The sequence below is a fragment of the Streptomyces sp. PsTaAH-137 genome, from assembly GCF_003259365.1.
GTDB lineage: Bacteria > Actinomycetota > Actinomycetes > Streptomycetales > Streptomycetaceae > Streptomyces.
Map to the genome: position 1 here is coordinate 402,699 of NZ_QLLY01000003.1, position 57,671 is coordinate 460,369.

The 57,671-nt window shown below is 70.3% G+C and carries 49 protein-coding genes and 1 riboswitch (2 of these 50 cut by a window edge); of the genes, 20 read left to right on the top strand and 29 right to left on the bottom strand.

The window, feature by feature from the left end; all coding sequences use genetic code 11:
• The 5 genes from K377_RS08190 to K377_RS08210 all read left to right on the top strand — a co-directional run.
• Positions 1-431, top strand: the 3' portion of a protein-coding gene (locus K377_RS08190; protein WP_111662514.1) for an ABC transporter ATP-binding protein. 655 nt of this gene lie to the left of the window's left edge; only the last 431 of its 1,086 coding nucleotides appear in the window; its start codon lies off the left edge, out of view; its stop codon occupies positions 429-431.
• 163 nt (positions 432-594) lie between these two features.
• Entirely contained in the window at positions 595-1,014 is a 420-nt protein-coding gene (locus K377_RS08195) for a molybdopterin-binding protein (RefSeq protein ID WP_111662515.1), read from the top strand.
• Positions 1,015-1,189: 175 nt separating this feature from the next.
• Positions 1,190-2,071, top strand: a complete 882-nt coding sequence (locus tag K377_RS08200) for an SMP-30/gluconolactonase/LRE family protein (RefSeq protein WP_111662516.1) — start codon at positions 1,190-1,192, stop codon at positions 2,069-2,071.
• A gap of 46 nt (positions 2,072-2,117) precedes the next feature.
• Positions 2,118-2,627 carry a 2'-5' RNA ligase family protein gene (locus K377_RS08205; RefSeq protein WP_111662517.1) on the top strand — a complete coding sequence of 170 codons (510 nt, stop codon included), beginning with the start codon at positions 2,118-2,120 and terminating at the stop codon, positions 2,625-2,627.
• A 132-nt stretch (positions 2,628-2,759) separates the two neighbouring features.
• Complete coding sequence (locus K377_RS08210; RefSeq protein WP_111662518.1) at positions 2,760-3,404, top strand: DUF4232 domain-containing protein; 645 nt, start codon at positions 2,760-2,762, stop codon at positions 3,402-3,404.
• 42 nt (positions 3,405-3,446) lie between these two features.
• On the opposite strand, the gene K377_RS08215 is transcribed toward K377_RS08210, so the two are convergent.
• On the bottom strand, positions 3,447-4,163 hold the full coding sequence (locus K377_RS08215; protein WP_111662675.1) for an MIP family channel protein: 717 nt from the start codon (positions 4,161-4,163) through the stop codon (positions 3,447-3,449).
• Between the two features lie 201 nt (positions 4,164-4,364).
• On the opposite strand from K377_RS08215, the gene K377_RS42195 reads away from it, so the two are divergent.
• On the top strand, positions 4,365-4,493 hold the full coding sequence (locus K377_RS42195; RefSeq protein ID WP_258394996.1) for an LPFR motif small protein: 129 nt from the start codon (positions 4,365-4,367) through the stop codon (positions 4,491-4,493).
• 22 nt (positions 4,494-4,515) lie between these two features.
• Here the strand turns inward: K377_RS42195 and K377_RS08220 are convergent, their stop codons facing one another.
• The gene (locus tag K377_RS08220; protein ID WP_111662519.1) at positions 4,516-4,782 is read right to left on the bottom strand and encodes a hypothetical protein; all 267 of its coding nucleotides are present in this window, start codon (positions 4,780-4,782) and stop codon (positions 4,516-4,518) included.
• A 278-nt stretch (positions 4,783-5,060) separates the two neighbouring features.
• On the opposite strand from K377_RS08220, the gene K377_RS08225 reads away from it, so the two are divergent.
• The 4 genes from K377_RS08225 (at position 5,061) to K377_RS08240 (ending at position 15,394) form a co-directional block, all read left to right on the top strand.
• A complete protein-coding gene (locus K377_RS08225) occupies positions 5,061-5,855 on the top strand; it encodes a SigB/SigF/SigG family RNA polymerase sigma factor (RefSeq protein WP_111662520.1) in 795 nt (264 codons plus the stop codon).
• Positions 5,856-6,375: 520 nt separating this feature from the next.
• Positions 6,376-7,218: an alpha/beta hydrolase gene (locus K377_RS08230; RefSeq protein WP_111662521.1), complete on the top strand. Its 843-nt coding sequence runs from the start codon at positions 6,376-6,378 to the stop codon at positions 7,216-7,218.
• Positions 7,199-10,288, top strand: coding sequence for a caspase family protein (locus K377_RS08235; protein WP_111662522.1), 3,090 nt, complete (start codon positions 7,199-7,201; stop codon positions 10,286-10,288). The genes K377_RS08230 and K377_RS08235 overlap by 20 nt, the downstream gene beginning before the upstream one ends.
• A 42-nt stretch (positions 10,289-10,330) precedes the next feature.
• The gene (locus K377_RS08240) at positions 10,331-15,394 is read left to right on the top strand and encodes a hypothetical protein (protein WP_111662523.1); all 5,064 of its coding nucleotides are present in this window, start codon (positions 10,331-10,333) and stop codon (positions 15,392-15,394) included.
• Positions 15,395-16,388: 994 nt separating this feature from the next.
• Here K377_RS08240 and K377_RS08245 read toward each other — a convergent pair.
• Both K377_RS08245 and K377_RS08250 read right to left on the bottom strand, forming a co-directional pair.
• The gene (locus tag K377_RS08245) at positions 16,389-17,717 is read right to left on the bottom strand and encodes a class I SAM-dependent RNA methyltransferase (RefSeq protein ID WP_111662524.1); all 1,329 of its coding nucleotides are present in this window, start codon (positions 17,715-17,717) and stop codon (positions 16,389-16,391) included.
• A 112-nt stretch (positions 17,718-17,829) separates the two neighbouring features.
• Positions 17,830-19,878: an APC family permease gene (locus tag K377_RS08250; protein ID WP_111662525.1), complete on the bottom strand. Its 2,049-nt coding sequence runs from the start codon at positions 19,876-19,878 to the stop codon at positions 17,830-17,832.
• Positions 19,879-20,149: 271 nt separating this feature from the next.
• Here K377_RS08250 and K377_RS08255 point away from each other — a divergent pair, with 271 nt between their 5' ends.
• Positions 20,150-20,821 (top strand): TrkA family potassium uptake protein, encoded by a 672-nt coding sequence (locus tag K377_RS08255; RefSeq protein ID WP_111662526.1) that lies wholly within the window; start codon positions 20,150-20,152, stop codon positions 20,819-20,821.
• Complete coding sequence (locus K377_RS08260) at positions 20,821-21,492, top strand: TrkA family potassium uptake protein (RefSeq protein ID WP_111662527.1); 672 nt, start codon at positions 20,821-20,823, stop codon at positions 21,490-21,492. Before K377_RS08255 ends, K377_RS08260 begins: the two co-directional genes overlap by 1 nt.
• Positions 21,493-21,631: 139 nt before the next feature.
• On the opposite strand, the gene K377_RS08265 is transcribed toward K377_RS08260, so the two are convergent.
• The 8 genes from K377_RS08265 to K377_RS08300 form a co-directional block, all read right to left on the bottom strand.
• On the bottom strand, positions 21,632-22,420 hold the full coding sequence (locus K377_RS08265; protein WP_111662528.1) for a DUF3159 domain-containing protein: 789 nt from the start codon (positions 22,418-22,420) through the stop codon (positions 21,632-21,634).
• Positions 22,421-22,423: 3 nt separating this feature from the next.
• Complete coding sequence (locus tag K377_RS08270) at positions 22,424-22,804, bottom strand: OB-fold nucleic acid binding domain-containing protein (RefSeq protein WP_111662529.1); 381 nt, start codon at positions 22,802-22,804, stop codon at positions 22,424-22,426.
• Positions 22,805-22,844: 40 nt separating this feature from the next.
• On the bottom strand, positions 22,845-23,528 hold the full coding sequence (locus tag K377_RS08275; RefSeq protein WP_111662530.1) for a response regulator: 684 nt from the start codon (positions 23,526-23,528) through the stop codon (positions 22,845-22,847).
• Positions 23,525-26,101, bottom strand: coding sequence for a sensor histidine kinase KdpD (locus tag K377_RS08280; protein ID WP_111662531.1), 2,577 nt, complete (start codon positions 26,099-26,101; stop codon positions 23,525-23,527). The genes K377_RS08275 and K377_RS08280 overlap by 4 nt, the downstream gene beginning before the upstream one ends.
• Positions 26,102-26,238: 137 nt before the next feature.
• On the bottom strand, positions 26,239-27,447 hold the full coding sequence (locus K377_RS08285) for an alginate lyase family protein (RefSeq protein WP_111662676.1): 1,209 nt from the start codon (positions 27,445-27,447) through the stop codon (positions 26,239-26,241).
• A gap of 199 nt (positions 27,448-27,646) precedes the next feature.
• On the bottom strand, positions 27,647-28,423 hold the full coding sequence (locus K377_RS08290; RefSeq protein WP_111662532.1) for a DUF3710 domain-containing protein: 777 nt from the start codon (positions 28,421-28,423) through the stop codon (positions 27,647-27,649).
• A gap of 1 nt (position 28,424) precedes the next feature.
• Positions 28,425-28,970 carry a dUTP diphosphatase gene (dut, locus tag K377_RS08295; protein WP_111662533.1) on the bottom strand — a complete coding sequence of 182 codons (546 nt, stop codon included), beginning with the start codon at positions 28,968-28,970 and terminating at the stop codon, positions 28,425-28,427.
• On the bottom strand, positions 28,967-29,551 hold the full coding sequence (locus tag K377_RS08300; protein WP_111662534.1) for a PaaI family thioesterase: 585 nt from the start codon (positions 29,549-29,551) through the stop codon (positions 28,967-28,969). The genes dut and K377_RS08300 overlap by 4 nt, the downstream gene beginning before the upstream one ends.
• A gap of 58 nt (positions 29,552-29,609) precedes the next feature.
• Here K377_RS08300 and K377_RS08305 point away from each other — a divergent pair, with 58 nt between their 5' ends.
• Positions 29,610-30,068 (top strand): DUF3093 domain-containing protein, encoded by a 459-nt coding sequence (locus tag K377_RS08305; protein ID WP_111662535.1) that lies wholly within the window; start codon positions 29,610-29,612, stop codon positions 30,066-30,068.
• Here the strand turns inward: K377_RS08305 and K377_RS08310 are convergent.
• The 4 genes from K377_RS08310 to K377_RS08325 form a co-directional block, all read right to left on the bottom strand.
• The gene (locus K377_RS08310) at positions 30,057-31,073 is read right to left on the bottom strand and encodes a hypothetical protein (RefSeq protein WP_111662536.1); all 1,017 of its coding nucleotides are present in this window, start codon (positions 31,071-31,073) and stop codon (positions 30,057-30,059) included. The two genes, K377_RS08305 and K377_RS08310, sit on opposite strands and share 12 nt — an antisense overlap.
• Positions 31,074-31,086: 13 nt before the next feature.
• Positions 31,087-31,383, bottom strand: coding sequence for a DUF4193 domain-containing protein (locus tag K377_RS08315; RefSeq protein WP_018535993.1), 297 nt, complete (start codon positions 31,381-31,383; stop codon positions 31,087-31,089).
• Between the two features lie 459 nt (positions 31,384-31,842).
• A complete protein-coding gene (locus K377_RS08320; RefSeq protein WP_111662537.1) occupies positions 31,843-33,096 on the bottom strand; it encodes a HAMP domain-containing sensor histidine kinase in 1,254 nt (417 codons plus the stop codon).
• A 7-nt stretch (positions 33,097-33,103) separates the two neighbouring features.
• Complete coding sequence (locus K377_RS08325) at positions 33,104-33,757, bottom strand: response regulator transcription factor (protein ID WP_111662538.1); 654 nt, start codon at positions 33,755-33,757, stop codon at positions 33,104-33,106.
• A 349-nt stretch (positions 33,758-34,106) separates the two neighbouring features.
• On the opposite strand from K377_RS08325, the gene K377_RS41595 reads away from it, so the two are divergent.
• Positions 34,107-34,280, top strand: coding sequence for a hypothetical protein (locus tag K377_RS41595; protein ID WP_181512503.1), 174 nt, complete (start codon positions 34,107-34,109; stop codon positions 34,278-34,280).
• Between the two features lie 127 nt (positions 34,281-34,407).
• Here K377_RS41595 and K377_RS08330 read toward each other — a convergent pair whose 3' ends face one another.
• Both K377_RS08330 and K377_RS08335 read right to left on the bottom strand, forming a co-directional pair.
• Positions 34,408-35,205: an inositol monophosphatase family protein gene (locus K377_RS08330; RefSeq protein WP_111662539.1), complete on the bottom strand. Its 798-nt coding sequence runs from the start codon at positions 35,203-35,205 to the stop codon at positions 34,408-34,410.
• A gap of 10 nt (positions 35,206-35,215) precedes the next feature.
• On the bottom strand, positions 35,216-36,355 hold the full coding sequence (locus K377_RS08335) for a ferrochelatase (RefSeq protein WP_111662540.1): 1,140 nt from the start codon (positions 36,353-36,355) through the stop codon (positions 35,216-35,218).
• Positions 36,356-36,520: 165 nt separating this feature from the next.
• Between K377_RS08335 and K377_RS08340 the strand changes: the two genes are divergently transcribed.
• Complete coding sequence (locus K377_RS08340) at positions 36,521-37,777, top strand: MFS transporter (RefSeq protein WP_111662541.1); 1,257 nt, start codon at positions 36,521-36,523, stop codon at positions 37,775-37,777.
• Positions 37,725-39,056, top strand: a complete 1,332-nt coding sequence (locus tag K377_RS08345; RefSeq protein WP_111662542.1) for a D-arabinono-1,4-lactone oxidase — start codon at positions 37,725-37,727, stop codon at positions 39,054-39,056. The genes K377_RS08340 and K377_RS08345 overlap by 53 nt, the downstream gene beginning before the upstream one ends.
• A gap of 6 nt (positions 39,057-39,062) precedes the next feature.
• On the opposite strand, the gene K377_RS08350 is transcribed toward K377_RS08345, so the two are convergent.
• Positions 39,063-40,349: a hypothetical protein gene (locus tag K377_RS08350; protein WP_146614705.1), complete on the bottom strand. Its 1,287-nt coding sequence runs from the start codon at positions 40,347-40,349 to the stop codon at positions 39,063-39,065.
• A gap of 489 nt (positions 40,350-40,838) precedes the next feature.
• On the opposite strand from K377_RS08350, the gene sepH reads away from it, so the two are divergent.
• On the top strand, positions 40,839-41,909 hold the full coding sequence (gene sepH / locus K377_RS08355) for a septation protein SepH (protein WP_111662544.1): 1,071 nt from the start codon (positions 40,839-40,841) through the stop codon (positions 41,907-41,909).
• Positions 41,910-41,990: 81 nt separating this feature from the next.
• Here the strand turns inward: sepH and K377_RS08360 are convergent, their stop codons facing one another.
• Positions 41,991-42,848, bottom strand: a complete 858-nt coding sequence (locus tag K377_RS08360) for a sulfurtransferase (RefSeq protein WP_111662677.1) — start codon at positions 42,846-42,848, stop codon at positions 41,991-41,993.
• A gap of 280 nt (positions 42,849-43,128) precedes the next feature.
• On the opposite strand from K377_RS08360, the gene K377_RS08365 reads away from it, so the two are divergent.
• The gene (locus tag K377_RS08365) at positions 43,129-43,905 is read left to right on the top strand and encodes a VOC family protein (RefSeq protein WP_111662678.1); all 777 of its coding nucleotides are present in this window, start codon (positions 43,129-43,131) and stop codon (positions 43,903-43,905) included.
• 33 nt (positions 43,906-43,938) lie between these two features.
• Here the strand turns inward: K377_RS08365 and K377_RS08370 are convergent, their stop codons facing one another.
• From K377_RS08370 to K377_RS08385, 4 genes are all read right to left on the bottom strand, one after another.
• Positions 43,939-44,589 carry a thymidine kinase gene (locus K377_RS08370; protein ID WP_111662545.1) on the bottom strand — a complete coding sequence of 217 codons (651 nt, stop codon included), beginning with the start codon at positions 44,587-44,589 and terminating at the stop codon, positions 43,939-43,941.
• Positions 44,590-44,639: 50 nt separating this feature from the next.
• Positions 44,640-45,827 carry an alkaline phosphatase family protein gene (locus K377_RS08375; RefSeq protein ID WP_111662546.1) on the bottom strand — a complete coding sequence of 396 codons (1,188 nt, stop codon included), beginning with the start codon at positions 45,825-45,827 and terminating at the stop codon, positions 44,640-44,642.
• Positions 45,827-46,423, bottom strand: a complete 597-nt coding sequence (locus K377_RS08380; protein ID WP_111662547.1) for a DUF5998 family protein — start codon at positions 46,421-46,423, stop codon at positions 45,827-45,829. The genes K377_RS08375 and K377_RS08380 overlap by 1 nt, the downstream gene beginning before the upstream one ends.
• Before the next feature lie 87 nt (positions 46,424-46,510).
• Complete coding sequence (locus K377_RS08385; RefSeq protein ID WP_111662548.1) at positions 46,511-49,318, bottom strand: bifunctional GNAT family N-acetyltransferase/acetate--CoA ligase family protein; 2,808 nt, start codon at positions 49,316-49,318, stop codon at positions 46,511-46,513.
• A 198-nt stretch (positions 49,319-49,516) separates the two neighbouring features.
• Between K377_RS08385 and K377_RS08390 the strand changes: the two genes are divergently transcribed.
• On the top strand, positions 49,517-49,798 hold the full coding sequence (locus tag K377_RS08390; protein WP_073755402.1) for an HPr family phosphocarrier protein: 282 nt from the start codon (positions 49,517-49,519) through the stop codon (positions 49,796-49,798).
• 226 nt (positions 49,799-50,024) lie between these two features.
• Here K377_RS08390 and K377_RS08395 read toward each other — a convergent pair whose 3' ends face one another.
• The 4 genes from K377_RS08395 to K377_RS08410 form a co-directional block, all read right to left on the bottom strand.
• Entirely contained in the window at positions 50,025-50,711 is a 687-nt protein-coding gene (locus tag K377_RS08395; protein ID WP_111662549.1) for a GntR family transcriptional regulator, read from the bottom strand.
• Between the two features lie 237 nt (positions 50,712-50,948).
• Complete coding sequence (locus K377_RS08400) at positions 50,949-51,737, bottom strand: M23 family metallopeptidase (protein WP_111662550.1); 789 nt, start codon at positions 51,735-51,737, stop codon at positions 50,949-50,951.
• 12 nt (positions 51,738-51,749) lie between these two features.
• Positions 51,750-51,910: riboswitch (cyclic di-AMP (ydaO/yuaA leader) on the bottom strand.
• Positions 51,911-52,163: 253 nt separating this feature from the next.
• On the bottom strand, positions 52,164-53,531 hold the full coding sequence (locus K377_RS08405; RefSeq protein WP_111662679.1) for a pitrilysin family protein: 1,368 nt from the start codon (positions 53,529-53,531) through the stop codon (positions 52,164-52,166).
• Between the two features lie 17 nt (positions 53,532-53,548).
• On the bottom strand, positions 53,549-54,904 hold the full coding sequence (locus tag K377_RS08410) for a pitrilysin family protein (RefSeq protein ID WP_111662551.1): 1,356 nt from the start codon (positions 54,902-54,904) through the stop codon (positions 53,549-53,551).
• 247 nt (positions 54,905-55,151) lie between these two features.
• Here K377_RS08410 and K377_RS08415 point away from each other — a divergent pair, with 247 nt between their 5' ends.
• A complete protein-coding gene (locus tag K377_RS08415; protein ID WP_111662552.1) occupies positions 55,152-57,617 on the top strand; it encodes a DNA topoisomerase (ATP-hydrolyzing) subunit A in 2,466 nt (821 codons plus the stop codon).
• Here K377_RS08415 and K377_RS08420 read toward each other — a convergent pair.
• Positions 57,614-57,671, bottom strand: partial view of a GTP-binding protein gene (locus K377_RS08420; RefSeq protein ID WP_111662553.1) — the end only. 1,028 nt of this gene lie beyond the right edge of the window; 58 of the gene's 1,086 nt are visible here — the last part of the coding sequence; its start codon lies beyond the right edge, outside the window — the gene reads right to left on this strand; the stop codon is at positions 57,614-57,616. The two genes, K377_RS08415 and K377_RS08420, sit on opposite strands and share 4 nt — an antisense overlap.

Below are 57,671 nucleotides of genomic sequence, written 5' to 3' on the forward strand. Positions count from 1 at the left end.
TCGAGGACGGCCAGGTCGTGCAGGAGGGCACTCCGGGGCACATCGCGCGTCATCCGCGTACGGACTACATCGCCCACCTCATCGGCCTGAACCTGTACCAGGGACAGGCGGAAGGGCACACCGTACGGCTGTCGGCCGGGCCCGAGATCACCACGACCGAGGAGCTGACGGGCCCGGTCTTCGTGACGTTCCCGCCGACCGCGGTGACCCTGTACCGCGACCGCCCCGCCGGCACCAGCGCCCGTAACCTCTGGGAGTGCGAGGTCGCGGGCATGGAGACCCACGGCGACCAGATCCGCGCCGACCTCACCGGCGAAATCTCCCTGGCCGCCGGCCTGACGACCGTCGCCGCCGCCGAGCTCGGGCTGCACCCGGGCGCGCGGGTCTGGGCCACGGTGAAGGCCGCGCAGACGCACGCCTATCCCGCCTGACGGGTGAGTCGCGGGGCGCCCCGAGCCGGAGTTGCGACCCGGGGCGCCGCCGGTCCCTGGCACCTGCGAGCGCCTCCGAACAACGGCTCCCCGTCCTCGTTACGGTGGCCGCAGCGTGGCCGATCCCGGCCCGTCACCGCACATCTCTGTGAGGCGTTTCCGCATGTCCCTGAGCATCCGCAACCAGATCCCGGGCACCGTCACGGCGGTCACCACCGGCGAGGCCATGGCCACCGTCAAGGTCCGGCTCGACGGCGGCCGGCACCTCACCTCCGCCATCACCGTCGACGCCGTCAAGGAACTCGGCCTCGCCGAGGGCACCCGGGTGAGCGCCCTGGTGAAGTCGACGGAGGTCTCGCTCGCCACGGGTGCGGTGGAGGGCCTGTCGATCCGCAACCGACTGCCCGGCACGGTCCGGGACATCGTCACCGGAGCCGCGATGGCCACCGTCAAGGTCACCGTCGAGGGCGGCGAGCTGACGGCCGCGATCACCAAGGACGCCGTCACCGACCTCGCCCTGACGGTCGGCTCCTCCGTGACGGCCCTGATCAAGTCCACCGAGGTCTCCCTCACCACCGTCTGACCGGCCCGTACGACTCCTGCGTCGTGCTCCGCCACCTCGGGTGCGGGCGAGCGGCGGCCCGTGCCGTAGGCGCTGCCGACGGCTGTCGCCCGCCCCCGGTCCGGAGGCAGGATGTCCCCTGCGCCCGGCGGGTTCGCAGGGGCGCCGGCCGCGTCAGGACTGGAAGAGGAGCCGCATGTCCCAGCCCACTCCCGTGCTCTCAGGATTCGCCTTCACCGAGTCGCCGCGCTGGCGCGAGGACCGGCTGTGGTTCTCGGACTTTTATCAGGACCGGGTGTTCTCGGCCGCCGAGGACGGCTCGGACATACGTGTGGAGGCCGTCGTGCCCCAGCAGCCCTCGGGGCTGGGCTGGTTGCCCGACGGCCGGTTGCTGATCGTGTCCATGCGCGACGCGAAGATCCTGCGCCGGGAGCCGGACGGTGAGCTGTCGGTGCACGCCGACCTCGGCGGCCGGATGACCGGTCACGCCAACGACATGGTGGTCGACGCCGACGGCCGGGCCTGGGTGGGGAGTTTCGGGTTCGACCTGATGGGCGGCGCGCCGCTCGCCCCCGCCGCCCTCTACCGCGTGGACCCGGACGGCAGCGTCACCGAGGCCGCGAGCGACCTGTGGTTCCCCAACGGCATGGCGATCACCCCGGACCGGGTGCTGCTGGTGGCCGAGACGTTCGGCAACCGGGTCACCGCCTTCGACATCGGCACGGACGGCGAGCTCGGAAACCGGCACGTCTGGGCGGAGTTCGGGGACGTGCCGACCGAGCGCGAGTTCGCCGGGGTGGTGCCGCAGCTCGTCGTCAGCGGCGACGGGGTGTGCCTGGACGCCGAGGGCGGGCTGTGGATCGCGGACGCCACCGGGGCGCGGCTGCTGCGGGTGGCCGAGGGCGGGACGATCACGGAGGAGATCCGGCCCGGCACCAACGTGTACGCGTGCGCGCTGGGCGGCGCGCAGGGCACCACCCTGTTCGCCTGCGCGGCCCCGGACTTCTTCGAGGAGGCCCGGCGGCCCGTCCGCGAGGCGACGATCCTGGCGCTGCCGGTGAAGGCGCCGGGCGTCTGAACCACGTACGTACGATCTGAACCACGTACGTACGAAGGGACGGACGATGCCCCGGTGGGGAACGACGGCCGTGCTGGCGCTGGTGCCGCAGGCCGATCCGCTGCTGACGCTGGCCGCCGAGGTGGACCCGAGTGTGGTGCGGCCCGGCGTGCCGGCGCACGCCGCGCTGCTCTACCCGTGGCTGCCCGCCGACCGGGTCGACGACCGCGCGCTGGAGCGGTTGCGGGCCGCGCTGCCGGCCGGCCCTGTCCGGCTCCGGCTCGCCGAGGTGGAGCGGCACGACGGTTTCGTGGCGGTCGCGGTCCCCGAACTGCGGGAGGCCGCCACGGCCGTGCGGTCGGCGTTTCCGGAACACGCCCCGTACGGCGGCCGGTTCGGCCCGAACCCGCCGGTGCACGTCACGGTGGCCCTGGACGCGGAGGCGCCGGTCGCGGCGACCGTCGCCGACCGCGCCCGCGCGCTGCTGCCGATCACGGCGGAGCTGACCGCGCTGCACGTGGTCGCCCTGACGCCCGCGGGCTGGACGGAATTGACGGCGTTGCCGTTCGGTAGGTGAGGCAGATTTCTCTGTAGCAATTCTCTCCGTTCCCTGTGACATAACGAAGACCTGGCAGCGGACCGCCTGTGACTCGGTGCGGGATACAAATATTCCCGAACGCACACACCGAGCACCTTCTGGGGGAACACCGTGAAGTCCATCCGCATCGCCGCTCTCGCCGCCGTCACCGCCGCCGCCGCGTTCTCGCTCACCGCCTGCGGGGGCGACGACTCCGGGACGAACGCGTCGGCCAAGGACTCCTCGTCGTCGTCCTCGTCCACCGGTTCGTCCTCGTCCTCGAACAGCGACTCGCAGTCCGGCGGCTCCACGTCGAGCTCCGGCAAGGGCATCGGGACCATCACGAAGGATGCGACGCAGACCAGCGGCAAGGTCACGTTCTGCAAGACGGAGGACCTGGCCATCGACGCCGTTGACGCCTCGCCCGACACGACCGAGGGCCGGATCAACATCACCATGGTCAACCGGGGTGCGGCCACCTGCTCCGCCACAGGCTTCGCGGGCGTCGACATCAAGGACGCCGACCACACCTCGAACCCCATCGAGCGGGGCTCCGCCCAGCCGCGCGTCACCACCCTGAAGCCCGGCGACGCCGCCGTCTTCGACCTGGCCTACACGATCGACAACAGCGGCGACAGCCTCTCGAACCCGACCGACATCATCGTGACGCCCCCGAACGAGACCCACTCCGTGACCCTGAAGTGGCCCGCGGGCGCCCCCGGTATCAACGGCGCCTACACGGACGTACAGGTCTACCCCACGCACACCACGAGCTGACGCCCGCGCGCCGAGCCCGCAACGGAGCGGGTCCCGACTCCCTCAGGCGACGTCCGCCGTCACGCGGGGCTCGTTCGCCGGGTGGGTGAGGCGGATGACCAGGGCCGCGATGAGTCCGCCGACCAGCGGCGCCACGATGAACAGCCACAGCTGCGACAGGGCCTGGCCGCCCGCGAAGATCGCCGGGCCGAGCGAGCGCGCCGGGTTCACGGAGGTGCCGGTCAGCGGGATGCCGACGATGTGGATGACGCCGAGCGCGAGACCGATCGGCAGCCCGTCGAACCCGACCACCGCGACCCTGCTGGTCACGGCGAGGACGACGTAGGCGAGGAGGAAGGTCAGGACGGTCTCGGCGAGGAACGCGCCGCCCCCGCTCAGACCGACGTCGGAGCGGCTGCCGTAACCGTTCGAGCCGAAGGCACCACTGGTCTCCAGACCCGGGATCGACTGGACGAGCCAGTAGAGCAGCGCCGCACCGGCGATCGCGCCCGCGAACTGGGCGACCCAGTACAGCACCGCCCGCCGCACATTGATCCGGCCCGCCGCGAGCATCGCGAGCGTCACCGCCGGATTGACGTGGCAGCCCGAGATCGGCCCGATGGCGTAGGCCAGGGCGAGCAGGGTGAACCCGAAGGCGAGGGCGACGCCCAGCGCGCCCATGAACTTCAGGCCGATGACGGCCGAGCCGACAGCGAAGAACACCAGCAAAAGGGTGCCGAGGAATTCGGCGACGACAGCACGTTGCTCGGATCGCTCCATGACCACATCAGCCTCCCAGCGGCTCTATGGGCTGGTTTGACACCTTTCTCAACCCATGGTGCGGCCAGAAGAGCGATCTCTCATGTCGAGCGGCCCGCGGCCCGGGCTTCCCGTGACGCGCGTGCGGCGCTCGGGAGCACACGTTTCCGCTGCCGCCCGCCGGGCACCCGCTGTCACCGACGACAACGAGGAAGGTGACTCATGTTCAAGGCCATCGCAGACGTGCTCCGGTCCATCGGCGGCGCCATCGCCACGGTGGTGACGCTCCCCTTCCGCGCCGTGGCCCGGCTCTTCGGCGGAGCCTCCGACACCGCCCACGGCCACCACTGACGGCAGCCGGCCCCCGCTCCGTTCAGCCCGTCGGTTCGTCCGGCACGGGCTGATCGGGGCGGACGCCGCCGGTGCGAGGGGCGCCGCGGCGGCCCGCACCGGATTCATCGGGCTCGGGCACGGACTCGTCGGGCTCCGCGCCTTCGCTCTCCTTCTGGGCCTGCCCCGGCACGTCCAGGGGGTCCTCGCCGGGTGCTCCCGCCTGCTGGTCGGGCAGGTCACGCGGTATGACGGGCGGGCGCTTGCCGGGAGTCTCGGGACGCACCTCGGGCTCGGAACGGCTGTTCACGAGTGTCCTCTCCTTGGTCGAACGACGGCACGAACGACCCCTCCGACCAGCGACGACGTGCCGCAGGACGGGGGCCGCGCCCCGAGTGCCCTCGGCCCCTCCCCCGCAAACTCGGGTGCCCGCCGGCCGCGACCTGTTTGCCTGTGGGGACGCCGGGCAAGCGGAGCGGAGTGCTTGGGACAACAGGCGCAACCGCGGGAGCGGTGTGCCCTGTTGTCGGTGCATGTGCTTCTCGCGGCCATTCGTCGGCAACAAGCAGCCTTGAGGAGCACTCGCTGATGGCGATTCGCCACTCGCACCACGACGCCCCCGACACCCAGCAGACCTTCGAACGACTCGCCAGGACGGTGTCGGGCCCCGAGCACGACCTGCTGAACGAGGAACTGATCGAGGCCTGGCTGCCCATGGCCCACCGCATCGCGGGCCGCTTCCGCAACAAGGGCGAGAACCAGGACGATCTGCGGCAGGTGGCGGCGATGGGGCTGGTCAAGGCGGTCGACCGTTACGACCCCGAGCGCGGCGCCTTCGAGTCGTACGCCGTGCCGACCATCACCGGCGAACTGCGCCGCCACTTCCGCGACCACACCTGGGACGTCCGCGTGCCCCGGCGCGTGCAGGACCTGAGGAACCAGGTCCGCGGCGCCCGCCGCGAGCTGATGGACCGCCCCGGCCGGGACGGCGAGCCCAGCACCGAGGACCTCGCCGCCGAGACCGGTCTGACCCTCGACGAGGTCCGTACGGGCCTGGAGGCTCTGGAGAGCTACAGCGCCCTGTCCCTGGACGCCGATGTCACCGCGTCCGACGACGACTTCAGCCTCGCCGACACCCTCGGCCGGAACGAACCCGGCTACGACCTGGTGACCGACCGCGAAGCCGCCAAGAAGGGCCTCAAGCACCTCGCGGAACGCGAACGCACCATCCTCTACCTGCGCTTCTTCGAGGACATGACCCAGGCGAACATCGCCGAGGAACTGGGCATCTCCCAGATGCACGTCTCCCGCCTCATCACCCGCAGCTGCACCCGAATCCGCGACGAGGCCAACGCCCCGACGCCGGAGCCCCAGGCGGCCTGAGGAACGCGGGGAGTCGGGCGGTCAGGAGCCCTTGTTCGCAGGCTCCAGGATCGCCACGCACTCCACATGATGCGTCATCGGAAATGTGTTCGATTGTCGCCACATGTGCATAGGCTCAGGTCAGGCCACATCGCACGGACTGTCCAGGCCGCACCAAGAGCTCCCGAGCGTCAAATGAGCGTCACGGCACAACATCCTGGTACACGGGTCAATGTGACGCGACAAGAGCGATCACCGACCACTGCTCAGTGATCTCATCCCGGTAACGACCTACGACAGCAGCGCGCCGCCGATCCGAGAAGAGTCATCTGGCATCGGCGGCTGTGGCCCGAGCTGGCAGTCACTCAAGCGCCCCTAGGGCCTGAAGGGGGCGACCGGTGAAGCATCCGCCGAGAGTGGGTCGGCCGAAGCCTGCATCTGCCCTACTGACTTGGCCGACATCGCGGCTGTAACGCCGCTACCCTGCTGCCGTCGGGTGCGCCTGCAGCGTGCCCGCCTATCGTCGGCGAGAGGGACCGGTATGGCGAAGGTCGTGATGTGCCATGGGATCGGCTACACCTACAAGCACCGCGACGACATGCATTCCGATTGGTACAAGGCACTCCGCACTGGCATGATCGACACCGGCTTCGAGCCGGTGGAGGAGACGGGCGTGGCAGCCGTGTACTACGGGAACTGCTTCCGCTCCGCCGGGTCCAAGGGCGCGGTCGGCCTCGACGAGTTCGCCGCCATTCCGAACTACGGACTGGTCGATCTCAGCGCCGACCTTGAGCTCGAACTGTTACGCGCCTTCGCGGAGAACACGGATTCCGGGCAGGCTGGCACGAAGGGCGCCGTGCAAGGCTTGCTCAGACGGTTGGAGCGCAGCAAGTTGCTGGGCGACGTCCCCGCCAAGGCCATCATCTGGATGATCAAACAGGTGCACCGGTACCTGACGGAGGATGCGCTCCGCGACGCCGTGCTCTCACGTTGGGACGGTGTCGTCACTCCCGACACGCGCGTCGTCGTGGCGCATTCGCTCGGCAGCGTGGTCGCATACGACGCGCTGGCCGCCCACCCAGAGTGGGAGATCGACACCCTGATCACCCTGGGGTCGCCACTCGGGCTCGGCGCCGTCTCCTCGCGACTACGGCCCCCGCTTGTGCCCGGTCAGGAGGCGAAGTGGCCAGGTGTTCGGCGCTGGATCAACATCGCCGCCGTGGAGGACCCGGTGGCCCTTGTCAAGGAACTGGCCCCGCTCTTTGGCAAGGAAGTCGAGGACATACCCGTACGCAACGGCCGATTTGCGATGCACTCGGTCCTGCGCTACCTAACCACCGCCGAGGCAGCGAAGGGAATCGCGGATGGTCTCGGCCCGACCTGAGGCCGGGGACGGGCTCCGCCGAGTTTGCGTCGTCGCCGGCACCCAGGAGTATGGGCAGGGCCTGGGTCCGCTGCCGTATGTGCCGCAGGAAGTCGCGCTCGTCCGCAGCGTCTTCAAGGACATCGGCTTGGAAGTGCTCGACGACGTATCGCTCGACCCCACTCCCGGTGACCTCCAGCGGGCGGTGGGCCGGGCCATGCGCAGCGAGGAAACGGAAGCGCATCCGCAGGCCGTGATTCTGTACTACTCCGCGCACGGATACACCTCCAACGCCGACTACCGGTTGGCCACTTTCAAGGGCACCTGGGGAACCAGCGAGGACTTCGCCACCAGCGTATCGGCGCACGAGCTTGCGAGCCTGGTCAACCAACCCGGACCGGCCCAGGTAGTCGTCATGGTCGACGCCTGCGATTCCGGGTCGGCCGCGGACGCCTTCCTCCATTTACAGGAGAGCATCGCCAAACTGGGGAACATCGGCCCCGACGTCTACCTCATCACTTCCGCGGGCCGAAACGAGGAAGCCCACCAAATGGCCTTCGCGGACGCCTTCTCTGCGTCCCTGAAGAGTCCGGGCGTACCGAACAGCCTGCAGTACATCGAAGCCGCTGACCTGTGTCGGGACATGAACCACCGCTTGGGGAGAGTCGGCCAGTCGGTCCTCTGGCACGCCCCAACCAGCGTGGCGAAGCGTCCGCTGCGGGCGTTCCCCAATCCACGCTTCCGCAAGCGCCGGCCGCAACACCTGCCCGAGGCCACGGAGGGCTCGGGCTGGGCTTTCTGCGGCCGGAAGCGCGCCCTTCACGAACTGGTCCCGTACGTAAGCGGAACCGACCCCGACCGACGGCCCATCGTGGTGACGGGCCCCGCCGGCTCGGGGAAGTCCACCTTGTTCGCCTGGCTGGCCGCGGCTTCGGACGGACAGCCCCTGCCGACTGCTGAGGGCTCCGACGTGATCGGGGTGCCCCCGGGGTGCGTTTCGTTGGTACAGGCGTACGGGCTTGCCTGGGACCTCGTCCTGGACGAGATCGGAAACGAACTAGGAGTGCCCTACCAGGACGATCCCGATGCGTTCTTCCATGCGCTGGAGGCCCTGCCCGCCCCCAGGGGCCTCCTCATCGACTCGGCGAACCGGGTGGGCCCCACAGACGCTGTCGACGTGGGCGACTCCGCAGCCGTCCAGGAGTTCGTCGAGAAGGTGCTCCTGCCCCTGAGTGGCATTGACACGATCCGCCTGGTGGTCGCCGCCGAGGCGCCCCTCAGCAGACTCGGCACGCGGGAGATACCGCTCGCCGGACCGGAGTACTTCGAGCCCGAGGACCTCGAACTGCTCGCGCGTACTGTCCTCGCGGGACGCCAGGGGCCACTGCACAGAGACATGCCTCAGCAGCCTCTCGAGCGCCTCGCCGCAGGGGTTCGCGAACGGTCCCACACCTCCTTCCTCTGGGCGTATCTCTTCTCTGTCGATCTGGCAGGACGAGAGCCGACACAAGACGAGGCCGCAGTGCAGACCTCTGTAGTGGACGTCTTCGAGCAGCAGTTGGCCCGTGTGGAGCCTGACGACCCGGCATGGGCGAAGGATCTTCTGACGCCGTTGACACTGGCTCTGGGCGCTGGGATGCCGAATTTCTCGTTGTGGATCGACGTCGTGCACCGGCTCACCGCCCGGCGCGTCGACCACGACGCGCTCGACCGCCTCCTGCAAGCGGCGGAGGATTTCATTGCCGACGCGCAGAGCAGCGCGAACACCGCCGGATGGCGGCTACGGCGAGAGGAGTTCGCCGCCTATCTGGCTCAGCAGTACGACATCGCGCAGGCCCATGCGGCTTTCACCGCCGCCTTGCTCGACGCGCTGGGCACAGGCCCGGATCTCAAGCCCCTGTGGTCCGCAGCCGATTACTACACGCGGCACAACTTCGCTGAGCATGCCCAGCGTGCTGGAATCCTGGACGACTTCCTCACGGACCCGGACTTTCTACTCACCGTCGACCCGATGCGTCTTCGGCGGGCCCTGACACTGTCCGGCACGCCACGGGCCCGTGCTGTGCGAGAGGTGATGGATCTGCTGCGCGGCAGCAACCGGGAGGACGAGGCCGACGTATCGCGCCTGGAGTTCCTCGCCCAGGCCCACCAACAGACCGAGCTCGCCCGAAACACCGCAAGCAGGCAGCGGCCTTGGAACAGCGTCTGGGTGCACCGGGTGCCGACCGACGCGGTAACAGGGGTGGCGGTCGTTCGTAGCGGCAGGTTCCTCGTCGTGGGCACGCAGGACGGCGGCGCCCTGATCGGCGAGCAGGACCGGCCCAGACTGCGCGAGCTGGAGGCGGCGGGCGACCAGGCCTCTGCGGTGCACGACCCGGTCTCCGCGCTGAGCGCCGGTCTGCTCAATGGCAGGCCCTTTGCCGCCCTCGGCACCTGGAACGGCGGGATGATCCTCCACGATCTGGAGACGGGTCAGCGGTATCCCATGGATGACCCGCGCCCCTTCGCCGGGCGCATCGTCGCCTGTGAGGTGGGCGTCCACGGGCTTCTGGTGGCTACGACACACGCGTGGCGGCGTTACGGGCTGGCGGGTGTCAGCGACCGACCCGTCGACACGGGCGGGCTGGTCTTGGCCTCGGTGGCCACCATGGCCCTCGCGGAGCAGTGCTGGACCGTGGGCTGTTCCTCGGGCGAGGTAGCGGTGTGGGCACCGGACGGTACGCTCCACCGCACCTTCACCACACCGCAGCGCCAGGCGCTCACCCACATTGCATCGCACGAGGGCGACGTCTTCACGGCGAGCAACGACGGTACCGTTTACCGCAGCAGTCCGTCCGGGACTGAGCAGCACTGCGTCACGCTTCACGACCAGCCCGTGACCTCCATGAAGGTGCGCCACACAGCCGGAGGGGCGCTGTTGTTGACCACCAGTCTCGACGGCGTCGTGCGCCTGACTCCACTCGACCGGACCAGCGCGGCTCGCCCTGTGGCCTCGGCGAACGTGGGCATCCAGATCAAGGCTGCTGACCTTGAGGACACGGGCCGGCTCGTCGTGTGCACCAACCGCGGTACAGCCCGAATCACGTTCTGACGACTGCTCGTCGAAGCCGCATCGACTCAAGGGGGAAAGAGTTTGCCGGACCGTAACACACCAGAGCCGACGGCCGAGTGCGACGCGTACGGCACCATCCTCGTGCTGCACGCACTTGCAGCGCTCACACAGCATCCCGGTAGCTCGCCTGTCGAAGCGCTCCAGCTCGTGCGGACCCTCGTCGGGCGTACGACCCTGCTCACCGCGGACATGCCGCTTCCCTTGGACTCGCTCCGTTACGAAGGACCTAGGGAGCAGCTGAGCGGAGTGGGGGCGCTGCTGGCCGAGGATATGGAGCCCCGTTCCACAGGGCTCCAGGCCCAGTTGCTGGCCCTGCAGGAGGCCGGACTTGTCGACAAGTTGTACGACTTCGTCGCACGGGCGGAGAAAATCCACTCCTCCGGCGGCTCGACGCGGCCGGTGCCGCCAGCACCGCACCCCGACGGTCCCGAGGCCGTGCACACGTTGCTGCGGCCGGCGGGGGGTTGGTCCACGATCGCAACCCTGACATTGGAGTTCTCCGCGCACTCCCCCGCGTCGACTGATCTCATGCCGGATGCCAAACAGGCCACGGTTGTGAGCCCACCCTGGTCGCCGATCGGTGACGGATTCAAGGCCGAAGCAGAGCTGGCGCTGGTCCAGGCCTGCCGCCTCGCCAGGACTCGGGGACGAGCCCAGCCGCCGCGTATCGCCGTCTCTTTCACGTCACCCGAGGTCCACTCTCCCTCTGCGGCACAGGACGGCGTCAGCGCCGCGGCCGTCGCCCTCACCTACCTCGCACAGGAAACTGGGCTCCCTTCTCCCGCACGCAAGAACGTGTTCGTCATGGCCGGCATCACACCCGAAGGCCAGTGGACGGCCCCGGACGATCTGCTCCTCTGGGAGACGGTCCGTGCCTCGGGGCTGGCGATCCTCAGCTCCAGTGCCGGAGGGTGGATCCTGGAAGGACGCGGTGCGCCGCGAACGTCCGCGGACCGGTCCCTGAACGGGGCGGCCGAGCTTCTGTGGGGCTCCAAGTGGGACGACGTCCAGGACCGGTGGCATACCGAGAACCTCCAGGCACAGCGCTGGAGCATCGTCTACGCAACACCCGGCTCCCGCGCATTTCAGGGCACGTCGGCATGGCAGGAAGACCCTGATGAGCCACCACTCGTGGAGGCCCCCCAGGTGGCCTCACTACACGGGCAGCTCATTCTCCAGCCGAAGCTGGGGATGGTTCTCGGCGGGCCAATGAACAGCGGCAAGAGCGTGATCGCCCGCCAGTTGGTCACCAGGCTCGAAGGACAACGGTGGCGGATCCTTGCCCTGACACCGGCCGACAAACAACTGCCCCTGCCCGGGGACCTGTCTGCGATTGTCCGCTCCGCGATGCATCTCACCGGTATCGCCCCCGGGGTCAAGACCCTTGTAGTGATCGAGGACCTGCACCCCCTGGAGCGGGGCAACGTCGGTCGCGTGGTCTCCTCGTTGGTGGGAGACGTGGGCATCGGTGTGCTCGCCCTCACACGCTTCTCCGAAGGCTCCGGAGTGGAGTGGGACTCCAGCAACGTGTCACCGATGACAGCGGTGGTCGGCCAGCCCGAGGTGGCGGCGCTCGCAGCACAGATGGTTGAGGACCACCCCCACGTCTACGGCGGGGCGGTGGACGCCCTACCGCTGCTGCTGGAGGCAGCCAGGGGAGACCTGTGGGTGCTCAGCCGCTCCCTGCGGGAGGAGTCGGCCAAGCCAGCGGACGGACCACGTGGGACTCGGGCGGGCACAACCCGGGCAGAACCAAGCGACGCGCTCTCTGCGGTCGACCCGGAGGAAGCGGACGAGCTACGACTGGTCGCCGCCGTCTCTCAGCTGGGCGACGGGGTGCCCGAGGAATACGTGTCGGCGCGAGCCCTTGTCGTGCTCGACCGCTTCGGCGCCCGCCGCACCATGGGCTCGGTCAGGATTCCCAGCCGTCACTACGCTCGGAAAGTACTCAAGGAACTGACGCCGGGGCCGGACAACGGCGAGGGCACTGCTGCGGGTGTCAACCTGCAGAGAATGTCGGGTCCTTTGGAGGCCTACCTGCTGAGGCTGTTCGGTGACGACCGACCCCGCCAGCTGATCAGCCTGCTGCGGGTCTGCCACGCATACGACTCCATGCTCCTGGCGGAGCTTCTGTCCAGGTCCAGCGTGCGTGACGCTGTCGCGGAGTGGACGAACACCGGTGAGGTGGCAGCGGTGTGTGTCGTCCTGACGACCTGTGACCGCTACCTCGAGCCGAACTGGGTGCCGGCCAGGCTCCCGGGCGTCATGGCGCGGGTGCCCAACGCCGGGGGCCTGACCGCCCGCACTATGTCATCCGTCCTGAGGCTTATCTCCCGGTACCAGCGCCATATTCAGAAAACCGACGAGTTCGATGCCTTGATGAATTGGTTGGCGAAGCCGGGGGAAGGTCTCGAAGCCGTGCTGAACAGGCCAGCCTCGGTCGAGGACCGGTACCACCTGGCCCGTAAGGTGTTCCGGCTCTACCACGAGAACTCTCCGGCGCTGCTCATCAGGTCGACCGATGCCCTTGTGAGGGACATCCGTCCCCTGGTGGCGGAGGATCTCATCCACGTGCGGAAACTCGACGTCCTGCTGAACCGCTGCCATCGAAGGTCCCCGAACCGGAATGCGCAGCAGCATCGGCGTCCGCTGGAGGGATGCCAGGAGATCCAGGACGTGCTAGACCACCGGCCGCCGAGCAACGCCAGGTTCGGTGTGGTGGTCGGCTGGCTCTCCTTGCAGCTTCACTTCAACGGTAAGGAAATCGACTGGGATCAGCTCATCGGCTCGCATGAACTCCAGGTACGGGCGGCACTCGGGCGGGCGACCGCTTCCGAGGTGAGTCTGGCCCTGGGTGACCTGGCCCGGAACCATCGGGGCTTCTGCACCAAACTGCTCAACAAGGTCCATGCCACGGAGCAGTTCCGCGCTCTGCTGCGTGAGGCGGCGCCGTCAGAGGCCGCTCAACTCATCTCCGTACTTTCGAACATCCACAGCGTGACCGTCCGGTACCTGCTGTATCGAGAAGCCGACGGCGTCATTGAGGCCGACATCCTCTTGGCGCGGGCGCTCGCGAACCGGGTCCTGAAACTGGAGGACGGCAAGGGTGCGGGCCGGCTCCTGTCCACCACCCACCGGGTCGATGAGCTGTATTGCCATACTGCTGACACTTTCGCCGGCGCACTGGCGGCATATCTGGGCGAGCAGTTCGCACTCGCGCTTTTGCGCCACGAACGGCGGCCATCCGTCCTGTACTACTTCCTCCGCGGTCTCTGGGAGGCGGAGGCCGACTACCGGCGCCACGTCGAGCACAGTTCGTTCCAGCTGATCGTCGAATCGATCGGATCCTCGTACCGGTTGCACCGGCCGTGGGCAGCCCCGCTGGGGCTCCTGCTCGTCGGAGACAACTACTTCGGCGAAGAGCTGCTCATCAAACTCTCTCAAGCGATCGATCCCGTTCCGCTGGCGAAGCGGATGACCGAGCCAGGGCTCAAGGCGGAGACCTTCGCCTCGCTGCACCAACTGGCCCGGGCGGTCCACCCAGACATTCCCCAGCGGTACCGAGCCAGGTTCGACATGGATCGGCTGCTCGCTTCCCTCGTCCCAGCCAGCCCGGATTCGGTGGCACAGCGCCTCCGGGCGACCGCGACGACTCTGCGCATGAGCGGGGAGGAGAACGCGCAGGCCCTGTTGCTATCGCGGTTCAAGGAGTCCGTGCCGTCCTGGGACTGGGCCAGCGAGATCCGCAAGACCCCGACCACGGCGGCCCTCGTTCAGGCGCTCGACAACCTGCGGAAGCTCGATCCCGCACTGGCGACCAGCGTCGTTCACGAGCTCGACCGGACGGCGGAGGACGAGCAGTCCAGCTATCTGCAGGATTCCGTGATGCGGTCCGTGTCGACACCAGACCAGTTGGCCAATCTCCTGCGCGCGGTCGATCTGATCCAGCCGGGGCAGGGACGCCGACTGCTCGACGTCCTGCGCAACGCCCATCACGCGTGGGTGAGTTTTACAGAGGAGTTCCAGTACGAGCAGGACCCCAGCAACCAAGGCAGACTCGGCAGACAGCTAGCGGGACTCGGCGTGCTCCCGGGGCAAGGGAATCTCGCCTGGATGAAGGCGCTGGTGTACGAGAAGTGGCTGAAGATCGTCTCTCATCTTGCCAGCCCCCGTGCGATCCGAGAGCTGCTGAAGCTGACCTACATCTGGGACGAGCAGTGGGGTCACGAGATCGCGGCCAGCGTCGACCATGGCAAGCTCCTGAGCCGGATCGGCCTCGGGAGCGCGGCCGATGTGGGGGAAGTACCCGACCTCCTGCACATCCTTACGCTGACGGGTCAACGGGAACTGGCCCACACCCTTGTCGAAAGGATCACCACCGAGGGTCCCGACGTCCTGGCTCGCAGGCTGGGACTGAGGGGCGCCTCCCAACTCCTGCGTCGGCTGCATGCCCTGAGTCGTGGGGAAGTCGAGCAGTTCGGGGCGGCGACAAGCCGCCTGCTGGAGTCGTTCATGCGGCGACACCTCGTCGTCTCCCCCGACACCCATTGGAAAGCCATCGGTTGGGCTTCGCAGGCCCTTCACGAGGTGGGGCAGGAGCAACTGCTCCCGCAGGTCGCACCGAGCCTCCCTGTCAATGGCGCCTATGGAGCAGAGGTGAGCTGGGCGGCCGCTTGGCTTCCGGAGTCCTCCTGGACGGAGGCTGCCCTGGACGAGGCGCTTCCCGCGTTCCAACGGTCGTCCCGCACCTGGTGTGAGGCCGAGCTCACGACCATGGCACTGATCACGTGTGCCCGCACGGGCCGTCTGGAGGATCCGTCGGGCAACGAGACGTACTGGAGTCTCAGCGCGGAGGCGTCTCTCGGAGCCCTGGCGCTGGCCTACCGCAGTGCACTGGACCACGAGGAGATGGGCCGGCTTTTGCTGGCGCTGAAGCCGGCCGTCGAGCGACGTCTGCAGTCGCGCGTCCACTCGGTGGACCCCTGGCTGCCGACACTGCGGTCCCTCCTGAAGCGGATGCGAGACCCCGCGGAGGAAGGCCGTCCCAGCCTGTTCGGCCCGGGCGGTCTCCTGGATCGCCGCTGACACACCCGCCAAACTGGCTGGGCACTCGGCGACGGGCACGCAGGCCGCAGCCGCAGTCAGTGGGACCACCGCTTCGCATAGGGCCGACGCCAAGGATCTGTGTCTGCGGCTGTTCACCGGGACGGACCTCTGTTGGGTGGTTACGGGGCGAGGTCGAGTCCGTGCCGGAGTAGCAGGGGTCTACCGACCAGGAGGGGGTGCCGTCGAGTTCGGCGCGCATGCCCATGCCGAACACGACGTCGCCTCGGCCAGCGGGTGGCGGGTGTGCAATTCGCCGTATGCGGGGCGAGGCTGAGGACTAGGCGGGGGTGTCGTTCTCGTGGAGCGCGACGACGCTGGTAGCCAGCGGGCGGTCGATGTTGAGGGTGCCGGTCTTGCAGCGACGACGGCGGTGACCTGGCCGGTGCCCTGCGGGTGAGTGTCGCTATTGATCAGGGCGCCGTGGCGGGCGCCGTTGCCGATGGCCGCGCTAATCGCGGTCGGGTGGCGAAGCCAGCCCGCGCGCGGGCAGGCGACCAGCAGCATGGTCATCGCCCGCCGGGCGTCGCAGGTGAGGACGTACGTTCCGGTCGCCCGGGCCAGGACACGGGGACGAAGCGGCGGATAAACCGGATCGCGACAGTCTGGATCGAGGCCCGGTCGGCCTGCCTGGGCCTCCTCGACGCGGCTGATGATGCTCGTAAACCGCCGCCACGCCCCCGGCGCGACATCATCCCTTCGTCGCGCCAGGCGGTACACCGCACCCGCGAGCGGAATGGGCTTGACCACACGCTCACGGGCACCTGACATGCCATCAGGACGAGCGTCATATGAGCGTCGAGACTGCCACACACCGCCCCCGCGGAGATCGTGGCACAACGCTCGCCCCCCACCACTGGCTGAAACCGCAGCTCAGAGCCGTTCGACCGGCATACGGCGCACTCGACGTCGTGCACTCATGGAAACAGGTCGGCCGGACCCGCCCGAAACCCAGAAACCCAGAAGAACCAGCAGGTCAGACGCTCTTCGAGGCGGGCTCAAGAATGGCCACACACTCCACATGATGCGTCATCGGAAACAGATCGAACGCCCGAAGCATCCGCACCCGGTACCCGCCCTCCCGGAAGTACCCCAGGTCCCGCGCCAGCGCCGCCGGGTCGCAGGCCACGTACGCGATGCGGCGGGCGCCCAGGGTCGAGAGGTGGGCGACCGTCTTCTTGCCGGCGCCCGCGCGGGGCGGGTCCAGGACGATGAGGTCCACCTCGGTGATGCCGGTGCGCGGGAGGACGGCCTCGACCTTGCCCTGTTCGATGCGGACCCGGTCGAAGCCGGAGAGGTTGTGGCGGGCGTCCTCCACCGCGCGCTTGCCGGACTCGATGCCGAGCACCGCGCCCTTGTCGCCGATCCGGTCCGCGAGCGCGCCCGCGAAGAGGCCGACGCCGCAGTACAGGTCGAGGGCCATGTCGCCCTTGCGCGGGAGCAGGCCCTGCATGACGGCCTTCATCAGGGTGTCCGCCGCCTTGGGGTGGACCTGCCAGAAGCCGCCGCTGCCGACGCGGTACGTGCGGTCGTCGGCGCGCTCGCGCACGAAGGCGCGGCCGTGCACGCGGTGCACCCCGCCGTCCTTCTCCTCGACGCGCATCACGGAGACCGGCTTGTCCAGCTCGACGAGGGGCAGCCGGGCGCCGGGCTTCGGCTCCAGGATCACCATGCGGTCCTGGGAACCGGTCGCCGCGATCGCCTCGACCGACTCCATACCGGCCCAGTCCCGCTTCTCGATGCCCAGCTCGGAGACGCCCTCTGCGGCGATCATGCAGTGCTCGACCGGCTCGACCTCGTGCGAGCGGTGGCGGCGCAGCCCCGCGTTGCCGTCCGCGTCGATCGCGTACTGGACGCGCGTACGCCACTGCGGGACCTCGCCCGCCGGGAGCTTGTCGCCCTCGGCCGGCATGACGGTGCCGTCCCAGCCGGCCTCCTCGGGCGTGAGCCCGGCCAGGCGCTGCAGCTGCTCGGCGATGACCTCGCCCTTCAGCCGGCGCTGGGCGCCGGGCTTGGCGTGCTGCCAGTCGCAGCCGCCGCAGCGGCCGGGGCCCGCGTAGGGGCAGGGGGCCTCGACGCGGTCCTTGGACGCGTCGAGGATCCGAACGGCGTCCGCGCGCAGGAAGCGGTCGCCCTCCTCGCCGTCGGTCACCTTCGCCACGACCCGCTCGCCGGGCAGCGTGTGCCGGACGAACAGAACCTGGCCCTCGGCCGTGCGCGCGATGCAGTGGCCACCGTGCGCGACGGGGCCGACCTCGACCTCGTACTCCTCCCCCACCAGGGACTTCGTCGGTTCTGCCTGCATGGCGGGAGCTCCAGTACGTCAGGGGGGGCCACAAACGGAGAAGCGGCCGGACAACAGCCCACCAGTCTACGTGGCTGTCACCCGGCCGCTCACCACGAGCCGACCCGCGAGGCTACTGCTTGCCGCTCGGCTCCTTCGGGCGCTTCTCGACCGGGCCGCGGCGCACCGCACCCGGCGCGTTCCACTCGGAGCGCCTGCGGGCCCGCTTCTTGGCGGCCTCGGAGGACTCCAGCTGGTACGGGACGGACGTCACCATGATTCCCGGCGTGAAGAGCAGGCGGCCCTTCAGGCGCAGCGCGCTCTGGTTGTGCAGCAGGTGCTCGTACCAGTGGCCGACCACGTACTCGGGGATGATCACGCTGACCGCGTCGCGCGGGGACTCGCGGCGCAGGCTCTTCACGTACTCGATGATCGGCCGGGTGATCTCGCGGTACGGGGAGTCGAGGACCTTGAGCGGGATCTCGATGCCGCGCCGCTCCCACTCCTCGCGCAGCGCCTTCGTCTCGGCCGGGTCGACGTTGACGCTCAGCGCTTCCAGGGTGTCCGTGCGCATCAGCTTGGCGTAGGCCAGGGCCCGCAGCGTCGGCCGGTGGATCTTCGAGACGAGGACGATCGAGTGGACGCGGGACGGGCGGACGCTGTCGTCGGAGGGCGTCTCCGGCGCGGCGATCTCCTCGGCGACCCGGTCGTAGTGCTTCCGGATCGCGGTCATCGTCGCGTAGAAGATGCACATGCCGAGCAGCGCGACCCAGGCGCCGTGGGTGAACTTCGTGACGAGGACGACCACGAGGACCAGGCCGGTGAAGAAGGCGCCGAAGGCGTTGATCGCGCGGGAGCGGATCATGTGGCGCCGCTTGTCGGCGTCGCGCTCGGTGCGCAGGTGCCGGTTCCAGTGCCGGACCATGCCGGTCTGGCTCAGGGTGAACGACACGAAGACGCCGACGATGTAGAGCTGGATCAGCCGGGTGGAGTCGGCGCCGTAGATGACGACCAGGAGCATCGCCGCGCCCGCGAGCAGCACGATGCCGTTCGAGAAGGCGAGGCGGTCGCCGCGGGTGTGCAGCTGGCGCGGCAGGTAGCGGTCCTGGGCGAGGATCGAGCCGAGCAGCGGGAAGCCGTTGTACGCGGTGTTGGCGGCCAGGAAGAGGACCAGGGCCGTCGCCGCCGCGAGGATGATGAAGAGGAAGCTGCCCTTGCCGAAGACGGCCTCGGCGACCTGGGAGATCACCGGGTTCTGGACGTAGCCGCTGCCGACCGCGACGCCGTTGTGGATCAGGTCGCTCGCCGGGTGCTCGGCCATCCGGACGTTGGTGGCCATGGCCAGGGCGATGATGCCGCAGAACATGGTGACGGCGAGCGCGCCCATGAGCGCGAGCGTGGACGCCGCGTTCTTCGACTTCGGCTTGCGGAAGGCCGGTACGCCGTTGGAGATCGCCTCGACGCCGGTCAGCGCCGCGCAGCCGGAGGAGAAGGCGCGCAGCAGGAGGAACACCAGCGCGAACCCGGCGAGGCCCTGGTGCTCGGCCTTGATGTGGAAGTCCGAGGTGGGGGCCTTCATGGTGTCGCCGAGGACGATCCCGCGGAAGGCGCCCCAGACGATCATGATGAAGACGCCGGCGACGAAGACGTACGTCGGGATGGCGAAGAGCTTTCCGGACTCCTTCACCCCGCGCAGGTTCATCAGCGTCAGCAGGATGATGACGGCGCAGGCGCAGAGCACCTTGTGCTCGACCACGAAGGGGACCGCGGAGCCGAGGTTCTCGATGCCGGAGGCGATGGAGACGGCGACGGTCAGGACGTAGTCGACGAGCAGGGCGCTGGCGACGGTGAGCCCGGCCTTCGGGCCGAGGTTGGTGTTGGCCACCTCGTAGTCGCCGCCACCGCTCGGGTAGGCGTGCACGTTCTGCCGGTACGAGGCGACGACCGTGAACATCAGCACGACGACCGCGACGGCGATCCAGGGGCTGAAGTGGTACGCCGACACGCCCGCGATGGACAGGACCAGCAGCACCTCGCCGGGCGCGTACGCGACGGAGGAGAGCGGGTCGGAGGCGAAAACGGGGAGTGCGATGCGCTTCGGCAGGAGCGTTTCTCCGAGCCGATCACTGCGCAGTGCGCGCCCGATCAAGATCCGTTTGGGCACGTCGGTCAGTTTGGACACGCAGAGGATCGTAAGCGTTCGAACGGGGGGCCGCCCACCCGCCACCCCTATTCGTCCACAGCGCTCCCCCAAGTCCCCGACGATCCGGCGCCCCCACGCGAAGGTCGAGTTCGCGCCCATTGCCGATACGGTGGTCCCGAGCGCGAGCCGCAACACAAGCCCGCACCGTGCCCGAGATCGAGCCACACCGGCTGGACCGAGCCGCGAGAGAGAGACATGAGCAGGACGTTTACGCAGGTCAGTAGGCCTATGAGGAGTGCGGGGTAGGGCCGTGCATATCGTGATCATGGGCTGTGGCCGGGTAGGGTCCCAGCTTGCCCAGACCCTGGAACAGCAGGGCCACACGGTCGCCGTGGTCGACCAGGACCCGACGGCCTTCCGCCGTCTGGGCTCCGGGTTCGGCGGCCGCCGTGTCACCGGTGTCGGTTTCGACCAGGACACCCTGCGCGAGGCGGGCATCGAGGAGGCCGGCGCCTTCGCCGCCGTCTCCAGCGGTGACAACTCGAACATCATCGCCGCCCGCGTGGCCCGCGAGATGTTCGGGATCGAGAACGTGGCGGCGAGGATCTACGACCCCCGCCGCGCCGAGGTCTACCAGCGCCTGGGCATTCCGACGGTCGCCACGGTCCGCTGGACCGCCGACCAGATGCTGCGCCGCCTGCTGCCGTCCGGCGCGGAGCCGCTGTGGCGCGATCCCACCGGCGGAGTCCAGCTCGCCGAGGTGCACGCCTCGGAGTCCTGGGTCGGCCAGCGGATCAGCCGCCTCCAGGAGGAGACGGGCGTGCGCGTCGCGTTCCTGACCCGGCTGGGCGAGGCGATCCTGCCGACGTCGCAGACGGTGCTGCAGGAGGGCGACCTCGTCCACGTGATGATGCGCACGGACGACGTCGAGAAGGTCGAGGCGGCGTTCGCCGAAGGCCCTGAAGGGGAGGGCGGTCACTGATGAGGGTCGCCATTGCCGGAGCCGGAGCCGTCGGCCGCTCGATCGCGGGCGAGCTGCTCGAGAACGGGCACGAGGTCCTGCTCGTCGACAAGGCGCCGACCGCCATCTCGGTCGAGCGCGTCCCGCAGGCGGAGTGGCTGCTCGCCGACGCCTGCGAGATCACGTCCCTGGACGAGGCGGCGCTCCAGCGCTGCAACGTGGTCATCGCGGCCACCGGGGACGACAAGGTCAACCTGGTCGTCTCGCTGCTCGCGAAGACCGAGTACGGGGTCCCGCGCGTCGTCGCCCGGGTCAACAACCCCAAGAACGAATGGCTGTTCAACGAGTCGTGGGGCGTCGACGTCGCCGTCTCCACCCCGCGCCTCATGTCCGCCCTGGTCGAAGAGGCCGTCAGCGTGGGCGACCTGGTGCGTCTGCTGCGCTTCAGCCACGGCGACGCGAACCTGGTGGAGCTGACGCTCCCGCCCGAGTCGGCGCTCGCCGGCACGCGCGTGGGCGACGTCCAGTGGCCGGAGGACACGTCCCTGGTGACGATCATCCGCGGCACCCGCGTCCTGGCCCCCAGCCAGGAGGACTCCCTGGAGGCGGGCGACGAGCTGCTGTTCGTGGCCGCCCAGGCCCGCGAGGAGCAGCTGGAGGACCTCCTGTCGGTCCGCCGCGAAGGCGCGTAAGAGGCAAATAGGCGGCCCCGGCGAGCGATGCTCGCCGGGGCCGCCTATGTGCCTCTAGGGGCGCGGGGCTGTATCCGATATGCGGCTCCGCCGCGTGGGCGCGAGCAACCACAGCGGACCCGCACCCGCGAAACCGGCCTCAGCTCTCGCGGCGATGCCGCGCAGGCCCCCCGGAGGACGACGCGGCCTCACCGGCGGCCTCCCGCTCCTTGGCGGCAGCCTCCTCGGCCTCCATCTCCGCGAACACGTCGATGGGCGGCGGAGCCTTGGCGAGGAAGACCCAGGTCAGCCACACGGCCAGCAGGAACGGCGGGATCTTCAGCGCGATGAGCACCCAGCCGAACTGCGTGTTGTCCGAGTCCGTGTCGGCCCAGAAGTACATCGGGAAGAGGATCGCGCACTTCGCGAGCAGGATGAGTCCCCAGGCCCAACTCGCCTTCGCGTAGGCCTTCTTGCGGCCGGGGTTGCGCGTCCGCCAGGACAGGTTCTCCTTGAACACCGGGCCGAGGATCAGCCCGATGAGGGGAACACCGCAGAGCGTGGTCACGATGTACGCGAGCGCGAGCCCCAACGTGTAGAGCATGCCCGGCAGATAGAAGTCCTTGGCGTTGCCGGTCATCATCGCGAAGACGACACCGAACGCGACGCCGAAGACTCCGCTGAAGGCGTGCTTGACCGTGCCCTTCATGACCAGGCGCACGACGACGAGCACCAGGGACACCGCGAGGGCCGCGATGGCCGACACGTGCAGGTCCTTGTTGATCGTGAAGATGGTCACGAAGAGGAGGCCGGGCACCACGGTCTCCACCATGCCCCGGACTCCGCCGAAGGCATCGAAGAGAGCGGCCTCGGTCACCGCCCTGTCCGTGGTCGCGTCGGCGTCGGCACCGGCTTCGCGATCGGTCGGCTTGTCGTCGAGGGACGTCACCGGCTACTCCCGTCCGAGCGGTCTGAGTTCGTATTTGGGGTTGAAGAGCACCCTACGGCCCCGGCTCATCGAGACACGGCCCGAAGCGATCAGCTTGCGGCCCGGCTCGATGCCCACGATCGAGCGCCGGCCGAGCCAGACCACGTCGAGCGCGGCCGAACCGTCGAACAACTCCGCTTCCAGGGCGGGGACTCCGGCGCGTGGCCGCAGGGTCACCGTGCGCAACGTACCAGTAACCGTCACGATCTGTCGGTCGTGGCAGTCACCGATCCGTGTACAGCCAGTGGTCTCCGAGTCCTCGCGCAGCTCCTCCGACTCCAGGTCCTCCTGCGAGGTGGAGAGTCGGTCGAGCATGCGCCGGAAACGGCCCGCAACAGCACTCATACTTGAAGCGTACCCGGGCCCACCGGCACGGACGCAGGGGCTACTTCTCGAACCTGTACCCCATTCCCGGCTCCGTAATGAAGTGCCGCGGATGGGAGGGATCGGTCTCCAGCTTCCGGCGCAGCTGCGCCATGTACACACGGAGATAGTTCGTCTCCGTACCGTAGGACGGCCCCCACACTTCCTGAAGCAGTTGCTTCTGGCTCACCAGTCGTCCCGTGTTGCGCACCAGCACCTCCAGGAGGTGCCATTCCGTCGGGGTGAGGCGTACGTCTCGGCCGGCCCGGTTGACCTTCTTGGCGGCCATGTCGACGGTGAAGTCGGACGTCTCGACGATGCCCTCGTCCTCACCGCCGCCGGTCGGCTCGGCCCGCCGCACGGCCGCCCGCAGGCGGGCGAGGAGTTCGTCCATGCCGAAGGGCTTGGTGACGTAGTCGTCGGCGCCCGCGTCGAGCGCCTCGACCTTCTCGTCCGACGAGTGCCGGGCGGACAGCACCAGGATCGGCACCCGGGTCCAGCCGCGCAGGCCCCTGATCACCTCGACACCGTCCATGTCGGGCAGGCCGAGGTCGAGCACGATGACGTCCGGGTGGCGTGCGGCGGCGAGCTGCAGCGCCTGCGCGCCGTCCGCGGCGGCGTCCACCTCGTACTTGCGCGCCTTCAGGTTGATGACGAGGGCGCGGACGATCTGCGGTTCGTCGTCGACCACGAGCACCCGGGTCATGCGGACCTGCCTCTCTGAGCTGTCGTACGGATCAAGGGTTGATCAAGTGCGGTGTACGGCGCCCGGTCCGTGTGCGCCGCGCGCAGGGTGAGGACCATGGTGAGGCCGCCGCCCGGGGTGTCCTCGGCGGTGAGCGTGCCGCCCATGGCCTCGGCGAAGCCCCGCGCGACCGCGAGCCCGAGACCCACACCGGCGCCCCGGGGAGCGTCGCCGTAGCGCTGGAACGGGGCGAAGATGCGGTCCTTCGCCTCGTCCGGGACGCCGGGGCCGCGGTCGACGACCCGCAGCTCCACCCGGTCCCCCAGCGCGCTGGCGGCGACGAGGACCGGCTCGTCGGGCGGGCTGTACTTGACGGCGTTCTCGACGATGTTGGCCACCGCCCGCTCCAGGAGGCCCTTGTCGACGCTGACCATGGGCAGGGTCTCGGGGACGTCGAGATCGACGCTCAGGTCGGGGTCCGGTACGCCGACCAGGGCGAGCGGGACCACTTCGTCGAGGTCGGTCTCCCTGATCAGCGGGGTGACCGTGCCGGTCTGGAGGCGGGACATGTCCAGCAGGTTCCCGACCAGGTGATCGAGGCGGTCGGCGCCCTCCTCGATCCCGGCGAGCAGTTCCGCCTGGTCCTCGTCCGACCATTCGACGTCCTCGGAGCGCAGGGACGACACGGATGCCTTGATCCCGGCCAGCGGGGTGCGCAGATCATGCGAGACGGCCGCCAGGAGGGCCGTACGGATGCGGTTGCCCTCGGCGAGCGAGCGGGCCTGGTCGGCCTCGGAGCGCAGCCGCTGGCGGTCGAGGACGACGGCGGCCTGCGCGGCGAAGGCGGCGAGGACGCGCCGGTCCTCGGCGGGCAGCACGCGGCCGGACAGGACGAGCGCCGTGCGGTCGCCCACCGGCATGTCCACGTCGGCGTCCTCGGGGCGCCCGAGCGGCCGTGGCCCGACGCTGCCCGCGCAGGTCCAGGGCTCGGTGTCGCCGGCCCGTTCCAGGAGGGCGACGGAGTCCATCGCGAAGGTCTCCCGTACGCGTTCCAGGAGGGCTTCCAGACTGGTCTCGCCGCGCAGCACGCTGCCCGCGAGGAACGACAGGATCTCGGACTCGGCGCGCAGCCTGGCCGCCTGGTGGGTGCGCCGGGCCGCCAGGTCCACCACGGACGCCACCGACACCGCGACCCCGACGAAGATGGCGATGGCCACGATGTTCTTCGGGTCCGCGACGGTCCACAGGTGCAGCGGCGGGGTGAAGTAGTAGTTCAGCAGGAGCGAGCCGAACGCCGCCGAGGCGAGCGCCGGGAGCAGCCCGCCGACCAGCGCCGCCGCCACGATCAGCGACAGGAACAGCAGCATGTCGTTGGCGAGGCCGAGGTCGGCATCCACGTTGGTGAGGATCAGTGCGAGCAGCGCGGGTCCGCCGACGCCGATGAGCCAGCCCCACACGACGCGGGAGCGGCCGAGCCGGGCGCCGCGCGCGACGGGCAGGCCGCGCCCCTTGGCGACCTCCTCGTGCGTGACGATGTGCACGTCGAGGTCGGGGCCCGACTCGCGGGCGACGGTGGCGCCGACGCCGGGCCCGAACATGTACTGCCAGGTCTTGCGGCGGGAGGAGCCGAGCACGATCTGCGTGGCGTTGATCCCGCGCGCGAACTCCAGGAGGGCGGCGGGGATGTCGTCGCCGATCACATGGTGGAACGTTCCGCCGAGGTCCTCGACCAGGGTGCGCTGGAGCGCCAGCTCCTTGGGGGACGCGGCCGTGAGCCCGTCGCTGCGGGCGATGTACACGGCCAGGACCTCGCCCCCGGCGCCCTTCTCCGCGAGCCGCGCCGCCCGCCTGATCAGCGTACGGCCCTCGGGACCGCCCGTGAGGCCGACGACGATGCGCTCGCGGGCCTGCCAGGTGGAGCGGATGTTGTGCTCGCCCCGGTACTGCTGGAGGTACTCGTCGGCCCGGTCGGCGACCCAGAGCAGGGCCAGCTCGCGCAGGGCCGTGAGGTTGCCGGGGCGGAAGTAGTTGGAGAGGGCCGCGTCGACCTTGTCCGGCTTGTAGATGTTGCCGTGCGCCATCCGGCGGCGCAGCGACTGGGGCGACATGTCGACCAGCTCGATCTGGTCGGCGCGCCGGACCACCTCGTCCGGGACGGTCTCGCGCTGCCGGACCCCGGTGATCGACTCGACGACGTCGCCCAGCGACTCCAGGTGCTGGATGTTGACCGTCGAGACGACGTCGATGCCGGCGGCGAGCAGTTCCTCGACGTCCTGCCACCGCTTGGCGTTGCGGGAGCCCGGGACGTTCGTGTGGGCCAGTTCGTCGACGAGGGCGACGGCGGGCGCCCGGTGCAGGACGGCGTCCACGTCCATCTCGTGGAAGACCGACCCGCGGTACCCGATCTCCGCCCGCGCGACCTGCTCCAGGCCGTGCAGCATCACCTCGGTGCGGGTCCGCCCGTGGTGCTCGACGAACGCGACCACGCAGTCCGTACCGCGCTCGACGCGGCGGTGCGCCTCGGAGAGCATCGCGTACGTCTTGCCGACGCCCGGTGCCGATCCGAGATAGATCCGTAGCTTGCCGCGTCCCATGGCCCCATTGTCTTTCAGTCGCCGCTCCACGCAGCGTCGACCTTACGGCCAGCAAGTCGGACAAAAGGGATGGATGTCTGGTGGGCGGGCGGCTTTGACGCAACCCTGATGCGCCGGAGCCGCCCGCCCGCGTACGGCTAACTCGGGTTCTCGGCGTGCGTCAGGGTCTCCCAGGCGACGAACAGGTTGTTGGACCCGGCGGGCCGCTGCTGCTCGGTGAGCTTCTGGGTGTTGGTCATCGCGGTGCCGAGGCGGGTGTGCAGCGCGTTGTACCCGACCTCCGTGACCGGTCCGAGGCCGCGGTTGACGCTGCCGCCGCACAGCGAGGCGGGCGGCGCCTCGCCGAGCTCGTACCTGGCCTGGAAGCCGAGCGCCTGCCGCAGCCGCTCGCCGACGTCCGTGCCGTACAGGTCCTGGCCCTGGATGCGGCTGGTCTCGGCGATGTGCGAGATGGCCGAGATGCCGTACCCGGTGTGCGTGAAGTCGCGGCAGGTCTCCTGCGTCAGGCCCGTCGTGAACGTCGACTGCCCCTGCCAGTAGCTGACGATCTTCGCCTTGGTGTCGAGGTTCTGACTGGGCACGGTCTTGGGCAGGTCGCCGTCCGAGGCCAGATAGACGTACGCGGCCGTGCGCGTGCGGAACTTCGCCATGGCCTTGTCGTACGAGGTCTTGTCCTCCAGGAAGACGGAGATCCCGACGGCGGCCTCCATCATCGACAGCTCCCAGTTGCCGTTGGAGTTGGAGCCGCCTATGACCTTGGGCAGGTAGACGTCGCGCAGCATCGTCTTGAAGCGGGCCTCGTTGGCCCAGCCGCCGCTGTAGGTGTACTTGATGATCTCGGCGGCCTTGGGCCAGGAGGAGCCGGCCCAGCCGGTCTGGAGGGGCGCGTTGCTGTTGGTGTGCTCCTTGATCGTGCCGGACCAGGCGTCCATGAGCGCGATGGACTTCTTCGCGTAGCGCTCGTCACGGGTGAAGTACCAGGCGAGGGCGTCGGTGTACGCGGCTATCGCGTCCTCGCGCTCGTCGGTGCAGCCGTAGTTGGGGTTGGAGTACGAGCCGCACTCGACGGTGGCGCGGGGCTTGGGGGTGCGGTTCAGGTCCGCGTACTTGCTGGCCATCATCTGGTCGTAGGCGCTCTTCCAGGGCTGCGCCCCGGCGTCGACCTTGGCCTTGGCGAAGTCCAGCTGCCCCTTGGAGACGGTGACGCCGGGGTGGGCGAAGGTGCTCGGCGCCGCGTCGGCACGGTCGGCGCCGGGCCAGGCGAGGACACCGGCGACGAGGGCGGTGACGGTGGTCGTCAGGGTGGCGAGCAGGGCGGTGCGCGAGCGTCTGTGACGAGCCTGCATGGTGGGGGCCATCCGTTCTCGTATATGAACGTGGGGCGCCAATGTGAACTCTGGCGTTGGCCGGTGACCCTAGGTACGGACCAGCCTTCCGTCAAGTACTGAAGAAAGAACGGCAGTTGATAGCCGGGCAGCGAAAAGCCGGGGGCCGCGCACCCTCGCGGATGCGCGGCCCCCGGCCACGTACGACGAACCTGCGGTGTCAGCGCACCTCGGTGATCTCCGGGCCGCGGGCCAGCTGGCCCATGCCGCCGGAGAAGCGCGAGGCCTCCTGAGCGTCCTGAGCGGCGCCCTCGGCGACCATCTGCGCGTCGTCGGGGAGCTTGAGGACGATCGGGTCGCGCGGGGCCATCGGACCCTCGCCGCGCACCACGACCGTGTCCCGGAAGATCTGCTCCAGGAGACCGGCGGCCTGCGGCTGCACCGCGCCCTGGCCCGAGATCACTCCGCGCAGGAACCAGCGCGGACCGTCCACACCGATGAACCGGACGACCTGGAAGCCGCCCGTGCCGTCGGGCAGCTGCACCGGCACCTGGGCGCGCAGCTCCCAGCCGAGCGAGCCCTCGATCTCGTCGATCACACCACCCTGCTGGGTGATGCCCGTGGCGATCTCCTCGCGGACCTCGCCCCAGATGCCCTCCTTCTTGGGGGCGGCGAAGGCCTGCAGCTGGATCGCGCTGTCCCTCAGGACGACGGTCGCGGCGACGATCGCGTCACCCGCGACCTCCACCCGCAGCTCCATGCCCTCGACACCGGGGACGAAGAGCCCGCCGAGGTCGACCCGGCCCTCGCCGGGCTCACGGACCTCGGAGCCGTCCCAGGGACCGTCGGGACGCGGCTCGGGCTCGAGTCGCACCCGCTGCGACCCGGCTGCGGCCTCATCGGCACCGTCGGCGCTGTCGTCGACGACCTGCTCGGCCTCGCCCGCCGCGTCCACTGCGTCCTCAGCGGAGCTGTTCTTCTTGCGACGTCCGAACACGTCACTGTCCTTCCCGGTCGGATACGACCGAAGCGTATCGATTCCCACCCTTTTGACCGTCTGTGTCCTCGACGGTCCCGGCGGAGACACCCACAGAGGCATGCCCGCCGGTGGACCCGAAGCCCCCCTCGGCCCGCGCCGATCCGGGAAGCTCCGCGACCTCGTGGAAGCGGACCTTCTCGACCTGCTGGACGACCAGTTGGGCAATCCGGTCGAAGCGCTCGAACCGCACGCTCTCGCGCGGGTCGAGATTCACCACGATCACCTTGATCTCTCCACGGTACCCGGCATCCACCGTCCCCGGGGCATTCACCAGAGCGACACCGCAGCGCGCGGCAAGCCCGGATCGCGGGTGCACGAAGGCCGCGTACCCCTCGGGCAGGGCGACAGACACCCCGGTGGGCAGCACGGTCCGCTCGCCGGGAGCGAGTTCGTACGCCTCCGTGGTCCGCAGATCGGCGCCGGCGTCGCCCGGCTGCGCGTACGCAGGCAGCGGTACATCGGGGTCGACGCGCCGGATGAGCACGTCAAGGAACTGCTGGGTCAAGGGTTCACCTCGAAGGCACGGGCGCGCCGGACCTGGTCCGGGTCGCTCATGGCCGCCCGGATCTCCTCCTGGCGGCCGTTGTCGATGAAGTGGTCGACCTTCACCTCGATGAAGAGGGCGTCGGCACGGACGGCGACGGGCCCGTCGGGGCCGCCGATCCGGCCGGTCGCGGTCGAGTAGATCTTGCGCCCGGCCACCGCGGTGATCTCGGCGGACAGGTGCAGCACGGTGCCCACCGGCACGGGCCGCACGTAGTCCGTCTCGAGGCGTCCCGTGACGGCGATGGCCTGCGTCAGCCAGTTCAGCGAGCCCAGCGTCTCGTCGAGCGCGGTGGCCAGCAGGCCGCCGTGCGCGAGGCCCGGGGCGCCCTGGTGCTCGGGGCGTACGGTGAACTCGGCGGTGACGGTGACGCCGTCGCCGGCCCGCGCCGCCAGATGCAGCCCGTGCGGCTGCTCGCCGCCGCAGCCGAAACAGTGTCCGTAGTGCGGGCCGAGGAGTTCGCCGGGGGCGGGCGCGTCGGGGTGCCGCACCGGCGCTATCGCGTCGGCCGGGGGCGTCAGAGCTGCTGAAGTACCACTCACAGGCGCAGACCTTACCCGCGAGTCCTGTGCCCGCACGCATCGTGCCAAGCTAGTCCGCATGGAGCTCTCGACGACGCCGTACGAAGAACGACTCACCGCGCCCCGTTCGTGGTGGGTCATCACCTTTCTCGTCGGTGTCGCGGGCGGCATCATCGCGCTGCCCTTCGGCACGCTCCCGCTGCTCGGCGGCTTCGTCGTCTTCCTGCTCGCCGCGGCCGTCATCACCAGCTCGTACGGGTCGATCCGGATCCGTGTCGTGGGCGACTCGCTGATCGCGGGCGACGCGAAGATCCCGCTGTCCGCGCTGGGCGCCGTGGAGGTGCTCGACGCCGAGGAGGCGCGCGCCTGGCGCATGCACAAGGCGGACCCGCGCGCCTTCATGCTCCTGCGCAGCTATGTGCCGACGGCGGTGCGGGCCGAGGTCATCGACCCGCAGGACCCCACCCCGTACCTCTACCTGTCGACCCGGGAACCTGAAGTTTTGGCAAAGGCTCTGGGCGGCGGGTCAGCCGCTTAGCTCCAGGGGGTCCTCGGGGGCTTCCAGGGGCGGCAGATCGCCCAGTTCGTCCCACGGCACCTGGGCGGCCCGCAGGTCCTTGCGGATCCGCTCGGCGAGCTTCTTGGTGTCCCGCCGGTTCATGACCGCGCCGACCGCCGCGCCGACCATGAACGGCGTCAGGCTCGGCAGGTTCCGCACCATCCGCTTCATGATCTGCTGCCGCAGTTCGCGCTTCATCTGACCGCCGAGCGCCGCGTTGACTGTCATCGGCTTCTTGACGTCGATCCCGCGCTCGTCCGACCATGAGTGCAGGTAGGCCGCGCTGCGGTCCTTCAGGCCGCCGGGCGGGCGCAGTCCGTAGACCTCGTGCAGTTCGGCGATGAGCTTGAGCTCGATCGCGGCCACGCCCGTGATCTCCGCGGCCAGCTCGGTGGGCATCGCGGGCGGTACGGGGAGCATCGCCGCGGCGCCGACTCCGGCGCCCACCGTGGATGTCGCGTTCGCCGCGCCGGTGATCAGTTTGTCCGCCAGCCGCTCGGGCTCCAGGCCCGGGAACTGCTTGCGGAGGGTCGCCAGGTCCCGTACGGGCACGCGCGGCGCGTTCTTGATGATCTGGTCGGCGAGATAGCCGATGCCGGCCTTGGCGGCGGCGCCGCCCTTGGCCATCCCCGTTCTCGCGGCGCTGCCGCCTTTCGCCATGCCCGCTCTCGCGAGGTCGCCGCTCCGGCGGACGCCGTCCCTGACGGCGGCCGCCCGGCCTCTGGCCACGCGCGCGGCGTGTGTCTCGGCGGCCGGGTCCGTGTCGTAGAGCTCCACGGCGTCGTCCACGGCTCTCGCCGGGACTGCTGCCGCGGGGTCGCCCGTCGTCTCGTGACCGTCCTGCGATTCGAGCGAGGCGTCTTCACCGGCGGCGCCGGGGAAAGAGCCTCGCTCGTCGTCACGCACGGCCTCTGACGGGCCTTGAGCCGCATCCCTGCGCTTGCTCCAGGTGCGGCGCTTCCAGGGCGGGGTCGAGCCAGTCATGCCCGACCCTGCCTCAGTCGCAGTCGCGGCAGATCGGCTGCCCGTTCTTCTCCCGCGCGAGCTGGCTCCGGTGGTGCACCAGGAAGCAGCTCATGCAGGTGAACTCGTCCTGCTGCTTGGGCAGGACGCGGACGGCCAGCTCCTCGTTCGAGAGGTCGGCGCCCGGGAGTTCCAGGCCCTCGGCCGCCTCGAACTCGTCCACGTCGACATTCGACGCGGACTTGTCGTTCCGCCGGGACTTCAGTTCTTCGATGCTGTCCTCGTTGAGGTCGTCATCGGTCTTACGTGGAGTGTCGTAGTCCGTTGCCATGTCGCCTCTCCCCCTCTGGGTGTCTGCGGTGTCTCAGCGCACGTAACGCATGAGAGGCCGGACTTGTGCCCGACCTGAGGCGGAGATTTTGCCTCACATCAAGGTCTGTTACTCAATCGACACCCAACCGGATCCCCCGAGAGTGATCAGCTTGGGTGGCGAACGGGACCGTACACGGTCCTCCTGCCGCACTGCACAGGCGCCATCCCGTGTACTTCCCGTGATCAAGCTGCCCGAAAACCCGGATTTTCCAGGCTTTCTGCCACCTTGAGCGATCACGGACCGTAGATGGCCGGAAATTCGCCCATGTGATCGATCACACACAGTCTCTCCGGGAACAGGTCCCGAAAATTCCGCTAAAAGCGAACTCCGTCAGCGCGTCGGCGGAAGCATGTCAGATCCGCACGCGCTGTGCATCTCGAACCGATGCAAACCGATGCCGTGGCGTCGGCCGCTGTCCTACAACGGCAGGGTGACGCGCATCACGAGGCCACCCCCCTCACGGGGCTCCGCCGCGATCCTGCCGCCGTGGGCGCGCGCCACGGAGCGGGCGATGGACAGGCCGAGGCCCACGCCCTTGTCGCTGCCGGTCCGCTCGGTGCGCAGCCGCCGGAACGGCTCGAAGAGGTTGTCGATCTCGTACGCGGGGACCACCGGGCCGGTGTTGGCCACGAGGAGCACCGCCTGGCCGTGCTGAGCCTCGGTGTCGACCTCGACCCAGCCGCCCTCCGGGATGTTGTACCGGATCGCGTTCTGCACGAGGTTGAGCGCGATGCGCTCCAGGAGTACGCCGTTGCCCTGGACGACCGCCTCCTTGCGCTCGCCGCGGATCTCCACGCCCTTCTCGTCCGCCTCGGACCTGGCCTGATCGAGCGCCTGGGAGGCAACCTCCGCCAGGTTCACGGGCTTGCGCTCCACGATCTGGTTGTCGCTGCGGGCGAGCAGCAGCAGGCCCTCCACGAGCTGTTCACTGCGCTCGTTGGTGGCCAGGAGGGTCTTGCCGAGCTGCTGGAGCTCGACGGGGGCGCCCGGGTCGGAGAGGTGGACCTCCAGGAGGGTGCGGTTGATCGCGAGCGGGGTGCGCAGCTCGTGCGAGGCGTTGCCGACGAAGCGCTGCTGGGCGGTGAACGCCCGCTCCAGGCGGTCGAGCATCTCGTCGAAGGTGTCGGCCAGCTCCTTGAGCTCGTCGTCCGGGCCGTCCAGCTCGATCCGGCGCGTGAGGTCCGTACCGGCCACCCGGCGCGCGGTGCGCGTGATGCGGCCGAGCGGGGACAGCACGCGGCCGGCCATGGCGTAGCCGAAGGCGAACGCGATGATCGCGAGGCCGAGCAGCGCCATGAGCGAGCGGCTGAGGAGGACGTCGAGCGCGTGCTGGCGCTGCTGGTTGACGCAGGCGTTCAGCGCGTCGTTCAGCTGGGAGTCCGACGGGTTGGACGGGAAGCTGCACACGTTGCTGACGATGTTGACGGTGCTGCCGTTGTTGACGATCTTGAACGGCAGTTCACTGCCCACGTTCAGGGCCTGCGCCGCCAGCAGATAGATGATCGACAGCAGCAGGATGCCCGCGATCAGGAACATGCCCCCGTACAGGAGCGTGAGCCTTATCCGGATCGTGGGGCGCAGCCAGGGGAAGGGCGGTTCGTCCTTGGGTCCCGGCAGCCAGGTCGGCTTGGGCGGCGCCGTGGGCTTGGGTGGGGCGGGTGAGGTGGCCATCGAGCGATCAGATCCGGTATCCCGAGCCCGGCACGGTGACGATCACGGCGGGTTCGCCGAGCTTGCGGCGCAGGGTCATGACGGTGACCCGCACGACGTTGGTGAACGGGTCCGTGTTCTCGTCCCAGGCCTTCTCCAGGAGCTGTTCGGCCGAGACCACGGCTCCCTCGCTGCGCAGCAGCACCTCCAGGACGGCGAACTCCTTGGGCGCCAGCTGGATCTCCTTGCCGTCGCGGAACACCTCGCGGCGGTTGGGATCCAGCTTGATGCCGGCGCGCTCCAGGACGGGCGGCAGCGGCACGCTCGTACGGCGTCCGAGGGCCCGGACACGGGCGGTCAGCTCGCTGAACGCGAAGGGTTTGGGGAGATAGTCGTCCGCGCCGAGCTCCAGGCCCTCCACGCGGTCGCTGACGTCGCCGGAGGCGGTCAGCATCAGGATGCGGGTGGACATGCCCAGCTCGACGATCTTCCGGGCGACGTCGTCGCCGTGCACGAGCGGGAGGTCGCGGTCGAGGACGACCACGTCGTAGTCGTTGACGCCGATGCGCTCCAGGGCGGCCGCGCCGTCGTACACGACGTCGACGGCCATGGCCTCCCGGCGCAGTCCGGTGGCCACCGCATCGGCGAGCAGCTGCTCGTCCTCGACGACGAGTACGCGCACGTCGCTTGTCCTTCCACTAAAGCCTTCGGTCGCCCACGGACAGCGCTCGGGCGCGTGTGGACAGGTCCGGTCACGGGGTTGTGTGTCACCATCCTGCCCCTTTCGGCCATAAACCGGCTGTAAGACGGTCTGGAGTCCGGGGAATGCGGGATTTTCTCGACGGGTTGAGGTTTCTGCGGAAGGACACGCGGGGAGGACGGCACTACATCCGCGATCACGCTTTGTATGTGGCATGCCACGAGCCGCTGTCGAGTCCGCTTCCCGCAGGGCGGCCCGATACGTGATCGCCCCTTCCAGAGGGCACACCCCCGTGCCACCGACCCACGACCCAGGACGAGGGGGCGCAACCATGGACGCATTCACCGCAGGCCTTCTGCAGCGCATAAAGGCGGCCGAGACCGACCTGACGCGGGCGCGCGAGACCGGCGACGACTTCCTCGCGGAGGTCGAGCAGGGCGAGCTGGACGATCTTCACCGCCTCGCCGCCGAGCACGGCGTGGAGATCCACGCCTCGTCCGTCTGACGCACCGCACACGCACGTACACGTACCGCACACGCACGCAGCGCACCCGCACCGCACACAGGGAAGGGCCCCGGCGCCTGGTTCGATCCAGGCAGGCGCCGGGGCCCTTTCCGTGCGCGGTGCGGGCTCAGTCGTGCCAGGCGCCGAGCTCTTCCAACCGGTCCTGGAGGGCCTCGAAGAGGCCGGGCGGGGCGGCGATCGTCAGCTCGCTCGACAGGGCTTCTCCGGGGCGGCCGCCGGTGCGGGCGCCTGCCTCGCGCGCGATGAGGTCGCCGGCCGCGAAGTCCCAGGGGTTCAGGCCGCGCTCGTAGTACGCGTCGAGGCGGCCGAGGGCCACGTCGCACAGGTCGATGGCGGCCGAGCCGCCGCGCCGGATGTCGCGGACGCGCGGCACCAACTCCCGTACGACATCGGCCTGATGGGCCCGCCGCTGGGCCAGGTAGCCGAAACCCGTACCGACCAGGGCCTGCTCGAAGGGCGGTGCCGTGCGCACCCGCACGGGCTCGTCGTTCACGAACGCGCCGCCGCCGAGGACCGCGCGGTAGGTCTCCCCGCGCATCGGGGCCGCGACGACCCCGACGAGCGTCTCGCCGTCCTTGCGGGCGGCGATGGAGACGGACCAGTCGGGGCGCCCGTACAGGTAGTTGACCGTGCCGTCGATGGGGTCGATCACCCACTCGACGCCGCTGGTGCCCTCCGAGGAGGCACCCTCCTCGCCGAGCACGCCGTCGTCGGGCCGGCGCTCCGCCAGGAAGTCCGTGATCAGCTTCTCGGAGGCGATGTCCATCTCGGTGACGACGTCGACGGCGCTGGTCTTGGTGGCGGCGACGCCGAGGTCGGCCGGGCGGCCTTCGCGCAGGAAGACGCCCGCGCGGGCGGCCGCCTCCAGGGCGACGTCGAGCAGCTCTGCCTTCAGATCGGTCACAGCGGTGTCCTTACGCGTACGGGCTGTCGGCGCCCGCGGCCGCGGGCTTGGGGGCGCGGGCCGGGCAGCAGCCCACCGGACAGAGGTCGTGGCTCGGGGCGAGCGCGCCAAGTGCGCAGCGTGTGACGTTCCTGCCGCTCTCGACCGCGGCGCGCTCCAGGATCAACTCCCGGACGGCGGTGGCGAAGCGCGGGTCGGCGCCCACGGTGGCGGAGCGGCGCACCGGCAGGCCGATCTCCTCGGCCTTGTCCGTGGCCTCCGTGTCGAGGTCGTACAGGACCTCCATGTGGTCCGAGACGAAGCCGATGGGGGCCATGACGACCGCGGGCGCCCCGGCTTCCTTCCGCTCCTCCAGGTGGTCGCAGATGTCGGGCTCCAGCCACGGGATGTGCGGGGCGCCGGACCGCGACTGGTAGACGAGCTGCCAGGGGTGGTCGACGCCGGTCTCCTCGCGGACGGCGTCGGCGATCACCCGCGCGACGTCCAAGTGCTGCTTCACGTACGCACCGCCGTCGCCGTGGTCGTCGGCCGGCCCGGAGGTGTCGGCGGCGGCGGTCGGGATGGAGTGCGTCGAGAAGGCGATGTGGGCGCCGTCCCGCACGTCGTCGGGGAGGTCGGCGAGCGACTTCAGGACACCGTCGACCATGGGGCGCACGAAACCGGGGTGGTTGAAGTAGTGCCGCAGCTTGTCGATCCGCGGGAGGTCTAGGCCCTCGGCCTCCAGGGCGGCCAGCGACTCCGCGAGGTTCTCCCGGTACTGGCGGCAGCCCGAGTACGAGGCGTACGCGCTGGTGGCGAGGACGAGGATGCGGCGGTGGCCGTCGGTGACCATCTCGCGCAGGGTGTCGGTCAGATAGGGCGCCCAGTTCCTGTTGCCCCAGTAGACCGGCAGGTCGAGGCCGTGCTCGGCGAAGTCCTTGCGCAGGGCGTCGAGCAGCGCCCTGTTCTGGTCGTTGATCGGGCTGACCCCGCCGAACAGGAAATAGTGCTGCCCGACTTCCTTGAGCCGTTCCTTGGGGATGCCGCGGCCCCTCGTCACGTTCTCCAGGAACGGGACGACGTCGTCAGGTCCCTCCGGGCCTCCGAAGGAGAGCAGGAGCAGGGCGTCGTACGGGCGGGCATCGAGGCTGGCAGCGTGCGCTTCTGGCATGTGTTCGATCCTGCCACCCGTCACTGACAGGCGGAAAACTGCCATGCCGGTCGAACTCTGACACGCGTAAGCTGTTTGAGCCGCGTTCACGCCTTACCAGTTACGCCCCGTACCGTGCCGAGCCGCCCTCGGGCGCGCCCGGGTGCCCGCCCGACCGGAGTCGTTTTGCCCAGCCCCTACCGCGCCATTTTCGCCCTGCCGGGTACCAAGAGCTTCTCGGTCGCCGGGTTCCTGGGCCGGATGCCCCTGTCGATGATGGGCATCGGGATCGTGACGATGATCTCGCAGCTGACCGGGCGCTACGGCCTCGCGGGGGCGCTGTCGGCGACGGTGGCGCTGTCCGCCGCCGTGATCGGTCCGCAGATCTCCCGCCTCGTCGACCTGCACGGCCAGCGGCGCGTGCTGCGTCCCGCCACGCTCGTCTCGCTCGTCGCGGTCACGGGGATGCTGCTGTGCGCGAAGTACGAGGCGCCGGACTGGACGCTGTTCCTGAGTGCCGCGTTCATCGGCTGCGTCCCGAGCGTCGGGTCGATGATCCGGGCCCGCTGGGCGGTGCTGTACCGGGACACCCCGCGCTCGCTGCACACGGCGTACTCCTTCGAGTCCGTGATCGACGAGGTCTGCTTCATCTTCGGGCCGATCATCTCGATCGGTCTGTCCACGGCGTGGTTCCCGGAGGCGGGGCCGCTGCTCGCGGGCTGCTTCCTCGCGGCCGGTGTCTTCTGGCTGACCGGTCAGCGCGCCACGGAGCCGCCGCCGCATCCGCGCACCCACGAGACGCCCGGATCGGCGCTCCGCGCGCGTGGGTTGCAGGTTCTGGTGGCCACGTTCGTCGCGACGGGCGCGATCTTCGGCTCCATCGACGTGGTGACGGTGGCCTTCGCGGAGGACGAGGGGCACAAGTCGATGGCGAGCCTCGTGCTCGCGGTGTACGCGGCCGGCTCCTGCATCGCCGGAGCGGTGTTCGGGCTGCTGCACTTCAGCGGCGCTCCCGCACGCCGGTGGGTGGTGGGTGTGTGCGTGATGGCCGTGAGTATGATCCCCCTCCAACTGGTCGGGAACCTGTCACTCCTGGCCGTGGCGCTCTTCGTAGCGGGCCTCACCGTCGCTCCCACGATGATCACGACGATGGCCCTCGTCGAGCAGCACGTACCGCGCGCGAAGCTGACCGAGGGCATGACCTGGGTGAGCACCGGACTCACGGCCGGTGTAGCGCTCGGCTCGTCCGTGTCCGGCTGGGTGATCGACGCCGCCGGCGCGAAGGCCGGGTACGGGGTGCCGGGGATCTCCGGCGCCGTCGCGGTCCTGGTCGCGTTCCTGGGGTACCGCCGGCTGAAGCAGCCGGTTCCGCAGCGGGGAGGAACAACCGATGAGCACGGCGCAGACGGGCAGCAGCAGCAAGAGCGGCGCAGCGTGGCGTAACTGGGCGGGGAACGTCGTCTCCCGCCCGGTGCGCGAGGTGACGCCCGCCTCGGTCGAGGAACTGACCGCAGCCGTGCGCGCGGCGGCGGAGGACGGGCTGAAGGTGAAGGCCGTCGGTACGGGCCACTCCTTCACGGCCGCGGCGGCGACCGACGGTGTCTTGATCCGCCCTCAACTGTTGACGGGCATACGGAACATCGACCGTAACAACGGCACTGTCACGGTCGAGGCCGGCACTCCGCTCAAGCGGCTCAACCTGGCCCTGGCGCGCGAGGGCCTGTCGCTCACGAACATGGGCGACATCATGGAGCAGACCGTCTCCGGCGCCACCAGCACCGGCACCCACGGCACGGGCCGCGACTCGGCCTCCATCGCCGCGCAGATCAAGGGACTTGAGCTGGTCACGGCGGCCGGGGAACTGATCGCCTGCTCCGAGAAGGAGAATCCGGAGATCTTCGCGGCCGCCCGGATCGGCCTGGGCGCGCTCGGCATCGTCACCGCGATCACCTTCGCCGTGGAGCCGGTCTTCCTGCTCACCGCGCGCGAGGAGCCGATGAGCTTCGACAAGGTGCTCGCGGACTTCGACGAGCTGCACGCGGAGAACGAGCACTTCGAGTTCTACTGGTTCCCGCACACCGGCAACTGCAACACCAAGCGCAACAACCGCAGTGCGGGCCCCGAGGCGCCGGTCTCGGCGGTCAGCAGCCTGTGGGAGGACGAGATCCTCTCCAACGGCCTCTTCCAGGTGGTCAATTCGATCGGCCGGGCCGTGCCCGCCACGATCCCGGCGATCGCCAAGGTCTCCAGCAAGGCGCTCTCCGCCCGGACGTACACCGACATTCCCTACAAGGTCTTCACATCTCCGCGCCGGGTGCGCTTCGTGGAGATGGAGTACGCGGTTCCGCGCGAGGCCCTCGTGGCGACGCTGCGCGAGCTGAAGTCCATGGTGGACGGCTCGGATCTGCGGGTCAGCTTCCCCGTGGAGGTCCGTACCGCCCCGGCGGACGACATCGCGCTGTCCACGGCCTCGGGCCGGGACAGCGCCTACATCGCCGTCCACATGTACAAGGGCACCCCGTACCAGCGGTACTTCACCGCGGCCGAGCGGATCTTCACCGCGCACGAGGGCCGCCCGCACTGGGGCAAGGTGCACACCCGCGACGCCGAGTACTTCGCGCGGGTCTACCCGCGCTTCGGCGAGTTCACGGACCTGCGCGACCGCCTGGACCCGGACCGCCTGTTCGGCAACGCCTACCTGCGCCGGGTCCTCGGCGACTGACCCGGGCTACTCCCCCGGCGTCTGCGCGCCGGTGTCGCTGGTGGCACCGGTCTCCGAGCCCGCGCTCTGCGACGGGGTCGGCGTGGGCGTCGGGGTGGCCGACGCGCCGTCGTCGCCGGAGCCCGTGTCGCTGCCGGAGTCGGAGCCGTCGTCCGGGTCGCCGCCCGTGTCGGAGCTGCTGCTTCCGCTCGGCGTGGGCGTGGGCGTCGTGTTCCCGTCCGTGGACGAGCCGTCACCGCTCTCCGTGGCGCCGTCCGTGCCGGTGCTGGGGGTACCGGACGGTTCCTGCGAGGTGCCGGGCGTCGGATCGCTGTCGCCGGAGGACGACTTGTTGTGTCCCCTGAAGGCGTCGCCGATGGTGGTGCCGCCGCCGCTGAAGCTGTGGCCGCTCACCAGCTCGTACGTCGTGATGCCGCCCATGGTGACGCCGAAGACGACGGCCGCGGCGATCAGCGGCCGCTTCCAGCTCTTGACACGGCTGCGGTGCACCGTGCCGTCGGTGAACTCCTCGTCGCCCTCACCCGGGACCGGCGGCCGGCCGGGTTCGTCGCCCGTGACCCGCAGCAGGCGCGTGGCCTCGTCGACGCCCTCGGCGGCGATCAGCTGCGTCTTGTCCGGGTCGGCCGCACGGACCGCACCCAGCACACGCGTACGTTCGTCGGCCTCAGCACCCGTGGCGGAGCCGGTGTCCGCCAGCAGATCGGCCACCGCGCCGGTGTCGAGCAGTTGCGTCCCGTCGAGGTCCGCCGCGGGGCCGCCGGACATCTGCGGCAGCATGGTGGTCTCGTCGAACTCCGCGGTGTGCGCGGTGTCCGCCGGGTCCGTCCTGCCCCATGTGGTGGTGGTCGGAGCGGTCGGCATCGCGCTCACGGCGGGCCGGGCCGCGGGCGGGCGCTCGCCCGTGACCATCGCCTTCGTGGCGTCCATCGAGACGTCCGAGCGGAACGTGCGCGGGACGGGGCGCCCTTCGGCCGTCACCGGGACCTGCCGCCCCTTGGGCTTGCCGGTCACGGCGACGTCGCGTATCTGCTCGCCCGTGCGCCGGAAGAAGTGCTGGAAGACCGTGCCGCCGCAGGTGGCGAGGGCACTGACCACACCGGCGCCCAGGATCGTCCCGTAGACACCGAAGCTGGAGGCGAGCTTCGCGGCCACGACGGCGGCGACCGCACTGCCCGCCACCTGGGGCACGCTCAGATCCAGCCGCTTCTTCTCCTTGGGCTCGCCCTGATCGTCCTTGGAGTTCTCCGGCTTCTCGCCCATCTCCTGACCTAACCTGCCCTTCTCGACATACACGACTGATTCGTACAGAAGTTCCCGAGGTTACGCGAACTTCCTGTGTCGTATGAGAGAGGGACGTACACAAGGAGCGTGCAGTTCCGATTCTGCAGATTTCGTGAACCACGCCACGCACATTCCCCACGAACGGGACGCTCCCGGCAGGGGTCCCGTACTCAACTCCCCACCAGCGTGAGAAGTTGAGCGGCGTGCCGATCCACGCGAGTGGCCCGAATGGAGTACTGTTGCGAGCCCTGGGTCCGGTCTCCCGCCAGGGTGTACCGGGGCCTTCCAGGACCGCCGGGAGGGGGCTCGTTGCACAGGGTGACGCACTCGGTCACTCAGCGTCGCGAACAAGTAACCGTGCCATAACGGCGATCTTGGGTCCATGCCCGACACGCCGGGCAACTCGGCAAGGTTGTGGCAGGCTGCACCCGGGCAGGCCACACTCGACTAGCGGAAGCAGCGACGCACGTGACGTCGGCAGGCACCACCCGGGAGGTTCCCATGCCCGAACTGCGTGTCGTGGCCGTCTCTAACGACGGCACACGGCTGGTGCTGAAGGCTGCGGACAGCACGGAGTACACGCTTCCGATCGACGAGCGCCTCCGGGCCGCCGTGCGCGGCGACCGTCCGCGTCTCGGCCAGATCGAGATCGAGGTGGAGAGCCACCTCCGCCCGCGTGACATCCAGGCACGCATACGAGCAGGAGCCTCCGCCGAGGAGGTCGCCCAGCTCGCAGGCATTCCGGTCGACCGCGTACGCCGTTTCGAGGGCCCCGTGCTCGCGGAGCGTGCGTTCATGGCCGAGCGGGCCAGGAAGACTCCCGTGCGTCGTCCCGGCGAGAACACCGGCCCTCAGCTCGGCGAGGCGGTGCAGGAGCGACTCCTGCTGCGCGGCGCCGACAAGGAAACCGTCCAGTGGGACTCCTGGCGCCGCGACGACGGCACCTGGGAAGTCCTGCTCGTCTACCGGGTCGCGGGCGAACCGCACTCGGCGAGCTGGACCTACGACCCGCCCCGCAGGCTCGTCCAGGCCGTGGACGACGAGGCGCGCTCGCTGATCGGCGAGTCCGACGACATCGGCGCGCCCGAGCCCACGTTCCCGTTCGTGCCGCGCATCGCACGGCTGCCCCGGGACCGGCCGCTCGACCGTGCCCTGGACCGGCAGCTGGAGCGTCCCGTCCCGCCGCCGGAGCCCTCCTCCGAGGAGAACCTGCCGGCGATCGCCTCCTCCTCGGAGCGCGACTCGCTGACCAGCCTGCTGGAGGCGGTGCCCAGCTACCGCGGCGACATCGTGGTCCCCGAGCGTCCGTCGGCGGCTCCCGAGCCGCAGGAGGAGCCGGAGCCGCCCGCGGCCGCCGAGCTGGAGGAGCCGCCCGCGCCCGCCGCGTCGGCCGGAGCCGGAGCGGCGTACGCGGACGTGCTGATGCCGCGCTCCGTCGCGGGCCACCGGGACCGCCTCACCGGCACCACCGACCGGCAGGCCGAGGCCGACGGGGTGCGCCCCGGACGCCGGGCCGCGGTGCCGAGCTGGGACGAGATTGTCTTCGGCACCCGCCGCAAGAAGCAGGACTAGCGACAAGAGGCATCAAGCAGTACGTGATCGGGGCCCGGGTTGTTCACTCACCCGGGCCCCGGTCACGTTCCGCGCATCGCCCTACTGCGGGGCGGGGCCCGTCGCCACCGGGCGGGAGGTGTCCGCCGACCACTGCGACCACGAACCGACGTACAGCTGCGCGTCGATCCCGGCGACCGCGAGCGCCAGGACCTCATGGGCGCCCGAGACGCCGGAACCGCAGTAGACGCCCACCTGGTCCGGATCACCGGTCGCGCCGAGCGACTTGAAGCGCTCGGCGAGTTCGGCGGCGGTGCGGAAGCGGCCGTCGTCCGTGACGTTCTCCGTCGTCGGGGCGGACACCGCGCCCGGGATGTGGCCGCCGACCCGGTCGATGGGCTCCACGTCGCCCCGGTAGCGCTCGGCGGCCCGGGCGTCCAGGAGCAGTCCGGAGCGGGCCAGTGCGGCCGCCGCGTCCGCGTCGAGGAGTCCGGTGGCACCGGGTGCAGGGTCGAAGGTGCCGGGGCTCGGCGACGGGCTCGCGGTCTCCGTCGGGCCGTCCCAGGCGGCCAGGCCGCCGTCGAGCACCCGCACGGACGGATGCCCCGTCCAGCGCAGCAGCCACCAGGCGCGGGCCGCCGCCCAGCCCTGCCCGCCGTCGTAGACGATCACGTCGCGGTCCGCCGACACGCCGGCCGCCCGCATGGCGGCCCCGAACACGGCGAGGTCCGGCAGGGGATGCCTGCCCGCCTCGGGACCCGCCTGTCCGGCCAGCTCCCGGTCCAGGTCGACGAAGACCGCACCAGGGACGTGACCTGCCGCGTATGCGGCGCGGCCGTCGAATTCCGGGGCTCCGGCGGCCTTCGCGAGGCTGAGCTGCCAGCGGACGTCGAGCACGACGGGCGGTCGCTCCCCCGCCAACTCGCTCGCAAGTTCGGATGCGGTGATGATGGCATTCATGTGGCCCATCCTTGCTCATGCTCTGGCCCGAGCGCCCGCGTTCGGATAGCGTGCTCGATCGACTACACAGCGTCGACCGTCCGGTCACGGACGGGTCATGGCGCGGCAACGTGCGCGACACACCGTTTCGGGCGTCCTCCGCGAGGAGCCCGGAGGTTTCGGCGCGGTCAGGGAGCGCCGCGCGGCACTCAGTGCCACCATCAGCACGGGCGCGATACCGCGGTTCGTCGTGGTGGAGCCCCGAGGGTTCTGGTCCGAGAAGTCCGAGGAGAGAGTGACGATGACCGAGGCAGCAGCCCGGCGCGTGCCCGGCACCCCTTGCTGGGTGAGTCTGATGGTGCACGACATGGCGGCGACCCAGGACTTCTACGGGGCGCTGTTCGGCTGGGAGTTCAGGCCGGGACCGCAGCAGCTCGGCCCCTATGTGCGGGCCCTGCTCGACGGAGCGGAGGTGGCCGGCATCGGCCAGCTGCCGCCCGACCGGCAGCTGCCGATCGCCTGGACGCCGTATCTGGCCGCGGAGGACGTGGACGCGACGGCGGAGTCGGTGCGGCACTGCGGCGGCACGGTGGGCGTCGGACCGCTGGACGCCGGTGAGGCGGGCCGGATGGCGATCGCCTCCGATCCCGTGGGCGCGGTGTTCGGGCTCTGGCAGGCGGCCTCGCACCTGGGCATGGCGGTGACCGGGGTGCCCGGCTCGGTGGTCTGGAACGAGCTGGTGACGCGGGAGACCGCGAGCGTCGCCAAGTTCTACCAGGCGGTCTTCGGATACACCGAAGAGGCCGTGGTCTCCGCCGACTTCGACCATCTGTCCCTGTGCCTGGCGGACCGGCCGGTGGCGTCCGTGCAGGGCGTGGGGCACGCCCTGCCCCGTGATCGCGGCTCGCACTGGATGACGTACTTCGAGGCCACCGATGTCGACGAGGCCGTGGAGCGGGTCGCCGATCTGGGCGGGCACGTGGTGCGGCCGGCGCGGGAGGGCTCGCACGGGCGGGTGGCCACGGTGGCGGATCCCGAGGGGGCGCGCTTCGCGCTGGTGACGTCGCAGGAGGCGTGACGCCTCACGCCGCGGACCAGGGGCGGGGGCGCCTCAGGCCGGGGCGACCGGCAGCACGTCGGGCGAGAGCGCGGCGGCCCGTGCGCCCGCGCTCGTCATCCGGCGCCGGTGGTGGCGTCGGCAGAGCACCTCGTAGCCGATCCTGTCCTCGGCCTGGTCGACGTCTCCGACGACGACCTGGGCGCCCTCGACGACCATCTCCCCGTTGACGGTGCGGGCGTTGTGGGTGGCGCGCGCGCCGCACCAGCACAGCGCCTCGACCTGGAGCACCTCGACGCGGTCGGCGAGTTCGACCAGCCGCTGGGAGCCGGGGAAGAGCTTGGAGCGGAAGTCGGTCGTGATCCCGAAGGCGTAGACGTCGAGTTCGAGGTCGTCGACGATCCGGGCGAGCTGGTCGATCTGGCCGGGAGCGAGGAACTGCGCCTCGTCGGCGATCACGTAGTCCACCTTGCCGCCCTGGGAGAGGTGATCGACGACGTACGCGTACACGTCCAGGTCGTCGGCCACCTCGACGGCGTCGGTGACCAGGCCGAGGCGCGAGGACAGCTTTCCCTCTCCGGCCCGGTCGTCCCGGGTGAAGATCATGCCCTGGAGGCCACGGGCGGAGCGGTTGTGCTCGATCTGCAGAGCCAGGGTGCTCTTTCCGCAGTCCATCGTTCCGGAGAAGAACACCAGCTCGGGCATGACAGGTCGAGCACCTTTCGGATCGTGCGGCGGGGCGGTGGGGGCGCGGGTCAGGAGCGTGCTTCGAGGAGCGGTACGAGCTGTTCCGCCGGAGTCATCGAGCCGTGGTTGCCCACCATCAGGGACTCCTTCGGCTCGCTCTGCGAGGCGATGATGAGCACGTCGTCGCGGGCGGCGGCGATCACGTCGCCGAGCCGGTCGTAGACCCGCTGGTCGACGTGGGGGCCGAACCAGCCGGCGGCGATGGCCTCGTCGCGGCTCGCGATCCAGAACTGCTCGCCGAGCACCTCGCGCCAGACCGCGAGGACGTCACCCTGGGCACCGGGTACGGCGTAGACGTGACGGGCGCGGCCCTCGCCGCCGAGCAGGGCGACGCCCGCGCCCAGCTCCCAGTCCTCGTCGAAGTCGATCCGGGACTGCTCGTCGAAGGCGATGTCGACCATGCCGTGGTCGGCGGTGACGTACAGGGCGCTGCGCGGCGGCAGTTGCTCGGCGAGACGCTGGGCGAGCCGGTCGACGTACATCAACTGTCCACGCCAGGGGTCGGAGTCGAGACCGAAGCGGTGCCCCTTGCCGTCCACCTCGCTGTAGTACGTGTAGACCAACGACCGGTCCCCCGCAGCCAGTTGCTCGGCGGCCAGGTCCATGCGGTCCTCACCGGAGAGCCGGCCGTAGAAGGTGCCGCCGCTCAGGGCGATCTTCGTGAGGGGGGTCGACTCGAAGGCGGGGGCGGAGACCTGGGCGGTGTGCACGCCCGCCTCGTGGGCGCGCTGGAAGATCGTGGGGTAGGGCTGCCAGGTCTTCGGCTTCGTCCAGGGCTTCCAGCGGAGCTGGTTCATCAGCCGGCCGGTGTCCGGGTCGCGCACGGTGTAGCCGGGCAGGCCGTGGGCGCCGGGCGGCAGTCCGGTGCCGACCGAGGCGAGGGAGGTCGCGGTGGTCGCCGGATAGCCGGCGGTGATCGGGCGGCCCGTGCCGCCGCGCGAGGACGCTATGAGCGAGTGCAGGAACGGCGCCTCGTCGGGGTGCGCCTTCAGCTGCTCCCAGCCGAGGCCGTCGATCAGGAAGACACAGGCCCGGTCGACCGGGGCCAGCTCGGTGATGGCCGGGGCGCAGTCGGGGACGCCCAGGTGGGCGCCGAGGGTGGGCAGCAGGTCCGCGAGGGATCCGGTGCCGTACGCCGGGACGGGAGCGGTGTGGACGGGCAGCGGCTCTACGTCGTCCCAGGCGGCCTGCGTCATCAGCGTCCCGCGTCCGCGGTGGCCTCGGACAGGGACTGGGCGAAGGCGAGGGCCTGCCGCACGGTCTCCGGGCCGTCGCCCGCCTCGCTGACGCGCAGGCTCAGGTCGTCCGCGGTGGAGCTGCCCGTGTAGCCGTGGTCGGCCTCGCAGTTGGGGTCGCCGCAGGCGGCAGGCTCCAGGTCGAGACGGGAGACGGCGCCCCAGCCGATGGTGAGGACGACCTCGCGGGGCAGGGTGCCCGGGACGTACTTCTCCGGATTGGCGACGACCCGGCTGAGCACGACCGACGAGATCCGGTCGAGCTTGACCGACTCGGTGGACGTCGTCGCGTACGGCGTCGGGGAGGTGCTGTCGGCCGCCTGCTCGTCGGTGTGGCTGACGATGAAGCGGGTGTCGGTCAGGACCAGGACGGTGACATGACGACGGACCTCGTTCGCGTCGAACGTGGTCTCCTGGTGGACGAGGTACGACGAGATCGGCTCGCCGCCGACCGCGGCCTCCACCGCCTCGGCCACGAGGGCCGGGTAGTAGCCGCTGCGCTCGATCGCCGCTCGCAGCCCTTGGGTCGTCGTACTGGTCTTGGCCATGGGGTCCATCCTAAGGCCCGGGAAGAGGCTGCCGATGCGCCTGTGGATAACTCTCCGTGAGGGCATTTCGCTGCAATGCCGAGGGCGCGGGCCGGGTCAGTAGGCGCTGGGCAGGGTGCGCGGGCCCAGGTCGTCGCGGGCGGGCGGGGGCGCGAGCCGGACGGAGGCGCCGAGCACGGTCAGTCCGGACTGGGCGACGACGACCGGTTCGAGGCTGACACCGACGACCTCGGGATGGTCGTCGACGAGCCGGGACACCCGCTGGAGCAGTTCCTCCAGGGCGGGCGTGTCCACGGGGGCGGCGCCGCGCCAGCCGAACAGGATCGGGGCCGTCTTGATCGAGCGGACGACCGCCTGGGCGTCGCGGTCGGTCACCGGGATCAGGCGGTGCGCGGTGTCGCCGAGCAGTTCGGACGGGGCGCCGGCCAGGCCGAAGGAGAGCACGGCCCCGGCGGCCGGGTCGATGACGGCGCGGACGACGGTGTCGACGCCGCGCGGTGCCATGGCCTGGACGACGGGCCGCAGTTCGGCGGGCCTGCCGAGCCGGTCGGTGAGGTCTTCGTAGGCGCGGCGCAGATCGTCCTCGTCGGCGAGGTCGAGGCGGACGCCGCCGAGGTCGGCGCGGTGCCGCAGATGCGGGGCGGTCGTCTTCAGGGCCACCGGGTAGCCGAGCGTGCGGGCGGCCTCGGCGGCCCGGTCGGCGTCGGGCGCGGGCAGGGTCGGGCGGACGTCGACCCCGTAGAGGGCGAGCAGGTCGCGGGCGTCCTCGGGGGCGAGGTCGGTGCCGCGCGGGTCGTCCTCCTTGGCGAGCAGCCCGGTGATGAGGGCCGCGGCGGCCTGCTCGTCGACGCGGTCGAACTCGGGCACCTTGCCGGGCTCCGCAGCCTCGCGCCGCCACTGGGCGTACTTCGCGGCTTGGGAGAGGGCGCGGACGGCGCGCTCGGCCGCGGGGTAGGCGGGGATGAGGCGCGGGGCGCCCTCCGGGGTCCCGGCGGTCGCGGGGGTGGGCAGGGTCGGGGCGTTGGGGCCGGTGCTGGTCGCGGCGGAGAGCGCTTCGGCGAGGCCGCCGAGCTCGACGTGGACGACGAGCACAGTCTTGGTGGGGGCGGTGGCGGCGGCCGCGCTCAGGGCGGCGGCCAGTTCGGCGTCCCCGGTCGGGTCCTCCCCCACCACCGGCATCGCGGTGACGACGACGGCGTCTGTCTTGTCGTCGGCCAGCGCCTCCTCCAGGGCGGCCCGGAAGTCCGCCGCGGAGGCCTGGGTGGTGAGGTCGCGCGGTGTCTTGGGCCGCAGTCCCTCTGAGAGCGCGACGTCGTAGGTGAGCAGTCCGAGCGACTCCGAGTTGCCCAGGATGGCGACGCGCGGTCCCGCGGGCAGCGGCTGGCGTGCCAGCAGGAGTCCGGCGTCGACGAGTTCGGTGATCGTGTCGACGCGGATGACACCCGCCTGGCGCAGCAGGGCGGAGACGGTGGCGTAGGGCAGGCGCGTGGCACGGACGGCGTGCCCGGTCGGCGCAATGCCGCTGTGTCGGGCGCCCTGGACGACCACCAGCGGCTTGGCGGCCGCCGTGCGGCGGGCGAGGCGGGTGAACTTGCGCGGGTTGCCGATCGATTCGAGGTACATCAGGGCGACGTCGGTGTCCGCGTCGTCGTACCAGTACTGCAGGACGTCGTTGCCGGAGACGTCGGCGCGGTTGCCCGCCGAGACGAACGTGGAGACGCCGGTGACCCCCGTGACGCCGCCGCCCCTGCGGTGCAGCCGGGCCAGCAGGGCGATGCCGATGGCGCCGGACTGGGCGAACAGGCCGATGCGTCCGGCGCGGGGCATCTCGGGGGCGAGCGAGGCATTGAGCCGTACCTCGGGCGAGGTGTTGACGATCCCGAAGGCGTTCGGCCCGATGATGCGCATCCCGTAGGTGCGTGCCTGGCGGACGAGTTCGCGCTGGCGCTCGCGGCCCTCGGCGCCGCTCTCGGCGTATCCGGCGGACACGACGACCAGGCCCTGCACCCCGCGCGCGCCGCACTCGGCGACGACCTCGGGGACCTGCGGCGCGGGCACGGCGACGACGGCCAGGTCCACGGCCTCGGCCGGATCGATGTCCACGACGGAGCGGTGGGCGGGCACCCCGTCCACATCGGTGAGGTCGGCGGGGAACTCCTTGTTGACGGCGTAGAGGCGGCCGGTGAACCCGGCGTCCTTCAGGTTGCCGAGAACGCTGCGGCCCACTCCTCCGGCCGTGCGTCCCACGCCGATCACGGCGACGGAGCCGGGGGCGAGCAGGCGGTGCACGGAGCGGGCCTCGGCGCGCTGCTCACGCGCGTGCTGCACGGCGAGGGACGCCTCGGTGGGCTCGATGTCGAACTCCAGGCGGACGACGCCGTCCTCGAAGCTGCGCTTCTGCGTGTACCCGGCGTCCCGGAACACCTTGATCATCTTGGTGTTGGCGGGCAGCACCTCGGCGGCGAACCGGCGGATGCCGCGCTCGCGCGCGACGGCCGCGATGTGCTCCAGGAGAGCGGAGGCGACTCCACGCCCCTGGTGGGCGTCCTGCACCAGGAAGGCGACCTCGGCCTCGTCGGCCGGGGCGGAGGCGGGCATCCCTTGCGCGTTGATCCGGTCGTAGCGGACCGTCGCGATGAACTCGCCGCCCACCGTGGCCGCGAGGCCGACCCGGTCCACGTAGTCGTGATGGGTGAAGCGGTGCACGTCCTTGGCGGACAGCCGGGGGTAGGGCGCGAAGAAGCGGTAGTACTTCGACTCGTCCGAGACCTGCTCGTAGAAGCTGGTCAGCCGCTCGGCGTCCGCGGTGGTGATGGGCCTGATCCGGGCGGTGCCGCCGTCGCGCAGCACCACGTCGGCCTCCCAGTGGGCGGGGTAGGCGTGCCGGTCCGACGGGGTCTCCATGCGGCAAGGGTAGGGCCGACCGCCGGCTTGCGGAGAGGTGCGTGTCGTCGTCGCACGGGTCGCGGCCCGCGCGCGTGGGAGGCAGGCTGAAGGAGGCCGGAGGGCCGTGCGCGACGGGACGTGGGTTCGCGTCGAGCACGGGTCACGGTGTGTGAGAATGGTCTAGACAACTGTGAGACACCTGAAGGGCAGCATCACATGGCTGAGCGCCGCGTCAACGTCGGCTGGGCCGAGGGCCTCCACGCCCGTCCCGCCTCCATCTTCGTCCGCGCGGCCACGGCGGCCGGCGTCCCCGTGACGATCGCCAAGGCCGACGGCAACCCCGTCAACGCCGCCTCGATGCTCGCAGTGCTGGGCCTGGGCGCCCAGGGCGGCGAGGAGATCGTCCTGGCCTCCGACGCCGAGGGCGCGGACGCCGCGCTCGACCGGCTGGCCAAGCTGGTCGCCGAGGGTCTCGACGAGCTTCCCGAGACCGTCTGAGCCACGGCACCTTTCGACGGAGCCGCGCGTTTCTCTCCGGAGCGCGCGGCTCCGTCGTTTTTTGTCGCGACGGCACCGCACACCTTTCCCGCGCTCGCCGAATTCGGCACACAGCAGAAAGCGCAGGGGAAATTGACCGCACCGAACGCGAGGCGAATAAGGGCATCAGAAAACAGCCCGCGACCCATTCCGCGAATAGTGCACTTCTTTGTATACGGCTCCCCTGTTAATGCTGGAGCCCCGCCGTGTTTACGGGATGTTGCGAAGTCCTCACACGGTCACCCGCTCGCGGGACGCGCAGTCGGTGGACCGCCGTCGCGCGCTCGGTGTGCTGGGCCGTCAGAGCGCGGGCCCGCTCGGCGTCGCCGCGGGCCACGGCGTCGACGATGGCCCCGTGCTCGGCCCAGGACTCGGCCGGCCGGGGCGGGGTCTCGACCGCGTACATCCAGGCGATCTTGTGCCGCAGCTGGGTGAGCAGGGTGATCAGACCGGGGCTGCCGGAGGCCTGGGCGAGCGTCTCGTGGAACCAGCCGCCCAGGGAGCGCAGATCCTCGTTCTGCCCCCGCCTGGAGCGCTCCTGGCCCAGCCTGACCAGGCCGCGCAGCACTTTGAGGTGGGCCTCGGTGCGGCGCTGGGCCGCGCGGGCGGCGCCCAGCGGTTCGAGCAGCATGCGGATCTCCAGGAGGTCGGCGGCCTCCTGCTCGGTGGGCTCGGCGACGCACGCGCCCGCGTGCCGCCGGGTGACGACGAACCCCTCCGCCTCCAGGGTGCGCAGCGCCTCACGGACCGGGACGCGCGAGACGCCGTAGCGCCGCGCGAGCAGTTCCTCGGTGAGCCTGCCGCCGCGCTCGTAGACACCCGCGACGATGTCGTCGCGGATCGCCGTGCATACCGAGTGCGCGGGAATGCGCATGACCCGACCTCCGCCTTAATCCCCGCGAAACGCGGTCGATTGACGCCCGTACAAGCACGATTGACCGACGGTCGGCGCGCTTGACCGATGACTCTATTCCACCGCGCTTGAATTTCCGACGGCAGGCCGGAATCCAGGGATATTTTTTGGACACCGGGGCGCTGCTCAGGACAGGCGACACGAAAGCCCCGGCTCGATGAGCCGGGGCTTTCGGAGGTACGTCGGGCGCGGGTGCCGTCAGACGTTCACGCCGTGCGAGCGCAGGTACGCGACGGGGTCGATGTCCGAGCCGTAGTCGGGGCCGGTGCGGGCCTCGAAGTGGAGGTGCGGGCCCGTCACGTTGCCGGTGGCGCCGGAGAGGGCTATCTGCTGGCCCGGGGTGACCGACTGGCCGACGGAGACGCCGATGGAGGACAGGTGACCGTACTGGGTGTACGTACCGTCGTTCATCTTGATGACGATGTTGTTGCCGTAGGCGCCGCCCCAGCCGGCCTCGACGACGGTGCCGGAGCCCACGGCGTGCACCGCGGTGCCGCTGGCGGCGTGGAAGTCGATGCCCGTGTGGCTGCCGGAGGACCACAGGCCGCTGCTGGCCTTGTAGGCGGTGGAGACGTACGAGCCGGAGATGGGCGCCACGAAGGAGTTGAGGCGCTTGCGCTCGGCCTCACGGGCGGCGCGCTCCTTGGCCTCGCGCTCCTTCTTGGCCTTCTCCTCGGCCTTGCGCTTGGCCTCCTCGGCCCGCTTCTTGGCCTCGGCCTCCGCCTTCTTCTTCGCGGCGGCCGCGTCGGCGGCCTTCTTCTGGGCGGTGGCCTGGGCGTCGATCTGGTCGGCGAGGGAGTCGCCGATGGAGATGGCCTGCGTCAGGTTGTTCTGCTGCGGGGACGCGGTGTCCGCGGCGAGCGCGGGGACGGCGAGGCCGCCGACGACACCGGTCGTGGTGAGCGCGGCGACACTCGCGACCTGCACGGAGGTACGCGTGATGCGGCTCGGACGACGGTGCTTCCCGGTGGCACGGGTGAACGCCATGGAGAGGCTGATCCTTTCCTTCCCTCTCGCCTACCGGGTTAGCTGACGGGTTCGGAGCAGGAAGGTCTCCTACGGGCCACTCCCTCGCGGAAGGAGCCCGATTCACCCCAGGGACTGCGGTGGGTCCCCGGCTCCCCCGGCTCGCGCCTTGGGGGACTCGGCGATGGCTGTCCGGTGACGCGGGCGCGGCACTGGTGCGGCGGACAGCCGGACCGACGCTAAGCGGGACATCTTTTAATCAACAAACGGAACCCGGCTTTTGTCGCGCATGCCACAGGGCAGACAGGCAACCTCCGCAGCATTTCGGACATATGCGAAGCGAGGCGATCACGCTTGCTCACGTGAGGGACATCACGGACACGACCGAGCCCCGGCGACCTCATGGGTCACCGGGGCTCCGGGGCGGTGCGGCGCGGGGCGTCCCGATCAGCCGGTGACCACGGTCACCTCGCCGATGCCGAGCGCCCTGACCGGCTCCTCGATCTTCGCGGCGTCACCCACGAGGATCGTCACCAGGCGGTCCGCCGGGAAGGCGCTCACGACCGCCGCCGTGGCCTCCACGGTGCCCGTCTCGGCGAGCTGCCGGTACAAGCGGGCCTGGAAGTCGTCGGGCAGGTGCTGCTCGACCTGGTCGGCGAGGGTGCCCGCGACGTTCGCCGCGGTCTCGAACTTGAGCGGGGCGACGCCCACCAGGTTCTGCACGGCCGTGTCCCGCTCGGCGTCCGTCAGGCCCTCCGCGGCCAGCGTGCGCAGCACCTTCCACAGGTCGTCGAGCGCCGGGCCGGTGTTCGGGGTGTCGACGGAACCGCTGATGGCGAGCATCGCGGCGCCCGTCCCGTCCGGCGCGGAGCGCAGCACCTGCGCGAAGGACCGCACTCCGTAGGTGTAGCCCTTCTCCTCGCGCAGGACCCGGTCCAGGCGCGAGGTGAGGGTGCCGCCCAGGCAGTACGTGCCGAGGATCTGCGCGGCCCACACCCGGTCGTGCTTGTCGGGTCCGATGCGGCCGATCAGCAGCTGCGTCTGCACGGCACCCGGGCGGTCCACGATGACGACACGGCCGGTGTCGTCGGCCGTGACGGGCGGCACGGGGCGCGCCTCCGCCGTGTTCCCGGTCCAGGCGCCGAGCGTGTCGGCGAGCAGGCCGTCGAGGTCGACGCCGGTGAGGTCGCCCACCACCACGGCGGTGGCGGTGGCCGGGCGTACGTGCTTCTCGTAGAAGGCGCGTACGGCCGCCGCGTCGATGGCGGCGACGGTCTCCTCGGTGCCCTGGCGCGGGCGCGACATGCGGGCGTCGGCCGGGAAGAGCTGCTTGGAGAGCTCCTTGGCGGCGCGGCGGGCCGGACTGGCGCTCTCGTGCGGGATCTCGTCGAGCCGGTTGGCCACCAGGCGCTCGATCTCGCTGTCGGCGAAGGCGGGCGCCCGCAGGGCGTCGGCGAACAGCGCGAGGCCCTTGGGGAGCCGGGAGACCGGCACTTCGAGGGAGACCCGGACGCCGGGGTGGTCGGCGTGCGCGTCCAGGGTGGCGCCGGCCCGCTCCAGCTCGGCCGCGAACTCCTCCGCGGAGTGCTTGTCCGTGCCCTCGTTGAAGGCGCGCGCCATGATCGTGGCGACTCCGTCGAGGCCCTGGGGCTCGGCCTCCAGGGGCGCCTCCAGATTGACCTCCACGGCGACGACCTGCTGGCCGGGGCGGTGGCAGTGCAGGACGGTCAGGCCGTTGCCGAGCGCGCCGCGCTGCGGGGCGGGGAACGCCCACGGCTTGGCCGCACCGGGCTGCGGCTGCGGGTGGAAGTCCATGCTCGCGAGCTGCTCGGTCACTGGCCCGCCTCCTCGTCGATCGCTGCGGTCTCGTCGTCGGCCTCGGCGGGGCCCGTGGGCTCGTACACCAGGACCGCGCGGTTGTCGGGCCGCAGGCGCGCCTTGGCGATCTCCTGGACCTCCTCGGCGGTCACGTCGAGAACGCGGCCCACGGCGGTGAGGGCGAGCTGTGGGTCGCCGAAGAGCACGGCGAAGCGGCACAGTTCGTCGGCGCGGCCCGCCACGGTGCCGAGCCGGTCCAGCCACTCGCGCTCCAACTGGGCCTGCGCGCGCTCCATTTCCTCGGGGCTCGGGCCCTCCTCGGCGAACCGGGCCAGCTCCTCGTCGACGGCCGCCTCGATGACGGGCACCTCGACGTCACCGGACGTCTTCACGTCCAGCCAGCCCAGGGAGGGCGCCCCGGCGAGCCGCAGCATCCCGAAGCCGGCGGCGACCGCGGTGCGGTCCCGTCGTACGAGGCGGTTGTACAGCCGTGAGGACTCGCCGCCGCCGAGCACGGTCAGGGCGAGGTCTGCGGCGTCACTCGCGCGCGTGCCGTCCGCGGGGAGCCGGTAGGCGGCCATCAGGGCGCGGGCCGGCACCTCCTCCTCGACGACCTCGCGCAGCTGCTCGCCGATGACGTCGGGCAGGGCGCCGTCGCGCGGGGCCGGCTTGCCGTCGTGGGCGGGGATGGAGCCGAAGTACTTCTCGATCCAGGCGAGCGTCTGCTCGGGATCGATGTCGCCGACCACGGAGAGCACCGCGTTGTTGGGCGCGTAGTACGTGCGGAAGAAGTTCCGCGCGTCCTCCAGGGTGGCGGCGTCCAGGTCGGCCATGGAGCCGATGGGCGTGTGGTGGTACGGGTGGCCCTCGGGGTACATGAGGGCGGTCAGCTTCTCGAAGGCGGTGCCGTACGGGACGTTGTCGTAGCGCTGCCTGCGCTCGTTCTTGACGACGTCGCGCTGGTTCTCCATCGACTCCTCGTCGAGGGCCGTCAGGAGCGAGCCCATGCGGTCGGCCTCCAGCCAGAGCGCGAGCTCCAGCTGGTGGGCGGGCATGGTCTCGAAGTAATTCGTGCGCTCGAAGCTCGTCGTACCGTTGAGCGAACCGCCCGCGCCCTGGACCAGCTCGAAGTGGCCGTTGCCCGACACCTGCTGGGAGCCCTGGAACATCAGGTGCTCGAAAAGGTGAGCCAGACCGGTACGGCCCTTGACCTCGTGGCGCGAGCCGACGTCGTACCAGAGGCAGACCGCCGCGACCGGGGTCAGGTGATCCTCGGAGAGCACCACGCGCAGGCCGTTGGCCAGCCGGTGCTCGGTCGCTGTCAGGCCGCCGGAACCGGCCTCGGCGGTGGCCGTGTGACCCATGGGCATGTACGTCCCTTCGATCGCGGAAAGTGCAGAAGTGCTGCCAGTCCTGCCACTGTATGCAAGCGTGCTGACACCTGGCGAAGTTCCCGCCCGGGGTACGCCGTGAGCGAGCACGCGACCCCCGGGAGAGCCCCGAACCGCACGGTACGGACGGGTCGCGAGCAGCGTTGTCAGTGGCGCGGTCCACAATGGTCCGCGACAGTCCCCGTTTCATGTACCCGTTCATGTTGGTGAAGGAGCCGCAGCAGCGATGGCCCGCCGCAGCACGAAGACCCCGCGACCCGATGACGACGCTGCCTTCGAGGAGAGGATCCTCGACATCGACGTGGTCGACGAAATGCAGGGCTCCTACCTGGAGTACGCGTACTCGGTCATCTACTCCCGCGCCCTGCCCGACGCACGCGACGGGATGAAGCCCGTCCACCGCCGCATCGTCTATCAGATGAACGAGATGGGGCTGCGCCCCGAGCGCGGCTATGTGAAGTGCGCCCGCGTGGTCGGCGAGGTCATGGGTAAGTTGCACCCCCATGGCGACGCGTCGATCTACGACGCGCTGGTGCGTCTGGCCCAGCCTTTCTCCATGCGCGTCCCGCTGGTCGACGGCCACGGCAACTTCGGCTCGCTGGGCAATGACGACCGCCCTGCCGCCATGCGATACACCGAGTGCCGCCCGGACGCCGCCGCGGCCCTGATGACGGACTCGATCGACGAGAACACGGTCGACTTCACGCCGAACTACGACGGGCAGGAGCAGGAGCCCCTGGTCCTCCCGGCGGCCTACCCGAACCTGCTGGTGAACGGCGCGTCGGGCATCGCGGTCGGCATGGCCACGAACATGCCGCCGCACAACCTGGGCGAAGTGATCGCCGCCGCGCGGCACTTGATCAAGCACCCCGGAGCGGACCTCGAGACGCTCATGAAGTTCGTGCCGGGACCCGACCTGCCGACCGGCGGCCGGATCGTCGGCCTGTCCGGCATCAAGGACGCCTACGAGTCCGGGCGCGGCACCTTCAAGATCCGGGCGACGGTCGCGGTGGAGACCGTGACGGCGCGCCGCAAGGGCCTCGTCGTCACGGAGCTGCCCTTCGCGGTCGGCCCCGAGAAGGTCATCACGAAGATCAAGGAACTGGTCGGCGCGAAGAAGCTCCAGGGCATCGCCGACGTCAAGGACCTCACCGACCGTGAGCACGGCCTGCGCCTGGTCATCGAGATCAAGAACGGCTTCGTGCCGGAGGCCGTCCTGGAGCAGCTCTACAAGCTGACGCCGATGGAGGAGTCCTTCGGCATCAACAATGTGGCACTGGTCGACGGCCAGCCGCTCACCCTCGGCCTCAAGGAGCTCCTCGAGGTCTATCTGGACCACCGGTTCACCGTGGTGCGCCGCCGCAGCGAGTTCCGCCGCAGCAAGAAGCAGGACCGGCTGCACCTGGTGGAGGGCCTGCTCGTCGCCCTGGTCGACATCGACGAGGTCATCCGCATCATCCGCTCCAGTGAGAACAGCGCGGAGGCCAAGCAGCGCCTCATCGAGCGCTTCTCGCTGAGCGAGATCCAGACGCAGTACATCCTGGACACCCCGCTGCGCCGGCTCACCAAGTTCGACCGCATCGAGCTGGACGCGGAGCGCGACAAGCTCAACGGCGAGATCGACGAGCTGACCGGGATCCTCGACTCGGACACGGAGCTGCGCAAGCTGGTCTCCACCGAACTGGCCGCTGTAGCGAAGAAGTTCGGCTCCGACCGGCGCACGGTGCTCCTGGAGTCCGCGGGCACCCCGGTCGCCTCGGTGTCGCTGCAGGTGGCCGACGACCCGTGCCGCGTGCTGCTCTCCTCGACGGGCCTGCTGGCCCGTACGGCGAACGGCGAGCCGTTCCAGGGGGACGACGGCGCCAAGCGCGTCAAGCACGACCTGATCGTCTCCGCGGTGCCGGCCACGGCCCGGGGCGAGATCGGTGTGGTCACCTCCGAGGGCCGCCTGCTGCGGCTGAACGTGATCGACCTGCCCCAGCTCCCGGACACGGCGTCCGTGCCGAACCTGTCGGGTGGCGCGCCGATCTCCGAGTTCCTGTCCTCCCTGGAGGCCGACGAGAAGGTCATCTGCCTGATGACGCTCGACGAGTCGTCTCCGGGCCTGGCCATCGGCACCGAGCAGGGCGTGGTCAAGCGCGTGGTGCCCGACTATCCGGCCAACAAGGAGGAGCTGGAGGTCATCTCCCTCAGGGACGGTGACCGGATCGTGGGCGCGATCGAGCTGCGGACGGGCGAGGAGGATCTGGTCTTCGTCACGGACGACGCGCAGTTGCTGCGCTTCCAGGCGTCCATCGTGCGGCCGCAGGGCCGTCCCGCGGGCGGCATGGCGGGTGTGAAGCTGGCGACGGGCGCGAAGGTCATCTCGTTCACCGCGGTCGATCCCGCGGTCGACGCGGTGGTGTTCACGGTGGCCGGTTCGCGCGGCACGCTCGACGACTCGGTGCAGACGACGGCGAAGCTGACGCCGTTCGACCAGTACCCGCGCAAGGGCCGCGCCACGGGCGGTGTGCGCTGCCAGCGGTTCCTGAAGGGCGAGGACTGCCTGAGCCTGGCCTGGGCGGGACCGGCGCCCGCGCGCGCGGCGCAGAAGAACGGGACTCCGGCCGAGTTGCCCGAGATGGATCCGCGCCGCGACGGCTCGGGCGTCTCGCTGGCGAAGACGGTGGCGGTGGTGGCGGGACCCGTCTAGAGGTCAGCCGTTTCCGTTTCCGTTTCCGTGTCCTGTACGTAGCGGAGAACGCCC

Coding starts and splice junctions, on each gene's coding strand:
- K377_RS08195 (WP_111662515.1), top strand. CDS start 595: ATGTCCCTGAGCATCCGCAACCAGATCCCGGGCACCGTCACGGCGGTC.
- K377_RS08200 (WP_111662516.1), top strand. CDS start 1,190: ATGTCCCAGCCCACTCCCGTGCTCTCAGGATTCGCCTTCACCGAGTCG.
- K377_RS08205 (WP_111662517.1), top strand. CDS start 2,118: ATGCCCCGGTGGGGAACGACGGCCGTGCTGGCGCTGGTGCCGCAGGCC.
- K377_RS08215 (WP_111662675.1), bottom strand. CDS start 4,163: ATGGAGCGATCCGAGCAACGTGCTGTCGTCGCCGAATTCCTCGGCACC.
- K377_RS42195 (WP_258394996.1), top strand. CDS start 4,365: ATGTTCAAGGCCATCGCAGACGTGCTCCGGTCCATCGGCGGCGCCATC.
- K377_RS08225 (WP_111662520.1), top strand. CDS start 5,061: ATGGCGATTCGCCACTCGCACCACGACGCCCCCGACACCCAGCAGACC.
- K377_RS08230 (WP_111662521.1), top strand. CDS start 6,376: ATGGCGAAGGTCGTGATGTGCCATGGGATCGGCTACACCTACAAGCAC.
- K377_RS08235 (WP_111662522.1), top strand. CDS start 7,199: ATGGTCTCGGCCCGACCTGAGGCCGGGGACGGGCTCCGCCGAGTTTGC.
- K377_RS08245 (WP_111662524.1), bottom strand. CDS start 17,717: ATGCAGGCAGAACCGACGAAGTCCCTGGTGGGGGAGGAGTACGAGGTC.
- K377_RS08260 (WP_111662527.1), top strand. CDS start 20,821: ATGAGGGTCGCCATTGCCGGAGCCGGAGCCGTCGGCCGCTCGATCGCG.
- K377_RS08270 (WP_111662529.1), bottom strand. CDS start 22,804: ATGAGTGCTGTTGCGGGCCGTTTCCGGCGCATGCTCGACCGACTCTCC.
- K377_RS08275 (WP_111662530.1), bottom strand. CDS start 23,528: ATGACCCGGGTGCTCGTGGTCGACGACGAACCGCAGATCGTCCGCGCC.
- K377_RS08280 (WP_111662531.1), bottom strand. CDS start 26,101: ATGGGACGCGGCAAGCTACGGATCTATCTCGGATCGGCACCGGGCGTC.
- K377_RS08285 (WP_111662676.1), bottom strand. CDS start 27,447: ATGCAGGCTCGTCACAGACGCTCGCGCACCGCCCTGCTCGCCACCCTG.
- K377_RS08305 (WP_111662535.1), top strand. CDS start 29,610: ATGGAGCTCTCGACGACGCCGTACGAAGAACGACTCACCGCGCCCCGT.
- K377_RS08310 (WP_111662536.1), bottom strand. CDS start 31,073: ATGACTGGCTCGACCCCGCCCTGGAAGCGCCGCACCTGGAGCAAGCGC.
- K377_RS08315 (WP_018535993.1), bottom strand. CDS start 31,383: ATGGCAACGGACTACGACACTCCACGTAAGACCGATGACGACCTCAAC.
- K377_RS08320 (WP_111662537.1), bottom strand. CDS start 33,096: ATGGCCACCTCACCCGCCCCACCCAAGCCCACGGCGCCGCCCAAGCCG.
- K377_RS41595 (WP_181512503.1), top strand. CDS start 34,107: ATGGACGCATTCACCGCAGGCCTTCTGCAGCGCATAAAGGCGGCCGAG.
- K377_RS08335 (WP_111662540.1), bottom strand. CDS start 36,355: ATGCCAGAAGCGCACGCTGCCAGCCTCGATGCCCGCCCGTACGACGCC.
- K377_RS08345 (WP_111662542.1), top strand. CDS start 37,725: ATGAGCACGGCGCAGACGGGCAGCAGCAGCAAGAGCGGCGCAGCGTGG.
- sepH (WP_111662544.1), top strand. CDS start 40,839: ATGCCCGAACTGCGTGTCGTGGCCGTCTCTAACGACGGCACACGGCTG.
- K377_RS08360 (WP_111662677.1), bottom strand. CDS start 42,848: ATGAATGCCATCATCACCGCATCCGAACTTGCGAGCGAGTTGGCGGGG.
- K377_RS08365 (WP_111662678.1), top strand. CDS start 43,129: ATGACCGAGGCAGCAGCCCGGCGCGTGCCCGGCACCCCTTGCTGGGTG.
- K377_RS08370 (WP_111662545.1), bottom strand. CDS start 44,589: ATGCCCGAGCTGGTGTTCTTCTCCGGAACGATGGACTGCGGAAAGAGC.
- K377_RS08375 (WP_111662546.1), bottom strand. CDS start 45,827: ATGACGCAGGCCGCCTGGGACGACGTAGAGCCGCTGCCCGTCCACACC.
- K377_RS08380 (WP_111662547.1), bottom strand. CDS start 46,423: ATGGACCCCATGGCCAAGACCAGTACGACGACCCAAGGGCTGCGAGCG.
- K377_RS08385 (WP_111662548.1), bottom strand. CDS start 49,318: ATGGAGACCCCGTCGGACCGGCACGCCTACCCCGCCCACTGGGAGGCC.
- K377_RS08390 (WP_073755402.1), top strand. CDS start 49,517: ATGGCTGAGCGCCGCGTCAACGTCGGCTGGGCCGAGGGCCTCCACGCC.
- K377_RS08395 (WP_111662549.1), bottom strand. CDS start 50,711: ATGCGCATTCCCGCGCACTCGGTATGCACGGCGATCCGCGACGACATC.
- K377_RS08400 (WP_111662550.1), bottom strand. CDS start 51,737: ATGGCGTTCACCCGTGCCACCGGGAAGCACCGTCGTCCGAGCCGCATC.
- K377_RS08405 (WP_111662679.1), bottom strand. CDS start 53,531: ATGGACTTCCACCCGCAGCCGCAGCCCGGTGCGGCCAAGCCGTGGGCG.
- K377_RS08410 (WP_111662551.1), bottom strand. CDS start 54,904: ATGCCCATGGGTCACACGGCCACCGCCGAGGCCGGTTCCGGCGGCCTG.
- K377_RS08415 (WP_111662552.1), top strand. CDS start 55,152: ATGGCCCGCCGCAGCACGAAGACCCCGCGACCCGATGACGACGCTGCC.